A 54,822-nucleotide genomic window follows, 5' to 3' on the forward strand; every position below is an offset into this window, starting at 1 on the left:
CGGCGCGCCCAAGGCGCACTTTCCCGTTTTCCAAGATCGGTTTACAAGGCACCCAACAAAGAAACCGATATTCGCCATACTGCCGCAAATTGCGCGCCGTATTAAAGACTCATCCAAGATGCATGAGATAGGCCAAGTCACCCTGCGTGACACGTCTGATTTCATCCGGTAATTCACTATGCAGATTTACCTTCCTATCGCCGAAGTCTCCGTCAACGCCTTTCTGCTGTTGGGGTTGGGAGGGATGGTCGGAATCCTGTCAGGCATGTTCGGCGTCGGTGGCGGGTTTCTAATGACACCGTTGCTGTTCTTCATCGGTATCCCCCCAGCAGTTGCTGTGGCTACCGAAGCCAACCAGATTGTCGCTTCGTCATTTTCCGGGGTCTTGGCGCATTTTCGACGAAGGACCGTCGATTTCCGAATGGGCACAGTCTTATTGGTTGGCGGGTTGATGGGCGCCGCGCTTGGCGTGGTCGTGTTCAACTATCTAAAAAGTCTGGGCCAGGTCGATCTTCTGGTCACGCTTTGCTACGTCGTTTTTCTTGGCGTCGTCGGAAGCCTGATGTTTATTGAAAGCTTGCGCGCACTGCGCAAGGCGAAAAAGGGTGGTGGTGCCCCCGCAAAACGACGGCAACGCGGATGGGTTCACGCAATGCCCTTCAAGATGCGCTTTCGCACTTCGGGGCTGTATATCTCGGTTATTCCGCCGGTTCTGGTCGGACTCTGCGTAGGTGTCCTGTCGGCAATCATGGGCGTTGGCGGCGGGTTCATCATGGTGCCTGCGATGATCTACCTGCTGGGTATGCCCACCAAAGTTGTGGTTGGCACCTCGTTGTTTCAGATCATTTTCGTGACCGCGTTTACCACCATGTTGCACGCGACAACGAACTATACGGTCGATGTTGTTCTGGCGGTTTTGCTTCTAGTTGGCGGAGTTGTCGGCGCGCAGATCGGTACGGTAATCGGAGCGCGCATGCCCGCCGAACAGCTACGGGTGCTACTTGCGGCCTTGGTGTTGGTTGTCTGCGGAAAACTCGCGCTGGATTTGCTGATTGAACCGGCCGAGCTTTTCTCTCTCGGTACCGAAGGGGGCCACTGATCATGCTGAAACGCCTGATTGCCCTATTGGTTCTTTGTTGCACACCTGTTTTTGCCCAGGACGAGCAAGTTGTTCTGGGCCTCAGCCAGGATCGCGTCGCCATCACCGCAACGTTCGACGGGTCGGAAATCCTGATCTTTGGGGCCGTTAAACGGGAAACTCCGATTCCACCCGGCCCCCCGCTTGAAGTGATCGTGGCGGTGGCTGGTCCTTCCAGCCCGGTGATGGTGCGGCGCAAGGAACGGAAACTGGGAATTTGGGTCAACACCGACAGTGTATTGGTCGACCTTGCCCCCAGTTTTTACGCCGTCGCGACAAGCGGCCCACTCGATGATATATTGACCGATACCGAGGACCTGCGCTATCGGATTTCAATCGAACGCGCCATTCGTTCGGTCGGGGCCGCCATGCATATCCGCGGGGCACAGGAATTCGCAGACGCTGTAGTGCGCATTCGCGAAAGCGAAGACCTATACTCTATCCGAGAAGACACCGTTGCTGTTGACGAACAGACCTTATTCCGCACTTCAATCGCGATGCCAGCTGACCTAACCGAAGGTGACTATGCCGCACGCATCTTCCTGACGCGGGATGGCCAAGTTGTCTCACAATACGAAACCACCATTGATGTCCGCAAAGTTGGGCTTGAGCGGTTTCTATACAACATGTCCCGCCAACAGCCTGTCTGGTATGGCCTGATGTCGCTGGTGATAGCAATTACTGCGGGTTGGGGTGCATCGACGGCGTTCCGGCTGTTGCGCGACAACTGACGTTTAGCCGCGCCCGATATAGGGCATCGTTGTCGCCATGACCGTCATAAATTGTACATTGGCTTCCGGCGGCAGGGTCGCCATGTGCAGAACCGAGCGGGCCGCGTCTTCGACGGCCATCGTCGGGTCTGGTGTTTGCCCGGCATCGACCGCTGCATCCACCAGCCCCTGCACCATCTGAGTGCGTGCATTGCCGATATCGATCTGACCACACGCTATGCCAAGCTCGCGCCCATCCAGCGAAATGCTGCGGGTCAAGCCAGTGATCGCGTGCTTTGTCGCTGAATAGTGCACTGATTTCGGACGCGGAACATAGGCGGCAATCGAGCCGTTATTGATGATCCGTCCACCTTGCGGGGTCTGGTGCCGCATGATTCTAAACGCCTCGCGCGCGCACAGAAACATGCCGTTCAGGTTCACGTTGACGCTTTGATACCAGTCATCCAACGCGATTTCATCAATGGTTCCGCCCGGTGCAAAAATCCCGGCATTGTTGAACAACACGTCCAACCTGTCCGCCCGGTTCGCAAAAGACCGAAAGGCACGTGAGACCGCGACGGGATCGGTGACATCGGCAACCAGTGGGATGGCTCTGGGGTGTTGTTCGGCCATCTCTTCCAGCTTGTCGGCGCTGCGCGCCAGAACTCCAACTATCCAGCCTTCAGCTAGAAACAATTCTGCCGTAGCGCGCCCAATGCCCGAGCTTGCGCCGGTTACGATAATGGATGTCATGTTTCTTCTGCCTCCAATGTCAGCGATGCCGCCGGAACGGCGCGAAGGTCATCTACACGCAGTGGATGGGTAGGCTTGGCCAGTCGGTTTCTAACCACCCAGATCAGCCTCTCTTGCGCGCGCGTAATGGCCACATAAGCCAGCCGTTTCCACAGCGGCTGGCCGGCCTCAGTCCTGCCCATGCGGGCGGCGGCATATATGTCAGGCGCAAAGACCTGCACCGTGTCCCATTGGGACCCCTGTGCCTTATGTATGGTCACCGCTGAACCATGTAGAAAAGTTGCCCCCATCCGGGCAGCATAGGGAATGAAGGGTTCTTCCTCATCAGGCTTTTCAATCTTGACGATCGAAGCCGCACTAACTTGCGGGTCTTCGGCACCCATCACATGCAGACGCGAGAAACCCGGCTTGCGTCCCGGCCCCAGATAGATGACCTGAGCACCTTTGATAAGTCCGCGCGCTTCAAGGTCCAGCCGTTTCTTGCGGTGTTTCAGGGGCAGTTCGATGCCATCGCAGATCAGCGGCTCGCCTTCCAACAACTCAGTATCTGGCGCACCATGAACATGCCGAAACGCCTGTATCAGACGAATACGCGTAGCATTGCGCCAGACCAGTACCGGACTGCGTGCCATCAGATCGACCTCGACCCTTTGCCCCCAGACAACCCTGTCGTCTTGTCGCGCGGTTTGCTCGACCAGACGTTCGAAATCCTCGAACCCCATCTGAGGGTCCGCCAATGCGTGGGCGAGGTCCAGAATTGGGTTGTCGGCATCCTGTCTGTGAACCCGGTGCAGAATCTGTTTTCGGGGCTCAGGCAAAGCGTCGAAAACCATGCTGCCCGATTGGTTGACAGGCGCCAGCTGTGCCGGATCGCCAAACAGCAGAAGAGTTGGAAATATCTCTTGCAGGTCTTCAAATTGCCGGTCGTCCAGCATTGAGGCCTCATCCACGAAACCGATATCCAAAGGCTCATCCCGGCGCTTCCATCCGGTGATAAAATCGGACCCGCGTAGACCTGCCGCCGCTAATGCTCCGGGGATGGATTTGTTATTCTCGTAAAAGGCTGCGGCGCGGTCCAACGCTTCGTCAGTCAGGCCTTCGATCTCGGGGCGTTCGTCATTTCCCGCCAACCATTCGGCAATGCGCTCGTACTCCGGGTCATAGACCGGCGTATAGAGAATACGATGAATAGTCGTCGCTGGCACACCACGCAGGCGCAACACGCTGGCGGCTTTGTTTGTAGGGGCCAGAATGGCCAGACTGCGCTTTTCTCGTGCTTTGCGGCTTTCGAAGTCGCCCGAAACGATCTGAACGCCGGTTTCGGCCAGCGCTTTATACAGCTCGGCCAACAGCAGAGTCTTTCCCGATCCCGCCTTTCCGATCACCGCCATCACACCGGATTTTCCCGCGCCGGGCAGTTTCAATAGAGCATCGTCATCTAAGTCGACACCAGCAGATTTCAGCATCTCAGAGATACTGTCGTAGGCAGCAGCCTGATCGTCAGAGAAGGTCACGGGGGGCAAAGACATGGCGCGACCCTACAGGGCTGCGCCATCTATCACCAGAGAAGGATTGGCGTTTTCTGCGGGTTATGCGGACAGGGCAAACCGAGGCTGCCGACCGATGCCGAACGCCGTCTTGAACCAAAGACGTGAAAGCTCGCGCGGGATACCAGCGCGTTCGGCCACGCGGTTGCAGTCATCGGCTGAGTAAGGCCACAAACCAACCGAAATCTGGTCACGCCCCTTCCCTTCCGAACCCAGAACTACCGGGGACGATCCGATCAAGCGATAGATCCGAATCATTCGAGCATCAAAGACACCAGCGATATGCGTGAGCCCGAACCCTTCCATCATCTCCCCCCCACTTAGCATGATTGCCCCCGCCGTATGGGGGCTGGCCGTGCGAGACAGGCAAAACCGGGTGACTTCCCAGATCAGTGGGCTACAGATCGGCTCACCCGGATTCAGATGACCGAACACCTCGTTTATCATAGCCGGCCCGGTGGTTGGCAGCACACGCATCGAACCGCCGTGACTACCATCCTCTTCTTCCCAAATGACGTAGAGCGGGTTCAGGTCGTCATATTGATCCCGTTCCTCTCCTTTTTCATTGACGTGCACGTCCCAACCCAGTCGGGTTTTGAACTGATCCGCGCGGTCTTGGAACATCCCCTCAGCCAGATCAGGATATTTATGCAGCTCATCGGCATACAGATAGCGCAACATGACATTTTTCCCCTTGTCGTCCTGTTCAGGAACGAAGGGGGTACAAAGTCATGGTTAATTTACTGTTCTGAGTGCGAGCGCCTCTTAAACCACTATTAATCCTCTGCTGAGCGCCGTGGCGATAGCATGCGTGGTGTTCTGCGCGCCGAGCTTGGCGCGGGCACCTTCGATGTAGACCCGCAACGTATGCTCAGAGATTGAAAGCGAGTGGGCAACCTGCGCCCGATTGTAGCCAAGCGCCAGTAAGGTCATCGCGTCCACCTCGCGCGGGGACAACGCTCGGGACGGTTCGGGCTGACGGTCCCGCTCGAATTCCAGTGCTTTGCGGTTGAAAAAATGAGCAATCAGGATCAGCTCGCGGCCATGCCGTTGTTTGAATCGTAACCACGTTTCGTCGTCGCAAGTGTGGTTAACGGTAAACAAAGCGAATTGCCCATTGGGTCCCCGGATCGGGATCGAATAGCCCTGATTGCCAACCCCGTGGCTTTGCGCGTCTTTCAAAAAAGCCTTGGCAACTTTGCTAGACCAATCCAACGTTTTCCAATCCACCGGGTGAAACCGCTGGAAACACCCCAATATGACAGGATCAATCCGGTGATAGTTCTTTTCTAGATACCTTTCGGCCCAGGCATCGGGATAGGTTGTATAACCGTACTGGTCCCCAGCACCATCGACCCAGTGATAGATTAGGTGTTCAACTTTCAGCCTGTCGCGCAATTTGATGGCGACATTACTTAGCTCGTCAAGCGTGCTGGTGTTTTCCAAGTCCTCCAGGACTTGGCTCATATCCAGTTTTGTTCCCATCCGCAGGCGTCTGCACCTCAGCCTTCATGGACGCTATCTCGGCTGCAGCGATCAGCTTGGTATCATCCAACTGCTCGGCAAGCGCGATCAAACCATTCTCAACGGCAAAGGCGTTGAGGTCCGACAACACGTCCAGTATCCACTCATTCTGTGCCATCAGAGTCTCTCCGAAACAGTTAACGAAAGGTTAACGCAACCATAGCATGTGCAGTATTTTTCTGCCTATTCACTGCTTTCTACTCCCCAAAAACAGCGGGGATATTTCGCGTAAAACTCTGAAAAATAACTCTTTTTCGAAAAATGAAAAAGCCCGCGAACCGTTCTCACGTCCCGCGGGCGCCTAGGCGTAGTTTAAGTTTGGCTCAACGGCGGGCGTCTAGCACTTCTTCCAATGTCCGCATTCCGGTCTGTGGTGCTTGAACCAGAACGGACATATTGCCTGGTTTATGCTCGTTGCGCATCATTTTCATATGCGCTTCTGGTAGCTCTTTCCACGAGAACACCTCGGACATGCAAGGATCCAAACGACGCTCGACCATCAACTGGTTCGCAGAGGCAGCCTGTTTCAGATGTGCAAAGTGCGAGCCCTGCAAACGCTTTTGGTGCATCCACATGTAACGCACGTCGAACGTCAGGTTGTAGCCGGTGGTGCCGGCGCAAATCACAACCATGCCACCTTTCTTCACCACGAAGGTCGACACTGGGAACGTGCTTTCGCCCGGGTGTTCGAATACCATGTCAACGTTCACACCTTTGCCGGTGATATCCCAGATCGCTTTGCCGAACTTGCGGGCTTCTTTGAACCACTCGGCATATTCCGGCGTGTTTACCGTGGGCAGTTGACCCCAACAGTTAAAGTCCTTGCGGTTGATCACACCTTTGGCACCCAAACCCATAACGAAGTCACGCTTGCTTTCGTCCGAAATGACGCCGATGGCATTCGCACCTGCCGTGTTGATCAGCTGGATAGCGTAAGAGCCCAGACCACCCGACGCGCCCCAAACCAGAACGTTCTGACCAGGCTTAAGGTCGTGCGGCTCATGACCAAACAGCATCCGGTAAGCCGTTGCCAGAGTCAGCGTGTAGCAGGCGCTTTCTTCCCAGGTCAGGTGCTTGGGGCGTGGCATCAACTGCTGTGCTTGAACGTTGGTGAACTGCGCAAACGAACCGTCCGGCGTTTCATAACCCCAGATCCGCTGGCTGGGGGAATACATCGGGTCGCCGCCGTTGCAGTATTCGTCGTCGCCGTCGTCCTGATTGCAGTGGATGACAACTTCGTCGCCCACTTTCCAGCGTTTTACCTTATCACCAACGGCCCACACGATGCCTGAAGCATCAGATCCCGCGATGTGGAAAGGTTGACCGTGCCCGTCAAACGGGCTGATCGGTTTGCCTAGCGAAGCCCAGACGCCGTTGTAGTTCACACCGGCGGCCATAACCAGAACCAACACTTCGTGGCTGTCCAGCTTGGGGACGTCGACCACTTCCAACTGCATGGCCGTATCCGGCTCACCATGGCGTTCCTTGCGGATTGCCCACGCATACATCTGTTTCGGGACATATCCCATCGGAGGGATTTCACCCATTTCATACAGGTCTTTTTCCGGTGCCTCGTAGGACGCGATGCCGCTGTCGGTATCCAGAGCCATTTTGGCCTCCCTTATTCAAATCCATTGCCGCGATGCAGAATCGCTGGCTTCCCCCGATCAGTATTGACCGTTGAGTAACATTGCAACCCATTTCGCGTTAATTTTGTAATTTTATGACCCAGCGGATGCAGAATTTTATTTTGCAGCCGCAGCAAGAACCTGTTTCATGTCTGCAGGCACGGAGGCAGCATAATAGTCCAGAAGGTCAACCCTTTGACCAGACGAAGATAATTTTCCGTCTTTACGTTTGAGGATGCGACGATCCACAAATTGTTGAATGCCGTTTTCAATCATTTTCTGATCCATCGGCGCCGAAACGCCATCACGTCGCTGCAACTGATCAATCAAAGCTACAACTTCGACTTCTGAGAGTTCACCCATTTCCTGCACGATCCTGCAGGCGGCTGGCCCCGGCACAAGGGGAATCGCCTCTCCGATGCCCGCCATCAAGTCCCGAGCCAAATCGGTCATTATATTCGCCTCGTGTCCTACACGAAACGCCCGCAGGGAAATCGGTTTGCCATATCGTACCGACGCCACTCCGAACCGCTCATACCGGCCTGTAAGGCGGCGGCCGACTTGCTTCAGTATCCACCAAGAAATTACCCCTATTTTGGCACGAAACCGGCGCTCATTGCCCAACGCAGCTTTGGTCAGAATGGTATCTTCAAGCACCCGGTCATAATTCAAAGCGACCGGAACAAATACCACGTCCTTCCCATCGGGACTGGTTGCGTCGATGATGTATTTGAGCAAACCCAGTTTGGGCCGACCCAGGGCCCCTGTCAGGCTAAGCCCACCTTCGGGGAACATCGCCTGCGTCACACCGGCCTCGGTCGCGTGGCGCACATAGCAAGCAAGTACTTGCCGGTACAATTCACTGCCTGATTTGCGGCGAATAAAGTATGCACCCATCGCTCGGATCAGACGGCTGAGCGGCCAAACGCGGGCCCATTCGCCCACGGCGTACGACAGGGCGGACTGGCTTGCAGCCAAATAAGTAACCAACACATAGTCCATGTTGCTACGGTGGTTCATCACGAACACGACTGTGGCGTCGGGGTCGATGTTACTCAGTGCTTCTTCATCCATGTAGCTTAGACGCACATTGTAGAGCGCGTTACTCAGCATCCTAGCTATGCGAATGGCGACGCTGAAATAAGCCACGGCAGAGAAAGACGGAACAATCTCGCGCGCGTAGCGCCGAGCGGTTTCAAACGCGACGGCCTCAGGAACTTGTTCGTCACGCGCAAAATTCTGAACGGCCTGCCCGACCTGAGGATCATAGATCAGGCGCTGAATCATGTCGTGCCGACGGGCCAGTTTGAACGGTTGAATTGGCCGTTGCAAACGTGTGTTCAAACGCTTGACGGCACGTTCAAGACGGCGGCGAAAAAACCATCGCACGGATGGAAACAGGAAATGCGAGGCCAGAGTGACCGCGGCAAACACCAGGATCAGCAAAAACAGCCAAAGCGGAAGTTCCACGGTCTGAGTCATGGCCGCACACTGCCATCAAACTGTAGAACCTACAATCTGAAGAACCAGGTATGCCGCGACGCAGCGAATTGACATATCCCGAAAATTGCGCTTTAGAGGCTTCAATCGTAATTTTCTTACCCAACCGACACACGAGGCTCCGATATGACGCAGACGCAGAAAGATCGCCCCTGGCTCATCCGAACCTATGCCGGTCATTCCACCGCCAAAGCGTCGAATGCGCTGTATCGCGGCAATCTGGCCAAGGGTCAGACGGGGCTTTCGGTTGCCTTCGACCTGCCTACGCAGACCGGATATGACAGCGATCATACATTGGCGCGCGGCGAGGTGGGCAAGGTCGGCGTGCCAATCAGTCATCTGGGCGATATGCGGGTTCTGTTTGACCAGATTCCTCTGGAACAGATGAACACCTCGATGACGATCAACGCGACCGCGCCGTGGCTGCTGGCGTTGTATATCGCTGTGGCCGAGGAACAGGGTGCGGATGTCTCGAAGCTGCAAGGCACAGTTCAGAATGACCTGATCAAAGAATATTTAAGCCGCGGAACGTATGTCTGCCCACCCAAACCCTCGCTAAAAATGATCGCGGACGTGGCCGAGTATTGCTATTCGAACGTACCGAAATGGAACCCAATGAACGTGTGTTCCTATCACCTGCAAGAGGCTGGCGCGACGCCCGAACAGGAACTGTCCTATGCGCTGGCTACTGCAATTGCTGTGTTGGACGAACTGCGCCCCCGCGTTCCAGCTGAAGATTTCCCAGCATTGTGCGGTCGCATTTCATTCTTCGTGAACGCGGGTATTCGTTTCGTTACCGAGATGTGCAAGATGCGCGCTTTTGTGGACCTTTGGGACGAAATTCTGAAAGACCGCTACGGGGTAGAAGATCCCAAGTTCCGCCGTTTCCGCTATGGCGTTCAGGTGAACTCGCTTGGTCTGACTGAACAGCAGCCGGAAAACAACGTCTACCGAATCCTGATCGAGATGCTGGCCGTAACCCTATCCAAGAAGGCCCGTGCCCGCGCGGTGCAACTGCCCGCATGGAACGAAGCGCTTGGCCTGCCCCGTCCATGGGATCAGCAATGGTCGATGCGGATGCAACAGATCCTGGCTTACGAAACCGACCTGCTGGAATACGGTGATCTGTTCGACGGCAACCCCGCAGTGGACGCCAAGGTAGAAGAGCTGAAAAATGGCGCTCGCGCCGAGTTGGCCAATTTGGATTCAATGGGCGGTGCAGTTGCTTCAATCGAATACATGAAGTCCAGACTGGTGGATTCCAACGCCGAACGTTTGAATCGGATCGAACGGAATGAAACCGTCGTGGTCGGCGTCAACAAATGGACCGAAGGTGAACCCTCGCCTCTGCAAACCGAGGATGGCGGTATCATGGTTGTCGACCCGGCAGTCGAGCAGGACCAAATCCACCGCCTGAACGTATGGCGTGCAGAACGCGACGACGCGGCGGTGGCCAAGGCATTGACCGCTCTCCGTGAAGCAGCGCAATCCGGAGCCAATGTGATGGAGCCCTCAATCATAGCGGCGAAGGCTGGCGTCACGACCGGGGAATGGGCTGAAGAGATGCGCAAGGTCTTTGGCACCTATCGCGGACCAACCGGCGTATCAGGTTCTGTGTCCAACAAGACCGAAGGACTGGACGACCTGCGCGCCGCCGTTGACGCCGTTAGCGACAAGCTGGGTCGCCGTTTAAAATTCCTGGTGGGCAAACCGGGATTAGACGGTCACTCCAACGGTGCCGAGCAGATTGCTTTCCGCGCTCGGGATTGCGGTATGGATATCAGCTATGAAGGTATCCGCCTGACTCCCGAAGAAATTGTCAGCGCCGCTGCCGAAGACGAGGCCCATGTTATTGGACTTTCGATCCTGTCCGGCAGTCATATCCCGCTGGTGCAGGATGTGATGACCCGGCTACGCGAGGCCGGCCTAACCAATGTTCCCGTGGTTGTCGGCGGTATTATTCCTGATGAAGACGAAGTCAAGCTAAGGGCGATGGGGGTCGCAAAGATCTATACGCCCAAGAATTTTGAACTTAACTCGATCATGAGCGATATTGTCACCCTTGTTGATCCGCAAAACTTAGCAGCCGAATAGCGCCAAATTCTTTCCAATTCTCGGCGCCTCTATTGCGTTACTCAATGAGTTGGATAAATACCAAGTTCTGAAAATGTAGGTGGGTTCAAACGTCCACCTACTACGGCTTTCAGAATGGAGAATAATAATGGCCGCCAGCCTTGAAAAAATGTCGCGCAAAGAATTGCTGGATTTACGTGAAAACGTTGAAATCGCAATAAAAAATGCAGAAAAGCGTGAACGCAAAGAAGCCTTGAAAGCCGCCGAGAAAGCCGCTGCTGAATTCGGGTTTTCCCTTTCTGAATTGTCCGATGGCATTCCAAAACCCGCTAAAAGCTTTAAAAACAGTGTAAAATACAAAAACCCCGTCAACCCTTCCCAGACCTGGTCGGGTCGGGGGCGTAAACCAAAGTGGGTTCACGAAGCCTTGAAGTCCGGAGCAAATATTTCGGACTTGGAAATCTAACAGGAATTGGCCCCAAAATGACAATTCATATCGGCGCCGAAAAAGGTGAAATTGCAGAAACTGTTCTGATGCCCGGCGATCCTTATCGGGCGAAATGGGCGGCAGAAACGTTTTTGCAAGACCCTAAGCTGGTTAACAATGTCCGCGGGATGTTGGGGTTTACCGGAACTTGGAAGGGAAACCTGGTCACCATTCAAGGCAGTGGCATGGGTATGCCGTCATTGTCGATTTACGCCAACGAGTTGATCCGCGATTACGGGGCGAAAACTTTGATCCGCATCGGCTCGTGCGGCGGAATGCAGGACAGTGTAAAAATCCGTGATGTTATTTTGGCGATGACATCGACAACACTCAGCACCCCATCGCGCGGAATTCTGAAAGAGCTGAACTTTGCCCCCTGCGCCGACTGGGGTCTGCTACACGCCGCGGCACAAGCTGCGACAGCCAAAGGAACGCCTACTCATATCGGCGGGATCTATTCATCGGACGTGTTCTATGACGAACGCCCAGATCTGAATGAACAGATGGTGCGGCACGGTATATTGGGGGTCGAGATGGAGGCAGCGGAACTCTACATCTTGGCTGCGCGCCACAAATGCCGAGCCTTAGCTGTGCTTACGGTCTCAGACCACCTGTTGACCGGTGAGGCATTACCATCTTCAGAACGTGAAAGCAGCTTTGGCGATATGGTCGAGATCGCACTGCAAGCGGCGTTTCCCGACCCAGCATGAAAAACACAGGGCGCGCCAGACGTGCCCTGTACTTCTACTTCCCCTTCAAACAGCTGGTCGGGGTGTCCGCGCCCTCTTGTTGCGCCCCGCAATAGGCGCAGATCCACACACCTTCTTTGCGGTGCTGTCGCCACCTGCAATCGCGCGTCAACGAAGATGTCCGTGACCGCCAGATGAAATAGGCGAGCACCCCGGCGGCCAGCAATAACAACAGAGTGGGCATACCTATCCATTGCCCAATCTCGGCAGCATTTCAAGTCACAGATAGCGGCTCAAGCGGCGTTGGCATATTCGAACAAATCAGGCTCGTGGGTTTCAGCGTCAGCCAACGGCTCAGGTATATAGTAAGCCCAAGCCTGTTCCAGAAGTTCCAGTGCCTCAGCCGCATTTGTTTGAGAGGTTTGTTCTTGCATCGGAGCGATCCCGTTTCGGTTCCATCACTCCTCCCTGCTCGCAAGATAGTCCTGAACAGGGCTGACGGCATTGCATAGTTTTGCAATTTAGCCATGCACTTGCCGCAGAACGGCAAGTGCACTCTTTGGGGTTGCTTAGACCGAGCGGTCGACCATCATCTTCTTGATCTCGGCAATCGCCTTGGCCGGGTTCAGACCCTTCGGGCAGGTTTTTGCACAGTTCATGATGGTGTGGCAGCGATACAGCTTGAAGGGGTCTTCCAGCTCATCCAAACGCTCGCCCGTGGCCTCGTCCCGGCTATCGATAATCCAGCGGTAAGCGTGCAACAGAGCGGCGGGCCCAAGGTAACGATCACCGTTCCACCAATAACTCGGGCACGAGGTCGAGCAGCTCGCACACATCACACACTCATACAGACCGTCCAGTTTCTTGCGGTCTTCTATCGACTGCTTCCACTCCTTCGCGGGGCGGTTGGTCTTGGTTTCCAACCACGGCATGATGCTGGCGTGTTGCGCATAGAAATGCGTCAGATCGGGGATCAGGTCTTTGACCACTGGCATATGCGGCAGCGGATAAATCTTAACGTCGCCTTTAACCTCATCCATGCCATAGATACAGGCTAGGGTGTTGATACCATCAATGTTCATCGCACAGGACCCACAGATCCCTTCGCGGCACGACCGGCGGAAGGTCAGGGTCGGATCGATCTCGTTCTTGATCTTGATCAGAGCGTCCAGAACCATCGGACCGCATGTGTCCATATCGACAAAATAGGTGTCGAGCTGCGGGTTCTTGCCGTCTTCCGGGTTCCAGCGATAAATCTGGAACTTCCGAACATTAGTCGCGCCTTCCGGCTTGGGCCAAGTTTTGCCCGTCGTCATGCGCGAATTCTTTGGGAGGGTCAGTTGTACCATGTTAGGCCTCCTTTTCTTGCCTACGAGAGGACAGCAGATCGCCCCAGCTCATCAGAAGCAGTTTATTTTGACGCAGGCGTGCCTTGTTCATTTCAAAACCCGCCCCGCATTTGGTACACGTCCTGCAAAAATCGCTATTTCGGCATTCACGTGTGTTGGGTTATTCTTTGTAAATTCTCGGAAAATCGTTTCTTCATAACGCAATGGGCGCAACCAGTTCTCCTCCCGTGGGAAGGTCACAGGTGTAAGGCCACGCTCAAACGCCCATCGCGCCAATCTGACATCGACAAATTTTTGACTGTCCGCCATATATTCATAGGGTGGAACGTCTTCAGCTTTCAACACAGCCACTCCAGAGGCAATTTGATCTACGACCAAAGCGGTTGATTGGGCTCGATAAAACACAGAGACTTTACGAAAGTCCGCTCTGCGGAACTTATACGCACATAATTCGGAAACATAATCAATAATTTTCCTTAGAGTGCCTGGTTTCTCCTGTTTAGCCTTACGGCGTTCAGTCCGCTTGCTGAGGTCAGACGGCTTCCCAAATACCGGGTGTAAATAAGTTGACCCATGGTATGAACCGATAATGCGGTTTTCGTTAATAGATTCAAATCGCTCAATTGTTCGCTTTACATAATCTGATGGGAAGTCGATATCGTCGTCCAACAAAAGTACATATGTTGCATCCGAAGTATAGGGGTAAAACTTGCCGGCATCCTTGGTGTCTTCTTTGGGAATGATCTGAATTACATTTTCGAATTCGGCTAATTCCGGCAAAGTACTTTCGTATTCATTCAGAACAATATTCAATCGATCTACTTGTGGAGCGATCCGTTGCACAGCGTTTAGCAAACCGTCTCGCCGTGGTGGGTAAGTAGCTAAATTACCAACGATCATCCTTCTTGTGCCTTTTTGAACTGCTCGACTTCGTCACGTGTTCCGTGTTGAAAATAGAAATATTCCTCGTTGAATGGAATGGGTCTCACGCGTCCGACGCCAATGGGCAGAAACTCGAACCACCGGCCTCTAGACAACTTCATGCATTTTTTCCTGAAGTATCGCCACCGAAAAACCCCAACATTCGCAGCCACGACAAACGGCCACCAGACAGCGCACAAAAACTTCCATTCCGGCGAAAAGTCACAATCCCGGTCTTTTATAGCACACAGATTTTTGATGAAATCGGGTAACAAATCCGCGCGAATTATAAAGAAGGATTGTTGCAGAGGTTGCGGTGTGCCTTTGCCAGAACCGAAGGCAATTCCTGTTCTCATATTCTCAATGCAATGCTCGATTACGCCACCGCCGTTGAGCAAACAGTCTTGTTCAACGTAAACGAAATAATCGCAGTCTGACGCCATAGCGTAGGACGCAGAGACAATGACCGACCTTGTCCAACCACTCCATCGTCCGATGTGGTCTACGGAATGCTTAGCATTGAACGGAAGCGACACCCACTGAACATTCTCCCGCTTCTCAGGAGAGGGTTTGTTCGGCGCGTTCGAGTCGACAACGATAATCGTTTCTGGAGAGGTGTTCCGCTGAATCGAGGAAAGCCAGAGATCGAAAAATTCAACCGATCGAATCAACGGATCACCAATATTCTTCCGTTTCGGGTTTACGTTCGTATCAGAAGACCACCAACCGCTTCCAATTACGTAATTGGGACTTTTTGCCCGCGTCTCAGTGCTTACCATGCCTGAACCCCTAATTTCCGCTAAGGGCATTTTTCAAGAAGGTAGAAGAACCAGCCGGTTCATCATGGTAATACACGTTTTTGTAGAAGGGTTTTAGTGAACACTCGTATATAGATTCCAGCTTCGCATTTCGGATAGGGAACATGTGAACTTCGCGCCCTAACAGAGCGCCGGCAATTCCAACATGCAGACGATTAGTATATATAATCTCGTACTCCCCAACACGGTCAAAAAAACCTTCGTGATCAGTTTTGTGTGTCCCCTCGTTGCTTAGGTCAACGTTTCCCTCAGGGATCGGTGATCCGTCGGTTTCGACGTCAGTTCTGAACATAATCCCGTGCTTTTTGGAAGGTGTTCGGGGACGGGGATCAAGATAGAAAGCCATATCATGGCAAAACTTAGCGTGTGGAGCTCCTGTAAGACTTTCGAGGTTATCTCTGCGCCAATAAACCGTACGCTTTGGGTCCAGGTCGGGTAAAAATGGAAGCGACGACGGCATTACAAACACATTCGAAAACTTCTTTGCGGCCACGGCAAGTTCCGCAGGTCTGGAATACACTTCGCGCATTGCGCCGGAGGCAGTGAAGATAGCGTTGTTTTCTTTAAGTAACCGACGTAAGCGCGTGCGGATCGCCGACAGCCCCCTTTCGTCGGGTCTCGGCTTTCGCAGTTTAGCTATAGGAATTTTTTCAACTTGAATCCCTGCATCTTTCAAAAACTCAGCCTGCCCGGCGTGTATCAGACCATCACCCCAGTTTCCTGAGTTCACTATTTCGACAATCTTGCGGCCACCGGAGAAACGCCTGAGATCGTTTGCCAAATCGGAAAAACAGCTTTGATCCCGCAGTGTCATGGTTTTGCCTATAGTTCGCAGTTTGTAGGTTAACGGCAGCCAATGTGACGGCCGAAACATAGCTTTTGAGTTTAGAAAGTCCGCGCCTTGGGCGCGATTTTTTTGAGGCTGATGCCGCCTTCGTCTTCGGTGGTCAGCGGATCAACGATAACCGGGCGGTAGCTGAGTTCTACCTTGTTGCCTTCAACACGCGACACAGTGTGAACGCGCCAGTTTTCGTCGTCACGCTCGGTATAATCCTCATGCGCGTGGGCACCGCGGGATTCCTTGCGCGCCTCGGCACCGACGATAGTAGCCAGCGCGCTTGGCATCAGGTTGGTCAGTTCCAGTGTTTCCATAAGATCGCTGTTCCAGACCAGTGAGCGGTCGGAGACTTTCAGGTCGTCCATCTTGGCAGCGATCGCCGTCATCTTTTCGACGCCTTCGGCCATGGTCTTGGCAGTCCGGAAGACGGCCGCGTCTTCTTGCATGGTGCGCTGCATCTCCAACCGCAGATCCGCAGTGGCAATCTCGCCACTGGCGTTGCGAACCGCGTCGAAACGATCAAATGCCTTGTCTACCGACGCCTGATTCAGAACCGGGTTCGGAGCCTTCGCATCGACAACTTCACCGGCCCGGATCGCCGCCGCGCGGCCAAACACCACGAGGTCAATCAGCGAGTTTGAACCCAGACGGTTCGCGCCATGGACAGAGGCGCAACCAGCCTCACCCACAGCCATCAGGCCGGGGACAACACCGGTTGGGTTGTCGGCGGTGGGGTTCAGAACCTCACCCCAATAGTTGGTCGGAATACCGCCCATGTTATAGTGCACGGTTGGCAGAACCGGGATCGGTTCCTTGGTAACATCGACGCCCGCAAAGACGCGTGCCGATTCCGAGATGCCCGGCAGACGTTCCGCCAGTGCTTCGGCAGGCAGGTGGCTGAGGTTCAGGTGGATGTGGTCGCCATTGTCGCCATGGCCACGTCCTTCGCGGATTTCCATGGTCATTGAGCGCGAAACATAATCACGCGGTGCGAGGTCTTTGTACTGGGGCGCATAGCGCTCCATGAACCGTTCGCCTTCCGAATTGGTCAAGTACCCACCCTCACCGCGCGCGCCTTCGGTGATCAGACAGCCCGAGCCGTAGATGCCCGTTGGGTGGAATTGAACGAACTCCATATCCTGCAGTGCCAGACCCGCGCGGGCCACCATACCACCACCATCGCCGGTGCAGGTATGGGCCGAGGTTGCACTGAAATAAGCACGGCCGTAACCGCCGGTCGCCAGCACCACCATCTTGGCGTTGAAGACATGCATCGTGCCGTCGTCGAGTTTCCAGCAGACAACGCCCTGACACTGCCCGTCCTCAGACATGATCAGGTCGATGGCAAAATATTCGATGTAGAACTCGGCATTGTTCTTCAGCGACTGACCATAAAGCGTATGCAGGATCGCGTGGCCAGTTCGGTCAGCGGCGGCACAGGTCCGTTGCACGGCAGGGCCTTCACCGAATTCAGTAGTGTGGCCGCCAAAGGGACGTTGATAGATCTTGCCCTCTTCGGTGCGGCTGAAAGGCACGCCATAGTGCTCTAGCTCGTAGACCGCTTTCGGTGCTTCGCGTGCGAGATACTCCATCGCATCGGTGTCACCCAGCCAATCCGAACCCTTTACGGTGTCATACATGTGCCACTGCCAATGGTCCGGGCCCATGTTCGAAAGCGATGCGGCGATACCACCTTGCGCGGCAACCGTGTGCGACCGTGTTGGGAACACCTTGGTGACACAAGCCGTGCGCAGGCCCTGTTCGGCCATACCCAGCGTTGCCCGCAAACCCGCACCACCTGCACCTACGACCACAACGTCGTATTCGTGGGTTTCATATTCATATGCTGCTGTCATTGTTCTTATTCCTTACCGCGCATCGTCACAGGGCCATTTTGACCAGAGCGAACAGCCCAGCCGCCATCAGCGTGTAGCCCAGGGCCCACATTGCCGCGAGCGAGACCTTCTCAGCCACACCGTGCACATAATCCTCGATGGCTTCCTGCGCTTCGTACATCAGCTGCAACAGACCCACGATCAAAGTTAGAGCGGTTACAATCGCCGGGAACGGCCGGCTGAAATAGGCAAGAACCTCTTCGTAGGTTCCGCCGATGCCCGCGCCAAAGGTGAAGATGAAAATCGGGACCAATACGGTGAGGATCATCGCCCGGACCATGGTGTTCCAATGGGTTTGTGTGCCGGACTTGCCTGCGCCCAGACCCTGCGCGCGTTTGCGGTCAGTCAGATATCGCATGTGCCGTCTCCTTAAACCGCAATCACAGTGATGATAGTCAGGAGGGTCGCGCCAACGAACATGCCAAGACCCAGTTTCTCGGCAACCTCGACGTCAAGGCAGTACCCAAAATCCCACAGGACATGACGTAGACGGCCTAGCGTGTGATACCACAAGCCCCACGTTGCAACGGTCAGAATAATGTCGCCGAACCAGCTGCGTAGAAATCCGTCGATACCGGAAAACGCGGCCTCTGAGGTCGAAGCGGCCAGCAGCCACCAAACAACCAGAATTGCAACAGCGAATACGCCAATCCCAGTCAATCGAACCATGATTGAAGACAGAGACGTCATCTGAGGGCGGTAAATCATAATGTGTGGCGAGAGCGGGCGGTTGCCCCGATTGACATCGGCCATGTCGGCTCCTCTTTCGTTGGCTACCGGTGGTTTTACCCTTTTTTACCAATCTGTCACGTGCTGCGAGCGCAAAAACAGGTAAAATGGATGCTAAGTCGCAGTTTTTAAGCATATGTGATCACACAAAATATTACTGTGATCACAAAAACCCTTCAATCGCATGAATGTTAGCGTTTTCAGGAGAAAAGCATTGTGATCACGAATCTGCGCCTATCTTTTCAAGGATGCGGATTGCTGCGTAACTTCACGCAATAGCTTTTTTCGAATCCGTTCGGGGTAATCGGCAAAGCCAGCGGCAGACACCACAAAGGCCCCTTCTCCGACAATAACGTTTTCAAAGAAATACGCCGTCAGGTCCGGTTCGCTTTCTTCAATGGCGATAGCATTGACCGTCACGCCGCGTGTGCGCAGGGCTTTGTGCAATTCAGACGGTTCAACACCTTCGTTCGAAACCCCGTCGCCCGAAATGTCTATCAAGTGCCGTTTGCAATTCGCGACCGCGTCGAAATTGGACATGGTCATTTCCAGCGCCTCACCGATTGCCGTCGAAAAATTGCGCCAAACTCTCTGATCGCTTGCGACCTGCTCTGCGAACTTTTCGAGCGCGCCAAAGCTGTCGATCTTTGTCCAGGGTACCGTTACTTTTTGCCTGGAAGCTCCGGTCCACTGCACCAGCATCAATTGCGCCTGTCCGCGAACCAACGCCTCGGACACCAATGGATCGCGCAAACCTGCGGCCAGACCATCCATCTGAATGCGATACTCGGTTGAGTCGACCGATCCCGACACGTCCACAGCCAGCGCTAAGGCCAGATCACAGGCCATAGCTGGCGGGGTTAGGAACAGACACGCAGCGAGTGAGCGAAGCAATATCATGATCGCAGCCTAGCACGATTGGCGCAGACTGCGATCACATCAATGTAAGCGGACTCCGATCGGCATCAACGCCCAATAATCAAGGTCCAACAGAACATTCGGCTGATAGCGTCCGTCTTCGTCTTTCAAATCAAACGGCTCTCCACCTTTGGTAGCCACCAGCCGCAAACGGATGGCCCCTACGCCGGGAACCTTGGTTTCGGCTTTGTCCAGAACTTCGGACCACGCCTTGATGGTGTCGCCCGCAAAACAAGGGTTGGCATGAGTCCCACCATTTAGGCCAACAATCATCTGTGCATTGGCCAGACCGTTGAAGGACAAGGCCCGTGCCATTGAGATCACGTGGCCGCCATAGATTAGCCGCCCCTCTGGCCGGGCACTCAGGTCGAAATGCACCTTCGCGGTGTTCTGCCACAGACGAGTGGCCAGCATATGCTCGGCCTCTTCGACCGTTACACCGTCTACGTGGTCAATGGTTTCGCCAACCTCGTAATCGCCCCAGCGATGTGGCTCTCCCGCCAAGGTGAAATCGTAGTTTGAAAAATCCAATCCCTCGGGGATCACCAGATCGCTTGGCGCCAGCGCCTGTTTTAAGTCCGGCACAACCGCCTCGGGCGCGGGTGAATCCGGGTTCGCCTTGCGCACCATCACCCAGCGGACAAATTCAATAACCACTTCGTCCATCTGGTTCAAACCACGTGTCCGCACCCAGACCACGCCAGTCTTGCCGTTCGAGTTCTGTTTGACCCCGATCACCTCAGAGACGGCGCGCAGCGTGTCGCCCATGTAAACCGGCTGTAACCAACGCCCTTCGGCATAGCCCAGATTGGCAACCGCATTCAGTGAGACATCCGGGACGGTCTTTCCGAAAACCACGTGGAAGGCCGCCAGATCGTCGATTGGGCTTTCATCAAATCCGCAGACACCCGCAAACTCGTCCGAGGAATAAAGCGCGTGACGTGCCGGATAGAGCGCGTGGTAAAGACCCCGCTCTCCTTCGGTAACAGTGCGGGGGACCGCGTGTTGCAGGACCTGTCCGACGGCATAGTCTTCGAAAAAACGACCTGGATTTGTTTTTGCCATTATTGCTGTCCCAGTTTCATATCAGGGGAATAGTCGGCCTCGACCTCTTTGGTTACGGCCTGTGCGCAGCGCATCATTCGGCTGTTTTCGTCATAGGCATAGGAAGGTTGGCCATAGAGTTCCCACCCTTTGGCCAGTGCATCTGAAACCTTGTGACAGAAGGCCGATGTGTCTTCTTCGGTCAGAAGGCGATAGAGTTTTGTCATTAATTTTATTCCTTATCCGCCGAATGGGTTCGGGCCGACCAGCCCGTGTATGTAACCGATCACGCCCAATAGCACGATAGACGCGACAAAGAACATCGCGTCCTTTCCATAGGTTCCGGGTTCACCGGGTGTCCATTTAGGCTCGGACTTGTTGATCACGATAACTTCGACGACCGCCCAAGCCAGCAACCCGCCGAACAGAATGATCGAGGCCAGATCGCCGTTCACCATCAGATGCGCAAAGGCCCACAGCTTGAACCCGCCCAGCATAGGATGGCGCAGCTTGTTCAACAGGCGGCCTTTGGTTCCAGCGGGACTCATCAAGAAGATCGCGATCAACACCAGAAGGTTGTTGACGTGGATCAGGAAGGTCGGCGGGGCCCAAACAAACACAGTGTCGGTCATGCGATACCCGAAGATCATCAGCAGAATCGCGGCCACCAGCGCCAGCGCCACCGCACCTTTGCCGCCATTGCCCATTGCCGCGCGCTGCGCAGGCATCACGCGTTTGAACAGATGTGCGGCCCACCACAGTGCCACACCAAGGATCAGTAAAACAAAGCCCATGCTGGCTTACCCCGCTTGCAAAGCTGAAATCGCCTCTGCTTTTGCCAGAGTTTCGCGCGCAGTTACAACATGCAGGTTTTCAACAATCTTCCCGTCGACAACAGCGACGCCCTGCCCTTGCGACTCGGTTTCTTCAAAGGCTGCGATCTGACGACGGGCAAGGTCGATTTCGGCTTCGGACGGCGCAAAGGCTGCGTTTGTGACATCGATCTGCGCCGGATGGATCAGCGTTTTGCCATCAAAGCCCATGTCACGGCCTTGTTCACACTCCGCAGCCAGACCGTCATTGTCCTTGAACGCGTTATAAACCCCGTCGACGATGATCAGCCCTTCGGCTTTGGCGGCCAGCAGGCAAAGCCCCAGCGAAGTCATCAGTGGCAGGCGGTCCGGGCGGAACCGGGTTTGCAGGTCTTTGGCCAAATCGTTGGTCCCCATGACAAAACCGGTCATCAGCGGGTGCGCGGCAATTTCTGCGGCATTCAACATACCGCGCGGGGTCTCCATCATCGCCCAGATCGGCATGTCACTGGTGATCGCAGCCAGAGCATCCACATCGGCAGCGGAATTCACCTTGGGCAACAACACCACGTCCGCATCCATCTCGCGCACGGCCTCGGCATCTGCCCGACCCCATTCAGTATCCAGCCCGTTTATGCGCACGATCTTGACGCGCTGACCGTACCCCCCTGACGAAAGTGCTGCGCCGAGCGTGCCACGAGCGTTGACTTTCTCATCCGCCGCAACCGCGTCTTCAAGGTCAAAGATAATGGCGTCCACGGCCAAAGTCCGCGCCTTGTCCAGCGCCCGATCACGGGACCCAGGTATATACAGGACTGAGCGATAAGGTCGCTGACGAGGGTCCATTGGCCTCTCCCTTTGAAAGAATGTTGCGCGAAAAGGGGCACTTTTTTCCGGAAAGTTCAAGAAGAAAATCGCCGCGCTGCAGCATTCAGGACGCAACGTTCGACACTTTAACCAGATTTCGCCCTGTGCACTTCACCCTGAGACCTTATGAAAACGAGAGGGTTCGCCGATGCACAAGACACTACTCAAGATGACGATGGGCCTTGGAATCATTGTCCTAGCCGCACAACAGGTTCAGGCGCGTTCCTGTGGCCCACGTGAGGACGTTGTTAAAAGATTGGCGGAAATTCACGGCGAGACGCGCCGCGGGATCGGGATCGCACAGCAGGGCGCAGTGATGGAGATCTATGCCTCGGATCAAACCGGCAGCTGGACGATCACGGCGACTTTGCCAGATGGGATCACCTGTCTCGTCGCTTCGGGGCAAGCCTATGAACAGACTAAAAAGGCACTGCCGCCAAACGTTTAAGTAAGCGCGTCCCAGATCAGTTTGCTGCCTGTCAGAGTCAGCAGCACATATGCAATGCCAAAGAACAGGCGCTCGGACAGCATGAAATGCGCCCGAACGCCCAGCCAGGCACCGAGTATCGCAAAGGGTGTCAGCAGCAAATCTGCCCATGCGGTGTGCCAAGTAAACAGACCCAGATAGGCGTAGGGCACAAATTTTGCGAAATTGATGACCCAGAACACAAGCACGGTTGAGGCTTGGAACTCGGTTTTTGTCAGCCTTTGAGACAACAGATACACAGCTGCAGGCGGGCCTCCGGCATGGCTGACGAAACTGGTGAAACCAGCGACTAGCCCTGCGAAAAGACCTGCAGGTGGCGGCAAGCGGTTCGTAAAACCCCGGATCAGGCCTTTGCTTTGGGCGATGTGCCAGACAACAAAACCGACAGAAATCCCCCCTATCAAAAGTCGCAGTAGGTCGTCATCCGTGGCGCGATACAGCCACGCCCCCAAAGCCACCCCGGGAACGCCGCCCAAGATTAACAAACGCGCATCTGGCCAGCTCCAGCGCTTCCAATAGGGTCCAAGCGTTGCCAGATCGATCACCATAAGAATAGGCAACATAAGCGCGAGCGCCTGCCCCGGCTCTAATATCAAGGCCAGAATCGACGACGAAGCAAAGGCCACGCCAGAGCCGAACCCACCCTTGGAGATGCCAGCAAAGATCACTGCCGGGATCGCCACAGCAAAAAACATCAAGTTCAGTTCGAACATGCAGCATCCCGGTTATAGGCTTGTCTTATTGGCCGTTTAGCGCAACCACCGCCCCATTTGCAAACGGTATGCGGTTGCATGCCGCGCCTAGTAGCACTTGCAAGAACCCCTTTAAACGACTAGCACAACCGCGATTTCAAAACCGACCGGAGATAATCCAAATGGCCAGACCCAAGATCGCGTTGATTGGCGCGGGGAACATCGGTGGCACGCTTGCCCATCTCGCAGCTGTTAAAGAACTGGGCGACGTTGTCCTGTTCGACATCGCCGACGGCCTGCCGCAAGGCAAGGCACTCGACATCGCTGAATCCGGCCCCTCCGAAGGGTTCGACGCTGCCATGTCTGGCACCAGCGACTATGCCGACATCGCTGGCGCGGACGTTTGCATTGTCACCGCCGGTGTGGCGCGCAAACCGGGCATGAGCCGTGATGACCTGCTGGGCATCAACCTGAAAGTCATGAAGTCGGTTGGTGAAGGCATTGCCGCCCACGCGCCCGACGCGTTCGTGATCTGCATCACCAACCCGCTGGACGCAATGGTCTGGGCTCTGCGTGAATTCTCAGGCCTGCCGCACAACAAGGTCTGCGGCATGGCTGGCGTATTGGACTCGGCCCGTTTCGCACATTTCTTGGCGGAAGAGTTCAACGTGTCGATGCGCGACGTCACAGCATTCGTTCTGGGCGGTCACGGCGATACCATGGTACCGTCGGTTCGCTACTCGACCGTTGCGGGTATCCCGCTGCCTGATCTGGTCGAGATGGGCTGGACCACGCAGGACAAGCTGGACGCCATCGTTCAACGCACCCGCGACGGCGGCGCCGAGATTGTCGGCCTGCTGAAAACCGGCTCGGCCTATTACGCGCCCGCCACTTCGGCGATTGAAATGGCCGAGGCCTACCTGAAAGACCAAAAACGCGTTCTGCCTTGCGCCGCTCACTGTAATGGCGAATTCGGCGTAGATGGCATGTATGTCGGCGTTCCCACTGTGATCGGTGCTGGCGGCATCGAACGTATCGTCGACATCAAGCTGAACGAAGACGAGCAAGCCGGCTTCGACAACTCGGTCAACGCCGTTAAAGGTCTGATCGAAGCGTGCAAAGGTATCGACAGCTCGTTGGCGTAACATCCAGCGCAGGTCACGACCGCTAGTGCTCATCATGGCCAGTAACAAATAAGACCCAAGGCCCCGCGCTGTACCGTGGGGCTTTTTTGGGCAAACCCGTCTCGACGCAAGGAATCTTTAGGCAGCAATCGCCTCAAACCAATGTCTACTTAAGTTCGATATGTTGAGTATAAGACACAACTCATATTGATGGCGTCTGTAGTCTTAGTTACCATAAGAAGCACTATATAAATGCAAGTTTGTCCCATACATCTAAGTCAGGTGCATTGGCGCTTTAAATCCACTTACAAGTAGGCAAAATATGCGAAATAGAGCCCTGAAGAATTTTCTTGCATGGATTCCCCTTCCGTCAAAAGCGCGGAACCAATTTCGATCTAATGAAGACAGCCCAGACACCTCGCAAAAAAAGCGCCTCGAGTTTTCAACTTCGGATCAATATTGGGAAGAAAGATATCATCTCGGGCGCAATTCAGGAGCTGGAAGTTATGGGCGTCTTGCGGAATTCAAAGCAAGCGTGCTGAACGAATTTGTGGCAAATCACGGTTTAAGCTTTGTAATCGAGTTTGGCTCTGGCGACGGCAACCAGCTCTCCTTGGCAAAATACCCTGAGTACCTAGGCATCGACGTTTCGCAAACAGCCGTGGATAGCTGCCGGGAAAAATTCGCAGAGGACGCAACCAAAACCTTCGAAAACGTCCTTGATTATGATCGTCGAAAAGCTGATCTAACTCTCTCTCTCGATGTTATTTATCATCTGGTTGAAGATGACGTTTTCACCAAGTACATGGAAACGCTTTTTGACGCATCGACGCGTTTCGTAATCATTTATTCATCAAACAAAGACGAAAAACACACTCGGAAACATGTTCGGCACAGACTCTTTACCGATTGGGTCGAAACACACAGGCCCGGGTTCCGTATCGTCGAGCGTATTCCCAACCGCTACCCGTTTGACCCTGAAGACCCCGATAATACATCGTTTGCGGATTTCTACATCTTCGAACGCGTATCTTAAACGCTTTACAATACATCTTGCCTAAAGAGTTGCTTAGCCAGTTTCTTTGGTGTCCCTTGCAGTTTGCGCAGCGATCCCTTTGGCTGGCAGAGAATCGAATCAAAAAAGGGGGTCTCACATTTTGTGATCACACCCCAAAATACTGTGATCACAAATCACGAAAAACTTCGTGAAAAAGCACTGAGTCGTCAAAAAGCCCTTTATATTTGTGCTCTACGACCCTCTATAACTGATTAATCGTAGTCAGACGGGACAGTGTTGATGAACATTCACGAATATCAGGCCAAAGCTCTACTTCGCAGCTATGGCGCACCGGTCTCCGAAGGTCGCGCGGTTCTGCGCGCCGAGGAAGCCAAAACCGCAGCTGGTGAACTGGATGGCCCGCTTTGGGTTGTCAAAGCGCAAATCCACGCAGGGGGTCGCGGCAAGGGGTCTTTCAAAGAGGCCGACGCTGGTGAAAAAGGCGGTGTCCGTCTGACCAAATCGGTTGAAGAAGCCGCTGACGAAGCCAAGAAGATGCTGGGCCGCACGCTGGTCACGCATCAGACCGGTCCGGCGGGCAAGCAAGTCAACCGAATCTATATCGAGGCCGGTTCCGGCATTGAACGCGAACTTTACCTTGCTCTGCTGGTGGATCGCCAGACCAGCCGCATCTCGTTCGTCTGCTCGACCGAGGGTGGCATGGATATCGAAGAAGTGGCCGCTGAGACGCCCGAGAAAATCCTGTCCTTCTCGGTTGATCCCGCGACCGGTTATCAGCCTTATCATGGCCGTCGCATCGCCTTTTCGCTGGGTCTGGAAGGTGCGCAGATCAAGCAATGTGTGCGTCTGATGGGAATCCTCTACAAAGCCTTCGTCGAGAAGGACATGGAGATGCTGGAAATCAACCCGCTGATCGTTGCCGAAGGCGGCGACCTCAAGGTGTTGGACGCCAAGCTGGGCTTTGACGGCAACGCGGTTTACCGCCACCCAGACATCGCCGAGCTGCGCGACACGACCGAGGAAGATCCCAAGGAACTGGAAGCCTCCAAGTACGATCTGAACTACATCGCGCTGGATGGTGAGATCGGCTGCATGGTGAACGGTGCCGGTCTGGCGATGGCCACAATGGACATCATCAAGCTGTATGGCGCCGAGCCTGCCAACTTCCTCGACGTGGGCGGCGGTGCCACCAAAGAGAAAGTGACCGAGGCGTTCAAGATCATCACCTCGGACCCGAACGTCAAAGGCATTCTGGTCAACATCTTCGGCGGCATCATGCGCTGTGACGTCATTGCCGAAGGCGTTGTCGCCGCGGTGAAAGAGGTCGGCCTGCAGGTTCCGCTGGTCGTGCGTCTGGAAGGCACGAATGTCGAGAAGGGCAAAGAGATCATCAACACCTCTGGCCTAGACGTGATCGCGGCGGACAACCTGAAAGACGGCGCCGAGAAGATCGTGAAGGCGGTTAAGGGGTAGAGATTTGAAACTTTCGTTTTCAATTCTCGCGTTATTAGGTCTGAGCGTGATGCCACTTCGCGCTGAGACCTATTGGTACTTCAATTGGGAACGGGAGTTGTCCAGTCAGCCATCAGAAGCGCAGTCAGCTTGCATTTATTTTTTGTATGATTGGTTCGACCAACAGAATGAAATGTTTGCCGGTTTGGAAGTTGATTCTGAAAGCAAAGCTAACTCAGCTTTAAATCGCTACGAAACTCTGACGTGGTTCAGCATAACGGCATTTGATGGTCAGTCCGACATGGGATGGCCCGTCGCAGGAATAACCCTGAAAAAAGCATACAATATCTCTGCGAAGTGCAAAGTTGATCGCGTCGATAGCCGTGTTCTTTGGCTCCAGCTTACCCCGGGTCCATTTGTTGGAGAAGGCGTAGAACCGATCCCGCATTTGACCGAAGTTTCCGGAACATATGAAAGATTAGGGCCAATCAAGCTTGATATTGGCTCAGAGACACATCGAGGAAAATACTAATGGCCGTACTCATCGACGAAAACACCAAAGTGATCTGTCAGGGCTTTACCGGCTCGCAGGGCACATTCCACAGCGAACAGGCCATTGCTTATGGCACCAAGATGGTCGGCGGCGTGACCCCCGGCAAAGGCGGGATGGAACATCTGGGCCTGCCCGTGTTCAATTCAGTCCACGAAGCCAAGCACGTGACCGAAGCCAATGCCTCGGTGATTTACGTGCCACCGCCCTTCGCGGCGGACTCGATCCTCGAAGCGATTGACGCCGAGATGGAAGTGATCGTCTGCATCACCGAAGGCATCCCGGTTCTGGACATGATGAAAGTGAAGCGCGCGCTGGAAGGCTCAAACTCGCGCCTGATCGGCCCGAACTGCCCCGGCGTCATTACGCCCGACGCCTGCAAGATCGGTATCATGCCCGGCCACATCCACAAGCGCGGCAGCGTGGGTGTTGTAAGCCGTTCAGGTACACTTACTTATGAAGCCGTGAAACAGACAACTGACGTAGGACTGGGCCAGTCCACCTGTGTGGGCATCGGCGGCGACCCGATCAAAGGCACCGAGCATATCGACGTGCTGGAATGGTTCCTGGCCGATGACGAAACCGAGTCGATCATCATGATCGGTGAGATCGGCGGCTCGGCCGAAGAAGAAGCCGCGCAATTCCTGGCGGATGAGGCCAAGAAAGGCCGCAAAAAGCCGACCGCCGGGTTCATCGCAGGCCGCACAGCCCCTCCGGGCCGCCGCATGGGCCACGCAGGCGCGATTGTAGCCGGTGGCAAAGGCGGTGCCGAGGACAAGATCGAAGCCATGCGCTCAGCCGGTATCGTCGTGGCCGAAAGCCCGGCGCAGCTGGGCGAGGCTGTGCTGGAAGCGATTGGGTAAGTGACCATGAACCGGGCATATGCTCTGAGGGCAGCGCCCGGCCCGAGGGTGGGCGAAATGCGCCCGCCCTGGGGGGCGCGTCGGGCGCTGCCCGGCGGTGCCCTTCGGGCGATTATTGCCGTCTTGATAATTTGCTCGGGAACATCTGTCGCAGCTCAAAATACTAAAATCACTCCAATGGATCAGTTCATCGTGCGAGCCATACCGGGTGTGCATGGTGCCGAGACAGACATATTGGACGGCGACAAAATCGCTTTTACATATTTCAGCATTCGTATTGACCAACAAGAAATGCGAGCGGCAGCTGAAATGTGGTGCTCACAACTTGATGGAACAGCCCGTCTGGACTCTGATGTGCGAGTGGGAAGCTATCTTTGGTTGTTAGGACGGCGTCAAACGACATTTGATTGCGCTAGTGAGAACTGAGGAGAAGAGACCGACCATGACCTTCTCCGACGCCATTCGCACCTGTTTCTCCAAGTTCTTCACCTTCTCGGGTCGTGCCTCACGGCCAGAATACTGGTTCTTTTTCCTGTTCATCGTGATCTGGAGCTTTATCGCCGGGATCATCGACTGGCAGTTTTTCACTCAGGTCGCTACGACGCAGACGGATGAGGTGAAGTCCGTCACCGCTACGTCCTCGCAACCCGTGCAAAGCATCGTCAGCCTGATCGTGTTCTTCCCGCATCTCGCCGTTGCGTGGCGAAGGATGCATGATACCGGACGCAGCGGGCTGTATGCCTTGCTGCCGATCCTGCTGATCCTTGGCGCAGTTGCGATTATGTTCTTTGGCATCGGCCTTGCGTCCAGCTTCCAGCACGGTGGCAATTTGGACATCCTGTTCACACGTGCGACTTTGCTGATCGTCATTCCGACACTGCTGATCCTGTTTGTGTCGCCCCTCCTGGTGCTGTGGTGGCTGACCCGCCCCAGCCAACCAGGCACCAATCAATACGGTCCCAACCCATATGAGGTAGCCCAATGACCGAACATACGCCCAATTCCGCGTTCCACGCCTCAAGCTTCATGCAGGGGCACAATGCCGAGTATCTGGAGCAGCTCTATGCCCAGTACACCAAGAACCCCGGCGCGGTGGATGCCGCCTGGGCAGAGTTCTTCAAGGCCATGGGCGACGCCACGCCGGACGTTCAGAAAGAGGCCGAAGGGCCGTCTTGGGCGCGCACCGACTGGCCCCCGATGCCGGCCGATGATCTGACTGGTGCTCTGACCGGCGAGTGGGCCGAGATCGACGCCAAAGCAGCCGGCAAAAAGATTAAGGAAAAGGCGGCGGATAAGGGTGTTCAGGTCAGCGATGACCAAATCAAGCGCGCTGTGCTGGACAGTCTGCGGGCACTGATGCTGATCCGGGCTTATCGGATCCGGGGCCATCTGGCCGCCGATCTGGACCCGCTGGGCATGCGTGCCGCCAGCACCCACCCCGAGTTGGACCCCAAGACCTATGGCTTCACCGAAGCCGACATGGACCGGCCGATATTTATCGACAACGTGCTGGGCTTGCAGATGGCCAGCATGCGCCAGATCGTCGAGATCGTAAAACGCACCTATTGCGGCACCTTCGCGCTGCAATACATGCACATTTCCGATCCCGAGCAGGCAGCTTGGCTGAAGGAACGGATCGAAGGATTTGGCAAGGAAATCCAGTTCACCAAGGAAGGCCGAAAGGCGATCCTGAACAAAATGGTCGAGGCCGAGGGGTTCGAGAAATTCCTTCACGTCAAATACATGGGCACCAAGCGCTTTGGTTTGGACGGTGGCGAAAGCCTGATCCCCGCGATGGAGCAGATCATCAAGCGCGGTGGTGCCTTGGGCGTAAGGGACATCGTTATTGGCATGCCGCACCGTGGTCGCCTGAACATTCTGGCCAACGTGATGCGCAAACCCTATCGCGCAATCTTCAATGAATTCCAGGGCGGCAGTTTCAAGCCCGAAGACGTGGATGGATCAGGCGACGTGAAATATCACCTGGGTGCTTCCAGTGACCGCGAATTCGACGGCAACAGCGTGCACCTGTCGCTGACCGCCAACCCCTCACACCTTGAGGCTGTGAACCCTGTGGTTCTGGGCAAGGTTCGCGCCAAACAGGATCAGCTGAACGACGAAGACCGTACTGCTGTGATGGGCATCCTGCTGCATGGCGACGCGGCCTTTGCCGGTCAGGGTGTCGTGGCCGAAGGTTTTGGCCTATCCGGCCTGAAGGGCCACAAGACCGGCGGCACTATGCATATCGTGGTGAACAACCAGATCGGCTTTACCACTGCGCCGCACTTTAGCCGCTCCAGCCCCTATCCAACCGATATTGCGCTGATGGTTGAGGCGCCGATCTTCCATGTGAACGGTGACGACCCCGAAGCCGTGGTGCACGCGGCCAAGGTGGCGACCGAATTCCGCCAGAAGTTCCACAAAGATGTGGTCATCGACATCTTCTGCTACCGCCGGTTTGGTCACAACGAGGGCGACGAGCCCATGTTTACCAACCCGATTATGTACAAGAAGATCAAAACCCATAAAACCACGCTCAGCCTGTACACCGAGCGTCTAGTCAAAGACGGCCTGATCCCGGAAGGTGAGATCGAAGATATGAAGGCCGCCTTCCAGGCCCATCTCAATGATGAGTTTGAGGCAGGCAAAGACTATAAGCCGAACAAAGCGGACTGGCTGGACGGGCGGTGGTCGCATCTGGACAAGAACAAGGACGAATATGTTCGCGGCGAAACGGCGATCGCGCCGGAAACTCTGGCAGAGGTTGGCAATGCGCTAACGCACGCGCCCGAGGATATAGCGGTTCACAAAACCGTTGCGCGCCTGTTGGAACATAAAAAACAAATGTTCGACAGCGGCAAAGGCTTCGACTGGGCCACCGGCGAAGCATTGGCATTTGGCTCATTGCTGACCGACGGTTTCCCGGTGCGCTTGTCCGGTCAGGACGCGACGCGTGGCACGTTCAGTCAGCGCCACTCGGGCTTTGTTCATCAGGAAACTGAAGAACGGTACTACCCGCTGAACAACATCCGAGCAGGCCAGTCAAAATACGACGTGATCGACTCGATGCTTTCGGAGTATGCGGTTCTGGGCTTTGAATACGGCTACTCGTTGGCTGAACCAAACGCATTGACCCTGTGGGAAGCACAGTTCGGTGATTTTGCAAACGGCGCGCAGATCATGTTCGACCAGTTCATCAGCTCAGGTGAAAGCAAATGGCTGCGGATGTCCGGCCTGGTGACCCTGCTGCCGCATGGTTTCGAAGGCCAAGGCCCAGAGCATTCGTCCGCACGGCTTGAACGGTTCTTGCAGATGTGTGGTCAGGACAACTGGATCGTTGCGAACTGTACGACGCCCGCGAACTATTTCCACATTCTGCGCCGTCAGCTTCACCGTACCTTCCGCAAACCGCTGATCCTGGTGACGCCAAAATCGTTGCTTCGCCACAAGCTTGCGGTCAGCACCGCCGAGGAATTCACAACCGGATCAAGTTTCCACCGGGTGCTTTGGGATGATGCGCAACACGGCAATTCCGACACCAAACTAGTCAAGGATGACAAGATCAAGCGGGTCGTAATGTGTTCCGGCAAGGTCTACTATGACCTGCTGGAAGAACGCGACGCCCGCGGCATCGACGATGTCTACCTGATGCGGATCGAACAGTTCTACCCCTTCCCTGCCCACTCGCTGATCAATGAGCTTGAGCGCTTCAAAGGGGCGGAAATGCTCTGGTGTCAGGAAGAACCCAAAAACCAGGGCGCCTGGACCTTTATCGAACCCAATATCGAATGGGTACTGACCCGTATCGGTGCCAAAAGTACAAGACCGCGCTACGTCGGTCGTGCAACCTCGGCTTCGCCCGCGACGGGTCTGGCCAGCCAACACAAAGCTCAACAAGAGGCGCTTGTGAACGAAGCGCTGAGCCTCGAAGGAAAATAAACGATGACCATTGAAGTTCGTGTACCTACGCTAGGCGAATCCGTGACCGAAGCCACGGTTGCCACCTGGTTCAAGAAACCCGGTGATGCAGTGGCCGTGGATGAGATGCTCTGTGAGCTTGAAACCGACAAAGTCACAGTTGAGGTGCCCGCTCCCGCCGCAGGCGTAATGGGCGAGATTGTCGCCGCCGAAGGTGAAACCGTGGGCGTAGACGCGCTGCTGGCCACTATCACCGCAGGTGAAGGTGCTGCTGCAGCGCCTGCCGCAGCACCAGCCCCCGCAGCCGAGGCCGCCCCTGCCGCAAGTGGTGGCAGCATCGATGTGATGGTGCCGACGCTGGGTGAATCCGTCACCGAGGCCACCGTTTCCACTTGGTTCAAACAGGTTGGCGACGCCGTGGCGCAGGACGAAATGCTGTGCGAACTGGAAACCGACAAGGTATCAGTCGAGGTTCCGGCCCCCGCGGCTGGAGTTTTGGCGGAAATCGCAGCGCCCGAAGGCACCACGGTGGATGCCACAGCCAAGTTGGCCGTGATCTCGGGGGCTGACGCAGTTGCCGCCCCAGCGGCGGCTCCGGCCGCAGCAGCAGAACCTGCCGAGGCTACCGCAAGTAAGGATGTCGCCAACGCTCCGTCCGCGGAGAAAGCAATGGCTGAAGCCGGTTTAACCGCCGGTCAGGTCACTGGTACTGGCCGCGACGGTCGTATCATGAAAGAAGATGTGGCGCGCGCCGTGGCAACCGCAGGTACTCCGGCCCCTGCGCCTGCAGCAGCCCCTGCTCCGGCCCCACGTGCACCTGTTGCAGCCAGCGATGCTGCCCGCGAAGAGCGGGTCAAGATGACCCGCCTACGCCAGACCATCGCCAAGCGCCTGAAAGACAGCCAAAACACCGCAGCGATGTTGACCACCTATAACGAGGTCGACATGACCGAGGTGATGGCCCTGCGTAGCCAGTACAAGGACGAGTTCGAAAAGAAGCACGGCGTGCGTCTGGGCTTTATGTCGTTCTTCACCAAAGCCTGCTGCCATGCGCTGAAAGAAGTTCCCGAGGTGAACGCCGAGATTGACGGCACGGACATCGTCTACAAGAACTTCGTCCACATGGGCGTGGCCGCCGGTACGCCGACCGGTCTTGTGGTGCCGGTGATCCGCGACGCGGACTCGATGTCCTTTGCCGAGATCGAAAAAGCCATCGCCGAGAAAGGCAAGCGCGCCCGCGACGGCAAACTTTCAATGGAAGAAATGCAGGGCGGCACCTTCACCATTTCAAACGGTGGCGTCTATGGCTCGCTCATGTCCTCGCCGATCCTGAACCCCCCGCAATCGGGTATTCTGGGCATGCACAAGATCCAAGACCGTCCAATGGCAATCAACGGTCAGGTCGTGATCCGTCCGATGATGTATCTGGCGCTGTCCTATGACCACCGGATCGTTGACGGCAAAGGCGCGGTGACCTTCCTTGTTCGTGTCAAAGAGGCGCTGGAAGATCCGCGCCGCCTGCTGATGGATCTGTAATCATGGCGACACATGTACTCTGGCAAGCCGATGTGGCCGATTTCGATGTCTGGCTGAAGGTGTTTAACGAGGACAAAAAGATGCGCGAGGCCGCGGGTATCCGCGACCTCCACATCTGGAAAGACCCGGAACAAAAAGATCATGCCGTCGCCCTTTTCGAGATCACTGATCTGGACCGCGCGCAGAGTTTTCTTGAATCTGAGGAGCTAGCCATGCACCACGAACGTGGAGGCGTTGCGCATATTCAGGTCAAAGTGCTGACGCCAGTTTAAAAAATTATGCGCTGGCCACCATTCGGTGGCTGCGCTTTTCAAGGTTAATTCCTTGGGTTCTAGGAGAATAAAATGGCAAATTATGACGTCATCGTAATTGGCTCTGGTCCCGGCGGCTATGTTTGCGCGATCCGTTGCGCGCAGTTAGGTCTTAAGACCGCCTGTGTCGAAGGGCGCGAAACACTGGGCGGCACCTGCCTGAACGTTGGATGTATTCCGTCCAAAGCGCTGTTGCATGCTTCGCACCAGTTGCACGAGGCCGAGCACAACTTTGCGAAGATGGGCTTGAAGGGCAAAAGCCCTTCGGTCGACTGGAAACAGATGCTGGCCTACAAGGACGAGGTTGTCCTTGGAAATACCAAAGGTGTCGAGTTCCTGTTCAAAAAGAACAAGATCGATTGGTTGAAGGGTTGGGGCTCGATCCCCGGCGCGGGTCAGGTCAAGGTGGGCGACGAAGTCCACACCGCTAAGAACATTATCATCGCTTCGGGGTCTGAGGCATCCTCACTGCCTGGTGTCGAGGTGGACGAGAAGGTCGTCGTAACTTCGACCGGAGCATTAACGCTGGGCAAGGTTCCCAAAAAGATGGTCGTGATCGGCGCGGGCGTGATCGGTCTGGAATTGGGCTCGGTCTATCAGCGTCTGGGCGCTGAAGTCACCGTAATCGAGTTCCTTGATGTTATCACTCCGGGTATGGACCCAGAGGTGCAAAAGACATTCCAGCGAATCCTCAAAAAGCAGGGTCTGAAATTTGTCATGGGCGCTGCGGTTCAAAAGACCGAGGCCACAAAAACCAAGGCGAAAGTCACCTACAAGCTGCGCAAGGATGACAGCGAACATGTGGTCGAAGCCGATACGGTACTGGTCGCCACTGGCCGCAAGCCGTTCTCGGACGGTTTGGGTCTGGACGCTCTGGGCGTCGAAATGACCCAGCGCGGACAAATTAAGGTTGGAGCCGATTGGCAGACCAATGTGCCAGGTATCTATGCCATCGGCGATGTGACCGAAGGCCCGATGTTGGCCCACAAGGCCGAAGACGAAGGCCTGGCAGTCGCCGAGCAGGTCGCGGGCAAACACGGCCACGTCAATTATGGCGTTATTCCGGGCGTGATCTACACATGGCCAGAAGTCGCCAACGTTGGTGAAACCGAAGAAACTCTCAAGGCACAAGGCCGCGCCTACAAAGTTGGGAAATTCAACTTCATGGGGAACGGTCGCGCCAAGGCAAACTTGATGACGGACGGGTTTGTGAAAATCCTAGCCGACAAGGAAACCGACCGCATTCTGGGCTGCCACATTATAGGTCCGGCGGCGGGTGACTTGATCCACGAGGTTTGCGTTGCGATGGAATTTGGGGCATCTGCCGAAGATCTGGCCCTGACCTGCCACGCCCACCCGACCTATTCGGAAGCCGTACGCGAGGCCGCTTTGGCTTGTGGCGACGGTCCTATCCACAGTTAACCAAATTGACCTCGGCAGCGCTTATGTTGCCGGGGTCAACCAAGCGTCCAGATACACTTCCAGCCTGTCAGTGAATGTTTGTGCCGAGTGCAAAGCGCAGAACCTCAGGGACATGGCCTGAATGGCAAAGGCTTGTACACCTTCAGCCAAAAGATCTGATGAAACGTCCTTTCGGAATTCCGCATCGTCGAGCCACATCATCACGACGCGAAAGTACCTTTCAAAACAATATGCTATCGGGCCCACGTCTGAGATAGCTGTCGCACCTGAATATCTGATCAACAGGTCGAACACATACCGTTCGGACGTCATGAAACTGTGCACCGGCGCAAGGGCAGCGACGATCTCCGAGACCGTTTTGGGGGCTGTTCCCGCTTCTGACTGATCCAGACAAGCATTTAGTTTTGCCGCGATCAGTATTTCCATCAGCGCGTCTTTGTCACGGAAATGGGCAAAGAAGGTACCTTTGGCGACCCCGGCGGTCTGAACGACCTCTTCTACTCTCAAAGCTTCGTAGCCAGACCTTTGAATAACCTGCTCTGAGGCGGCGATCAGATTAGCCCGAGTTTTGAGGGTACGTTTTTGAGTCGTCTTTTGCATGGGTCCAATTTGCATGTTTTTTGACCATGGTCAAATTTTTAATTGACCGCGGTCATTTTTTGATTCTATAAAATGACCACGGTCATTTTTGGAGTTCCCCAATGCAACGCAAGAAAATCCTAATCCTTAATGGGCACCCTGCCGAAAGCAGCTTGTCCCGAACTTTTGCACAAACCTACAGTGACGCCGCCCAAGAGCATGGGCACGAAGTCCGAATAGTCCACCTGAGCGATTTGCAATTCGATCACGACTTCGGGCAGGGCAACTACCACGATTTCAAACCGCTAGAACCTGCACTGGAAAAAGTGCTTCAGGACTTCGAGTGGAGCGAGCACTTGGTGCTGACGACACCGATGTGGTGGGGCGGGTTGCCGGCGAAACTGAAAGGGCTAATTGACCGGATGTTCATCCCGGGGCGAACGTTCGACACAAGGAACACGACCAAGATTGGTTTCCCTGCTCCGATGCTGAGTGGTCGCACGGCACGTGTGATCCTAACAAGCGACACACCGGGTTGGTTCATGCGCTTGATCTATCGGCAAGCTCTCATTCGGCAGGTTCGGGATCAGATTTTGGGCTTTGTCGGCTTCAAACCGACCCGCTTCACTTATTTTTCGGGTGCAAGCTATCCAAAACCCGGAAGTGTGGACCGCTGGATTTCCAAGGTCGCTAAAATAGGCGCGGCGGCCATATAGTGCTTGCTTTCACCACATCGTCTTTGCGGCGCGCGCACCCCATTCAGAATCGTAGCGCGCGCCACCTTCCTCACCTTGGCTTGCCTCGGCTAAAATCTCGCCAATGCTAGGCAGTTCGGCTGTGTTATCACCCGAAGTCCAAATTTTGGCCCGCATCAGCGCACGGGCGCATTGCGTGTAGATTTCATTGATTTCGATGACGATAACCGTGGCTGGTTGTTTGCCGTGTTTTTCAAATCGGGCGCGCAGGTCTGCATCCGTAGTCAACCGGGCCGTACCATTCACGCGCACCACGTTGTTGGACGCCGATACCAGAAACATCAGCGCCACGCGCGGATCTCGCACGATATTGCGCAGCGAATCCAAACGGTTATTCCCGCGCCAATCCGGAAGCGCCAGTGTATTTTGATCAAGCTCCAACACCGCAGGACCATCATCGCCCCTGGGGCTGCCGTCTACGCCTTCGGGTCCCACGGTACTAAGAATGCACAGCCGCGAGGTCATGATCCATTTGCGATAAAGTGGCGTCAGTCTATTTACAACTTTACGCAAAGAAGGTGCACCAGGTGTACCATAGAGCCCTTCGAGCGTTTCAATATCCTCAATGAACTCCATCTGGATCAAATCCCACTTCTTTCATCAGTGTATTGGACCGTGTCTCAATGACGTCTTCCAATCGCCCCAGAAACGCGTTGCGCGCGACGCCCGGCTCAATTGGGTCTAGAAAGTCTACAATGGCCAGCCCCGGTTTGCGCAAAACACCTGTGCGCGGCCAGAAAACACCGGCGTTGGTTGCCACCGGTACACAAGGAAAACCCAGCCCTTCGTAAAGGACCGCTGTCCCTACTTTATAAGGCTTTTGCACGCCGGGCGCGACACGCGTTCCCTGTGGGTAGATCACCAACTGCCCGGGCTCCGTGAACTCTTTGGCGACATCTTTGACCATCTTGGCCACTGCTGCACCCTTTTTGCCGCGATCAACCGGAATACACCCAAGTCGACGGGCGTACATGCCGATCACCGGTGTCCAAAGCAGCTCTTTCTTCATGATGAACTTGCCATGGGGAATGGCATCGAAAATGATAATAATGTCGAGGAAGGATTGATGCTTGGCGCCGATGACCACTTCGTCCACAGGCACGGCCCCGCGCACCTCGGTTTTGATACCTACCATCCATCGGGCCAACCAAAGGGTTGTGCGCGCATAAGTTTTGCAGGCCTGCAAAGCACCGCGTTTGGCGAACAGGGCGTAAGGCGCAAACACGACGCCCAGGATCAGCATCCAGGCATAGATCACGATCATGAAAATCAGCGACCGGACCCATTGAAACACTGTGGCCATCACGAAAGCTCCTTCAATTTACGGCTGGACGCAGCCCAAGTCGCAAAAAAAGCAACCGTCGCGCCCAACAGGGGAATCAGCGCAGGCAACAACCACCCGATCCCCTGAAACCCAAGACCGGTCAGAAAACCGCCCTCATCCGAGGCTTCGGGCAACAACAGCACCCCTGTCATGCCCAGCAGAACCCCGACCACTGCGCCAAAAAAAGCCCGATAGGTAAACCGCCGGACAAAAGCCCGGGCAATAAACCCGTCGCGGGCACCGACCAGGCGCAGCACCTCAATGATTTGCGCATTGGCTGCCAGCGAAGAGTTTGCTGCCAGAGTAATCATCGCAGCAGTCGCGCCGCCAATGAGCAGGATCGAGACCCAACCCAACCGACGTAGTGACACTGCCGCATCCACCAGTGGCTCGCGCCATCGCGTATGGTCGTCCAGCACCGCGCCCGGCACTTCTGCCCCTAGACGCAGACGAAGACCGGCCGCGTCAAGGCCCGGCTCGCCCTCGATGATTTCGATCAGCTGAGGGATAGGCAACGTATCCAGCGGTAAATCCGATCCGAACCAAGGGGACAGCAGTGCGGCCTGCTCCTCGTTCGTCAAGGCCCGGGCGGAAGCAACACCGGGGGTTTGACTTAGAACGGTCAAGGCGGCTTCGGTCTGGGCAGCAAGCTGGTCCGCAGGTGCGTTGATACGAAGGGTCGCAGCACCTGCCAGTTCAGTTGCCCAGCGATCTGCCAAACGCCCGGAAGCCAGGGATAAAGCCAACGCAAACACCGCAAGAAATGCCATTGCACCCGATACGAACAGAGTTAGTTGGGCGGTGTAACCCGTAGGTGGTACAACGCGGTCTGCGCGTGCATCCCGTTTTAGCAGGTTTCGGATCATTCCGTTGCTCATAGATCCGCCCCCGCGAGCTGAACTTGACGACTTGAGATCCTTAAAACGCGCGCCTGTACAAGACTTTTCGCAGCACGGATCAGGCTCAGATCATGAGTGGCGATCAGAATGGTCTTGCCCATTTTGTTCAATTCAACCAGCAGGCGCAGCAGACGTTGCGACATCTCCCAATCCACGTTGCCAGTCGGTTCATCAGCAAGCACCACATCCGGCGACAGGATCACGGCACGGGCCAGTGCGGCTCGTTGGCGTTCGCCGCCCGAAAGTTCCGGTGGAAGCGCGTCCAAACGCGAACCCAACCCGACCCAAGACAAAAGCTCGCTCAGGTCCTCTCGCTTTGCCGCTTCGGCTTGTCCTGAAACCATCAACGGTAAAGCCACATTCTCAACCACTGTCATATGGTCCAGAAACTGGCAATTCTGATGCACGACACCGATTCTGCGACGTAACAGGGCCATCTGATCCCGGTCTAGCCTTGCCACGTCCTGTTCTAATGCCCTAAGCCGCCCGGACGTAGGCACCAGTGCGCCATAACAAAGCTTGAGCAAGGTGGTTTTACCCGCACCCGATGGGCCGGTCAGAAAGTGAAAGGATCCCGGCTGCAACTGCAGTGAGACATCGCTCAGCAGCTCTCCTTCACCATAGGTGTAGCTGACATTTTCCAGCTCGATCACAGGGGCCCCCGTCTTAGTTGCCGCCCTTCTTGCCCGAGCGCGGTTGTGGTTGCAATGCCTGCACCGGGTCGAATTGGTGACACATACACCGCGAAACCGAAAACACCCTTTGCGGTCAGGTCTTAACGGAATATCATCCCCGAAAAAACTATTATCGGGCCAAGGTCCCGACCAGGAGGCAGCATGCGTCTTACGTGTCCGAATTGTGGTGCTCAATACGAAGTGCCGGACGAAGTCATTCCCGAAGAAGGCCGCGACGTTCAGTGTTCAAATTGCGAGAAAACCTGGTTTCAAGCCAAGCATCCGGATCAGCCGACCGAAAAGGCCGCTGAACCAGTTGTTGAGGAAACGCCAGCCCCTGAACCTGCCGTTGAACCCGAACCGGAAGTTGTTCCAGAAACACCTGCCCCGACGCCCGAAGTGTCAACGGACCCTACACCAGAGCCCGAACCACAAGATACTGGCAAAAACATCGATCCAGCGGTTGCTAGCATTCTCAAGGAAGAAGCAGCCCGAGAGGCAGATTTGCGTGCCAAAGAAGGCGGCAGCCTTGAAGTCCAGACCGATCTGGCGCTGGATGCCCCACCTGATCCTGAACCCGATACCGAAACCGAACGCGCGGTCAAAGAACTGACCGCGTCCGAAAGCGCGGCGGATGCAGGTCAAAAGGACGTCCTACCGGATGTCGAGGCGATCAATTCCAGCTTGCGTAGCGACGAAACCACGACAAAACCCGAGGTCGAGGATCTTACTCCGCGCAAATCGGGTGGTGGGTTCATGCGCGGATTTGCGTTGATCTTGATTGTGGGCATCATCCTGCTTCTGGTCTACAGCAATGCACAGAAAATCACTGAGGCGGTACCGCAAGCTGAGCCAATCCTGACACCTTACGTCTCTTTGGTCGATCAAGCTCGGATCTGGCTTGAAACGCAGGCATCGGGTGCATCACAGAATTGAACTGTCTTCAGGCTGGGCTAGAACCGCTCCAATAGACGCTTAAGGTATTCCAGTTCGATCTGGGGGCGGTCCGTCTCGCCAGTACGGCGGCGGATCTCGTCCAGCAACTCACGCGCACGCCGATAAACGTCCTCGCCCTGCAACAGATTGTCATCGGTCGAAATCGTTCCGTTTGCACCCGGACTACGGCCCAAAGGATCACGACTAGTGGCCTGCATATCGCCGTCTTGCGAACCCTGACCCGGCTGATTTTGCTGGTTCTGAGCCAATGCTTCACCCAAAGACCGCATGCCCTCACGCAGCGCTTCCATCGCTTCGGACTGGCGGTCGATCGCTTCGGCCAAATCATCGCCTCGCAGAGCGTCTTCGGCCTCGTCCATCGCACGACCTGCGCGACCCAACGCATCGCGCGCGGCTTCACCCTCGGGCGTTCCGGCACCGGGCAGGTTTTGTTGCTGACGTCCCAGTTCATCACGCAGCGCCTGCTGACGATCAGCCAACGAGCCCTGCCCCTGTTCGCTGCCACCGTCTGCTTGGTCATTGCCCTGACCCTGACCGCCTTGACCCTCGTGGCTCTGGCCGCGGCCCAAACCGCCATTGCGACCTTCATTGCCCTGGCTTTCACCAGCTTGGGCGCCAGGGTTGAACTGTTCCTGCAGGTCGCGGAACGCCTGATCACTTAGACCCTGCTGTTCGCGCAGCGTTTCGGCCAACCCTTCCATAGCCTGCTGGCCCTCGGACTGTTGACCCTGGCCTTGGCCCTGAGTGACGCGCATGTTCTCCATCATCTGCTGGAATTCTTCCAGTGCCTGCTGCGCTTCGGCCATGCGGCCTTGTTCCATCAGTTCCTGAATTCGGTCCATCATCCGCTGCAGATCGTCCTGCGTCATCTGCATGGATTCGCCGTTTTGGCCCTGTTGGTTTTCGTCAAACTCACCGTTTTCTTGTGCCAGTCTCTGAAGTTGGCGCATGTAATCCTGCGTCGCTTCGCGCAACTCTTGCATCAGCTCGGCAATCTCTTCATCGGTGGCACCGTTTTTCATCGCTTCGGTCAGGCGTTCCTGTGCCCTGCGCATACGCTCCAATGCATCGGCCAACGTGCCTTCTTCGATGATGACGGCCAAATCCCACAATGCCTGCGCAATTTCTTCCTGCTGTTTCTGGGTCAGCCCATAGTCGGTAAACGCCTCTAACCGGCGGAGGGTCACGCGCAGGCGCAGGTATGCTGTGTCCGAGCGGAAAACGTCTTCGGGCATGTGCGAAACCGCCCGCAAAATCTGCGCCACCCTCGGTGCGTTTTCACGTGTCCAGAGCAGGTCGCGCCGCTGTTCGATAACTGCCGCTGCCAGCGGGTCAAAGAACCGCCGGGCTGGTAGTTTGGTCGCATAGGCCTCGGACTGGGTTTCCTGATCCGCTGCATCTTTTGCCATCAAAGTAATTTTAACCGGCAAATGCGCCCATGGATGCTGAGAAAAATCTTCGATCAGGTCTTCGGTGAAATCAGCCCGATCTCCAGCGATCGGCATAGGCAATTCAACTTGGATCACCTCACGCGGTTCCGGTTCCGTAGTCAGACCATAGCGGCGGTCAACGGCAGGCAAATCCAATTCAACCACAGCAGCGCCGGAAACAACGCCGTAATCATCGCTGGCGTCGAACGGCAGTTTCATTTGACCGCCGGCCTCGGTTTCCGCTTGCGCGGCCACGGCAACTTGCGGCGGCGTGTCTGCAATGATGTTCAATGACCAATCTCGGCCTGCAGGTCCATCGATTACCAATTGCCCGGAACGTTCGGCAACAAAATCCTGTTCCGGTTCAGTCGCATCTTGAGTACCGAGCGGCGAGGTTGTTTCGGTCAAACTATGGGAACCCACCTCACCGTAGAACCGCAAGGTGACCCGGCTGCCTTGAGGTACTGACAATACCGGGTCCGATTGATCTGCCAGATAGAGCGTTGGCAACCCCGTATAGCGAGGAGGTTCCACCCAGCCTTCCCAACTTGGTCCCTGCCCGGCCACGGCCGCTCCGGGCGTCATTTCAGCTACCGAGCCAATGCGCCAGAATGAACCAAACAAGACTGCAATAACCAGCGCCAGCAAAGCGGAATATCGCAATGCATAGGGGTCGCGGTCCGCCAACCTTAAATCAGGTCTGACCGGTTCCGCCTGCGAAGCCCGTTGCGCCATGCGGGTTTGATGCGCGCGCCATAGTGCCACCGAGTCCGCATCCATCGCACCTATGGCCTGATCGTCCACCAACGCCTGAATCGGACGCCCCGGCAGAGATTCGTCCAACCTCATCAAAGCCTCGGTCCGACTGGGCCAGTGGAATCGCCGAATACCCCAGACAAGCGATGCAGTCAGACCCATAAGCGCCACAGCGCCCACAACCCAAACGACTTCGACCCGTACAAAATCCTGCAAACCCAGCATCAAAGCAGCCAGAATTGCCATTGTTATCGAGAAAAAGGGCCAGAACGCGCGTAATCCCTGCTCAGCCAGCATCCCTGCGTGCGTCAGCCACAGTGACAGTTTTGGAATCGGCAGCTTCTGTCTTGCGGTCAAGGCGGGCCTCCTGAACAGGCCCACACGGTCATCGTATCAGAGCCATTCTGGTATGGTATCGCGGTTTATGATTTCGTCAAAGCTTGGACGTTCACGAATTACAGCGAATTGATCCCCATGCACCAGAACCTCGGGTATCAGGGGGCGCGTGTTGTACTCACTGGACATTACCGCACCATAGGCCCCTGCGCTGCGGAAGGCGACAAGATCACCCGGCGCAAGCGGCGGCATGTTGCGTTGTTTGGCAAAGGTATCACCGGATTCGCAGACAGGGCCGACAATGTCATAAGGTTGCTGCTCAATCCCAGGCGCGGGCTCACGCACCGCGACAATATCGTGATACGCCTCGTACATCGCCGGACGGATCAGGTCGTTCATTGCACCGTCAAGGATCAGGAAATCGCGACCTTCGCCCGATTTCACATAAATCACCTTGCTGACCATCAGGCCGGCGTTGCCGGCGATCAAGCGACCGGGTTCGATTTCGATCTCACAATCCAGATGCCCAAGCGTTTTCTTGATCAACGCGCCGTACTCAACCGGAAGTGGCGGCGCGTCATTGGCACGGGTGTAGGGAATGCCCAACCCGCCACCCAGATCTAGGCGGCGAATATTGTGACCCTCTGCGCGCAGTTGTTCGGTCAGTTCGGCGACCTTAGTATACGCCAACTCGAACGGTTCCAGCTCGGTCAATTGCGAGCCGATATGGACGTCGATCCCGATCACCTCGAGTCCCGGTAGGGACGCGGCATGAGCGTACACCTCGGATGCGCGGGCAATGGGAATGCCAAATTTGTTCTCGGATTTTCCGGTGGCGATCTTGGCGTGGGTTTTGGCGTCAACATCCGGGTTTACTCGAACGGTGATTGGCGCGACCACACCCAATTCCATCGCGACGGCGTTGATCACTTCCATCTCGGGCTCGGATTCCACATTAAACTGGCGGAGTCCGCCGGTCAGCGCAGTACGGATCTCATCCGCTGTTTTTCCGACACCCGAGAAAACGATCTTTTCACCAGGTACACCTGCAGCTTTGGCGCGCAGATACTCTCCGCCCGATACAACATCCATGCCAGCGCCAGCTTGTGCCAGCGTCTTCAAGATTGCCTGATTGCTAGCCGCCTTCATCGCATAGCAGACAAGGTGATCGGTTCCTTCCAGCGCGTCATCAAACAGCCGGAAATGCCGCAGCAAGGTCGCGGTCGAGTAGACGTAGAAAGGCGTCCCGACCGCAGCAGCGATTTCGGAGATCGGGACATCCTCGGCGTAAAGCGCGCCGTCGCGGTAAAGAAAGTGATCCATGATTGCGCGCTTAGACCAAAACCGCCGGGTGGATCAATGGATTCCGCGCATTTGGCGGCGTTCCGTCACTTGGTCGTCGACACGCCAACCCGCCCGTAGCCCGAAATCGAGATGCCCGATCCACCCGAATTGGTTTCTGGTTCAGGACGGGGTTTGTACGAAGGATCGCAGGCCGCAAGCACGGCAAGGGTCAAGAACAGGCCAAAGATTCTCATTGTTTCTTTTTACTTAAAGGGGTGGTGGCGCGTGGCCATTCATTGATTGCACATAGGTGCGATGAGAACGAAATACTATGCCGCGCGTCAGCGACCCAAATAAATTCCCAAACCGCCACGTCGTAAACCAACGCCGCCGCCGATATGAGTTCCGCTACTGCCGACGCCTATATTGGCGCTCATCGTGGGTTGCACAGGTTCCCCATCTGCGCCGCAACCGGCCAGGGCAATCCCGACGGAAATCAGTAACACCATGCGAAGTATCCGCATCACACCAACGCCTCCCAGCGCTTGATCTGAGCACGCACCTGATCAGGTGCAGTGCCACCATAGGACTGGCGCGAGTTTACAGAATTTTCGACGGTGAGGACAGAATAGACATCATTCGTGATATCGGCATGAACCGATTGCATGTCTTCCAACGTCAAGTCAGGCAGGTCACAGCCCTTGTTTTCGGCCATGGCCACCAATGATCCAGTTACATGGTGCGCATCGCGGAATGGAAGCCCCAGCACCCGCACCAGCCAGTCGGCCAAATCTGTTGCAGTCGAGAAACCCGACCCTGCGGCAGCGGCCAGGCTTTCGCGGTTGGCGGTCATGTCCTTGACCATGCCTTCCATCGCGGCCAGCGCCAGCATCAAGTTGTCTGCGGCGTCAAAAACTTGCTCTTTGTCTTCTTGCATGTCTTTGGAATAGGTAAGCGGCAAGCCCTTCATCACCATCATCAGCGCAGTGTTGGCGCCATAGATGCGACCGACCTTGGCGCGGATCAGCTCTGCGGCATCAGGGTTTTTCTTCTGAGGCATGATCGACGAACCAGTCGAAAAGCGATCCGAGAGCGTGACAAAGCGGAACTGAGCCGAAGACCAGATCACCAGTTCTTCTGAGAAACGCGACAGATGAATCGCGCAGATTGAGGCGGTCGACAGGAACTCCAAAGCGAAATCTCGGTCGCTGACAGCGTCCAGAGAGTTGGCGGCAGGGCGGTCAAAGCCCAGCGCTTCGGCCGTCATCTGACGATCGATTGGGAATGATGTACCCGCCAGCGCGGCAGCACCCAGGGGGGATTCATTCATCCGGGCACGAGCGTCACGCACTCTCGACAGGTCACGCCCGAACATCTCAACGTAAGCCATCATATGATGGCCCCATGTCACCGGCTGTGCTGTTTGCAGATGGGTGAAACCGGGCATGACCCAATCAGCCCCAGCCTTTGCCTGCGCCAAAAGCGCGCGGATCAGGGCCAAAAGTCCAGTTTCTGCCGCGTCCAATTGGTCGCGCACCCACAGTTTGAAATCAGTCGCCACCTGATCATTGCGCGACCGACCGGTGTGCAAACGGCCTGCGGGCTCACCAATTACCTCTTTCAGGCGCGCTTCGACGTTCATGTGGATGTCTTCCAGCGCGGTCGAGAACTGAAATTCCCCGTTTTGAATTTCTGACAAAACAGTGAGCAGCCCTTCCCGAATGGCCTGCGCGTCACTATCACTTATCACGCCTGTGGCAGCCAACATGGCGGCATGGGCGCGCGAGCCTGCAATGTCTTGGGCTGCCATCCGCTGATCGAACCCGATCGAGGCATTGATTGCCTCCATGATCGCGTCTGGACCGGCGGCAAAGCGGCCGCCCCACATCTGGTTCGAGGATTGATCGGTCATGTAAGAAAACCCGGAGTTGATATGCGCCTATTTCGTCTGATCCCCCTTTATATGGCCCTAGCGCTGGGTGCAAACGCGGCTTTGGCTACGGATGCGGAAACTCTGGGTCCGCTGCGCGAAGGCACCCTGAAGCGGCTGATCCTGCATAAGGAACCGAAATCCGTCGAAGCGGTGGAATTCCAGCTTGAGGATGACGGCGGCACCGCGACGCTTGAGGACTACAAAGGCAAATACGTGCTGCTGAACTTCTGGGCCACGTGGTGCGCGCCGTGCAGAAAGGAAATGCCACAGATCGCCGAGTTGCAGGAAGAATTCGGCGGCGACAAGTTCGAGGTTCTGACACTGGCCACGGGACGGAACTCTCCTGCCGGGATCAAAAAGTTCTTTGCAGAGAACGACATCGAAAATTTGCCCCGTCACCAGGATCCCAAATCCGCCGTTGCACGCCAGATGGGTGTTGTTGCTCTGCCTATTACTGTGATCCTGGACCCCGACGGGAACGAGATCGCCCGCCTGATTGGTGACGCTGAGTGGAATTCGGACAGCGCCAAGGCAATTATCGCTGCTCTGGTGAGTGCCGACAGCTGAATCGGCGCCAAGACCCGAATCGTGCTATCCTTTTGACCTCATTGGTTAGGGGGTAGTCATGAAAGCGATATTTCAGGTTACAGTTTTGGCTGGCATTTTGATGGCCGCGGGAGCGGCGCAGGCTGACTTCAAACGTGTCAAAACAGCAGATCAGTTCAATCAGGAACTCGTTGGCAAGAAGCTTGTTGACGAGCAAGGCAATGTGTTTGTCGCGAATGCGGACGGTACGATTTCAGCCAAGCTGACCAGCGGCAAGAAGTTCAGCGGAACATGGGTTTGGAACAAAAGGTTTTTTTGCCGGAACGGAGTTTTGGACGGAAAGGCGCTTGGGACCGATTGTCAGGTCTTCGAAGTCGATGGAAATACGGCCAAAATGACTCGCGAAAAGGGTAAGGGCAGCTCGACGACCTACACGCTGCAATAGCAGTAGCGGCGCGATCCTCATTTCCGTGTTAGGCTATAGTTGCCGCCGTTTTGGACGGAGGCGCATCAAATGTGACAATCGAAATGGAGGCGACAATGAAACCTGTGGTTCTGCTAATTGGTCGCTTGCCGAATGTTATTGGCGACGTGGCGCAGCGTTTGGATCACATGCCCATCCAATGGCTGGGCGCCCACGATCAGGATGAGGTTAGGCGGCAGCTTGATGCTGAACCTCGCATTGTCTGTGCCATCATGGGTGCAGGCCTGGACGACAGGGTGCGCGGTGAGATGGTAGGGATTATCGCGGCACGCAGGCCCGACATCTGTATTCACCTGAAAGACCGAGCTTCGGGCCCAGACGGCATGATGCCGTTTGTAGAACGTGTCGTACAACACGAGATTCTGGATACGCTCGAAGCAGGCTGACGCCACGCTACCTTTGACAGCTTCGAACCCCCTCTGCACTGTTTGGGAGGGAGGATAGCATGGCGCTTGAAGTACTGCTGGTTCTGGTCGTCGTAGGTATCGTCGGTATAACGGTGATGCTGCATTTGTCCGGGCGGTCGCGCGTCCGCGAACTGACGCCCGAAACAGCCCGATCCGAATGGCTGCGCCATGCGCCCGATGACACCATCATTGACGTCACGATTGCGCATGACAGACGCTCGGCATTGATCCGAACTGAAACTGGAAATGGCCTGCTGTGGTCATTTGGGGCGGACACTGTGGCCCGTCATCTATTGGATTTCGATTGGATCGATCATCCCGAGGGGTTCGAAATTCAGTTCCACGACTTTGGCACCCCTTCCGTGCTTGTTCGCCTTGATGATTTTGAGCGCCCCCATTGGCAACATTTGATGGATCCCGCATGACCGACCACGTAAGCTTTCCTGACGCCGTGCAATGGGCTGTCCCCTTTTTCATTGCCGCAATACTGGCCGAGTTCATTTGGATCGCCTTCAAGGGCAAGGGTGGACGGTATGAGACACGGGATGCCGTGACCTCACTGATCATGGGTGCGGGCAACATAGCTTCTGGTCTTTTGCTGGGCTTCATCGCCTATGGGTTTTTCATGTGGCTGTGGCAGATCACCCCGCTGAACCTTGGCACCTCGATCCCGGTGATCATCCTGTGCTTTGTTTTAGATGATCTCCGTTACTACTGGGTTCATCGGTTCGGGCATCGCATCCGCTGGGTCTGGGCCAGCCATGTGAACCACCACAGTTCGCAGCATTACAACCTGACGACCGCGCTGCGTCAGACTTGGACCTACACGTTCACATTCATGATGGTAGTGCGTGCGCCCTTGATCCTGCTGGGGTTTCATCCAGCGATGGTTCTGTTTGTTGGCGGATTGAACCTGATTTACCAGTTCTGGATCCACACCGAGGCCATAGGCAAGATGCCCCGCTGGTTCGAGGCTGTGATGAACACGCCCAGCCATCACCGCGCCCATCACGGCCGCAATGCGCGCTATCTGGATTGTAACTATGCGGGCGTTTTCATTATCTGGGACAAGATGTTCGGCACTTTCGTACCTGAACAAGAAGACGACCGCGTCGACTATGGGCTGGTCCACAACATCGGCACATTCAACCCGCTGCGCGTGGCCTTTCACGAATGGGTCGGCATCTGGCGCGATGCAACTCAACCCGGGCTGACAGCACGCGAGCGTCTGGCTTATTGCTTCGCACCTCCGGGATACAGCCATGACGGAAGCCGCCAGAACTCGGAACAGATAAAAGCCCGTCATCTCGCGCGGCATCCCGAAGACCGCGGAACGCCCGGATTCGAGCAAGTCGAAGGCACAACGCTCAATAAACAGGCAAAACAGGCTTAATTCCGCCGATCCAACACCCCGTTTCCTTGAAAGCCGGCTTTCACATTCCATATCCAGCGGATGTGATCCGTAACGAGCGACCGGAGGCTGACATGACCCGTTTGACGACAGTATCAACCGCACTTGGTTTGCTGGGTCTGGTTCTGGCCATGATGACTGCTCTGGCCGGGGGATCCGCCTCAATAGTCGCGCTGGGTTTCGTAATGCTAGCGCTTGGCTTTATGGGTGCCGTGATAGGCGGTGCAGCTACTTTAGGTCGAATCTGGGAAACTTCGCGCTAAACGCAATCGTTTTCTATCCTCTTAACCACAGATTCATAAGTTTGCTCTGAACTAGGCCCGCGATTGGCGACGTAACGGGACGTGTTTAGGACATGCAGGACAAAAAACAGGAAGACGTTGCCGAACGCGACGACAGCCCGCTAAATGCGGCCGTCGCATCCCGAGATAATTCCACGGTCCAGATGGCCAGCGAAGCTGTAAAGCACAAGCAATGTAAGCTGGCCTTTCAGCCGGTCATGCAAGCCCACAGCCCGTTTGGTGTGGCGTTCTACGAAGGTTTTATTCGGGTTCTGGACGAAACTGGGCGGGTCATCCCCGCGCGGGATTTCATGCCTCAGTTGGAAAACACCCCCATTGGACGCGACTTGGATTGCGTTGCCCTAGAAATGGGTTTGAGAACGTTAAGCAGGAATCCCGACATCCGGCTATCAATCAACATGTCAGCCCGCTCTATTGGGTACGCACGTTACTCTCGAGTGCTCGAGCGGTTTCTAAAAAAGGACGCCAATCTGGGCGAACGCCTGATTCTTGAAATCTCGGAAAGTTCGGCCATGACAGTGCCTGAACTGGTGATCGACTTCATGGACAGGCTGCAACCGCGCGGTATTGCTTTTGCGCTGGATGATTTTGGCGCCAGTAATTTCAGTTTCCGCCATTTTCGCGAATTTCTGTTTGACGCCGCCAAGATCGATGGGCAGTTCGTGCGTGGCATCAGTAACAACGCTGACAATCAGGCGCTGGTGCGGGCGCTGGTGGCCGTCGCACGGGAATTCGAGATTTTGGTCACCGCCGAATCGGTTGAGACTCAAGAGGACGCCGATTTTCTTGTGGCCAACGGAGTCGACTGCCTACAGGGCTTTTTATTTGGCGCCCCCACCGTTTTGGCGCCTTGGAAAAGCAAAAACACCAGACAAACTGGCAGCTAAGCGTAGAAAACTTGCGCCTTCGACCCCTGAGACAAGCTGACCGTTGCTGCAACTGCAGCGTTAGGCTATGCCATGTGCAGTTGGAGCGGGGGATCAGTAGGCGCTCTCGTTCACAGGGGTCTTGCCTCTGCGATCTGCGCCTTTAGGGTTCCCGCAGGACCTTGATGGTAAAGGATTGTCTAAATGACCAACGTAGTAATCGCATCCGCAGCACGCACCGGTGTCGGCAGTTTTGGCGGCTCGTTTGCAAACACACCCGCACATGACCTGGGTGCCGCCGTTCTAGAGGCCGTCGTCGAACGCGCCGGCGTTGAAAAGGGCGAGGTTAGCGAAACCATCATGGGTCAGGTTTTGACGGCCGCTCAGGGTCAAAACCCGGCACGTCAGGCGCATATCAATGCTGGCCTGCCCAAAGAAAGCGCAGCCTGGGGCATCAACCAAGTGTGCGGCTCGGGCCTGCGCGCGGTTGCTTTGGGTGCCCAGCACATCCAACTGGGCGATGCCGATATCGTTGCCGCTGGTGGTCAAGAAAACATGACCCTTGCGCCCCATGCAGCGTCGCTGCGTGCCGGTCACAAGATGGGCGACATGAAATACATCGACACGATGATCCGCGACGGCCTTTGGGATGCGTTCAACGGTTATCACATGGGCCAGACCGCCGAGAACGTTGCCGAGCAATGGCAGATCAGCCGCGAGATGCAGGATGAGTTCGCTGTCGCTTCGCAAAATAAAGCCGAAGCCGCGCAGAAGGCTGGTAAGTTCGCTGAAGAGATCATCCCCTTCACCATCAAAACCCGCAAGGGCGACATCGTGATGGATAGCGACGAATACATCCGCCATGGCGCAACCATGGAAGCGATGGCAAAACTGCGCCCGGCCTTTACCAAGGATGGCTCAGTCACCGCTGCCAACGCATCCGGTCTGAACGATGGTGCTGCCGCTACTCTGTTGATGTCGGCTGAAAACGCGGAAAAACGCGGGATTGAGCCTCTGGCCCGCATCGCGTCCTTTGCGACCGTTGGTCTGGACCCGTCGATCATGGGTGTCGGCCCGATCTATGCCTCACGCAAGGCGCTTGAGAAAGCTGGCTGGTCGGCTGGCGATCTGGAACTGGTTGAAGCCAACGAAGCCTTCGCTGCGCAGGCGTGCGCCGTGAACAAGGACATGGGCTGGGATCCGTCAATTGTGAACGTGAATGGTGGCGCGATAGCCATCGGTCACCCGATCGGCGCCTCTGGCTGCCGCGTTCTGAATACGCTGCTTTTCGAAATGAAGCGCCGCGATGCGAAGAAAGGTCTCGCGACCCTCTGCATCGGTGGCGGCATGGGCGTCGCCCTGTGCGTGGAGCGCGACTAAGTGCGTTGACATCTAAATAGAAAAGGGCGTCCACTGGGCGCCCTTTTTTGTTACAATGGCGCATTACACCTTAGATGCGACAATATCGCCGAACAGAAAGACAAAAACGGAAACGAAACGATATTGCGCAACAATCTCTCTCAGAGTAACAGAATTACCAAGTCAGACTAAATTGGAGGATTCCTCAATGGCACGTACAGCACTCGTCACCGGCGGTTCCCGCGGCATCGGCGCAGCAATTTCCAAGGCGCTCAAGGCCGAAGGATACAATGTTGCAGCCACTTACGCCGGCAATGACGAAGCCGCCGCAAAATTCACCGAGGAAACCGGTATCGCGACCTACAAATGGAACGTCGCCGACTATGACGAATCCAAAGCTGGTATCGAAAAAGTCGAAGCCGAAGTTGGCCCGATCGACGTCGTGGTCGCCAATGCGGGTATTACCCGCGATGCGCCGTTCCACAAGATGACACCCGATCAATGGAAAGATGTGATCGACACCAACCTAACCGGTGTGTTCAACACCGTTCACCCCATTTGGCCAGGGATGCGCGAGCGGAAGTTTGGCCGTGTGATCGTCATCAGCTCGATCAATGGCCAGAAAGGCCAGTTTGCCCAGGTGAACTATGCCGCGACCAAAGCAGGCGATCTGGGAATCATCAAATCTCTGGCGCACGAAGGTGCCCGCGCAGGCATCACTGCCAACGCAATTTGCCCCGGCTACATCGCGACCGAAATGGTCATGGCAGTTCCGGAGAAGGTACGCGAATCCATCATCGGCCAGATTCCAGCCGGTCGTTTGGGTGAACCCGAGGAAATCGCGCGCTGCGTAACCTTCCTGGCTTCGGACGATTCACAGTTCATCAACGGCTCGACAATCTCAGCTAACGGAGCACAGTTCTTCGTCTGATCGAAAGACTAGAACGGATCGGGCCGGTCCAATTGGACCGGCCCTTTTCATTCCGTAAGAACGCGCGCGCTGCGTTCAGCGGAAACCAAATAGCCACTTGATGGCGAGACTGATCGCACGGGACCGTTCGAGATGCGCGCGCTGAAAGGCGCGGGCCGTTGCGGGATTGGTGCTAACCTCAATCATGGCAAGTATCCTTTCAATTCAGTTTTGTTTGACTTGTTTCAAGTATGACGATTACGGTTTAAGCTGACAAACGAGCTTTCTCCGGGTTTCAGTTAAGATTTTCTTGATCGTATGAGCGCCAGCCTTCCTCCTTTGACCGCTTTACGCGCCTTTGATGCGGCAGCTCGGCACATGTCGTTCGCCCAAGCAGCTGAGGAGCTTCACGTCACACCGGCGGCCCTTTCCTTTCAGATCAAATCTCTTGAGGAACACTTGGGGCGGCCTTTGTTTCACCGCCGAAACCGGGCTGTCGAGCTAACCGAGGCTGGGCGTGCCCTTGCCCCTGGCGCTGCGGACGGGTTCGCCGCCTTGCAGGCCGCGTGGCAGGCCGTCCGGCGACAAGGCAACGATACCAGCCTGACTGTGACGGCGGGGCCTGCGTTGACCGCCAAGTGGTTGGCACCGCGTCTGTATGAATTTGCGCGGGCGCACCCTGAGATTGACCTGAAATTCTCGGCCACTTTGCGGAACATGGATTTGGAGCGCGACGATGTCGACGTAGCCATCCGCTTTGGCTACGGCCCGGATGAGGGTTTGTACTCACTACCGGTACGAAAGGAATGGCTGACCCCGGTGATGACCCCCGAACTAGCCGAGCAGTTCGCAACCCCGGAAAGCTTGCGGGATGCGCCTCTGATTCATGACGATTCAATAGCGTTCCTGCGCCCGCGCTGTGACTGGCCAACCTGGTTTCGTGCGGTGGGCGTCGATTTCACTCCCGAACACGGAGCGCGGTTTTCCAATGCCGACCATGCGATTGATGCCGCTGTTGCTGGTGTCGGAGTGGTGTTGGGCCGCCGTGCAATGATCCTGAAAGACTTAAGCGAGGGTCGGCTTGTCGCACCATTCAAAACCGCCATAGAAACGAAAGGGCGGTTCCGGTTCTTATGTCTGCCGGGGGCTGAAAACCGACCTCAAATTGCAGCGTTTCGCGACTGGTTTGTGTCCGAGATTGAAAAGACCGCGCATATCTCAGACGAATTCAATATCATCCCGGTGGAAGAGGTCCCCACCCCATGACAAAAGCACGTGCGACGGGGATCGGGTTTATTGCCGTTCTGCTGTGGTCTCTATTGGCGCTGTTTACAGTCGGCTCGGCTCCGACACCTCCTTTGTTGTTGAACGCAATCTGCTTCTCAATTGGGGGTACTTTGGGCCTGATCTGGACATGGTCCACTGGCGGGCTGCGCCAACTACGCGCGGTGCATTGGACAACGTACCTGTTCGGAACACTTGGCTTATTCGGATATCACGCCCTGTATTTCTCGGCCCTACGAATGGCCCCGGCGGCTGAGGCCGGATTGATCGCTTATCTCTGGCCGCTTCTGATTGTGTTGTTTTCCGGACTTCTGCCCGGTGAAAACCTGCGCATTGGGCATTTTTTCGGGGCCTGCCTGGGCTTTGCGGGCGCCACCGTGATCATCTCGGGCGGTGGTCAAACTGGGTTTCAGGCCGAACATCTGCCGGGCTATGGGATGGCGCTGTTATGCGCGCTAACGTGGTCGGGCTATTCAGTGCTATCCCGCCGCTTGGGGGATACGCCGACAAGCTCGGTTTCCGTTTTCTGCATTACCACGGCCGTCGCGTCAGCAGCATTGCACCTGGCGCTTGAAGACACCGTTTTGCCCAATACCGCCTTTGGCTGGACCTCAATCCTAGCACTCGGGTTGGGGCCTGTAGGGCTGGCGTTTTATGTCTGGGATATCGGGGTAAAGCAGGGCGACATTCAGGTCTTGGGCACGGCGTCCTAT

General features: G+C 55.7%; 61 protein-coding genes (1 of these 61 only partly in view). 30 read left to right on the top strand and 31 right to left on the bottom strand.

The features are described 5' to 3' along the window. Positions 1-178 precede the first annotated feature (178 nt). Together ACR0L3_RS14745 and ACR0L3_RS14750 are read left to right on the top strand one after the other, a co-directional pair. The gene (locus tag ACR0L3_RS14745; protein ID WP_480746517.1) at positions 179-1,099 is read left to right on the top strand and encodes a sulfite exporter TauE/SafE family protein; all 921 of its coding nucleotides are present in this window, start codon (positions 179-181) and stop codon (positions 1,097-1,099) included. A gap of 2 nt (positions 1,100-1,101) precedes the next feature. Then, positions 1,102-1,869, top strand: coding sequence for a TIGR02186 family protein (locus ACR0L3_RS14750; RefSeq protein ID WP_480746518.1), 768 nt, complete (start codon positions 1,102-1,104; stop codon positions 1,867-1,869). A gap of 3 nt (positions 1,870-1,872) precedes the next feature. Here ACR0L3_RS14750 and ACR0L3_RS14755 read toward each other — a convergent pair whose 3' ends face one another. The 7 genes from ACR0L3_RS14755 to ACR0L3_RS14785 all read right to left on the bottom strand — a co-directional run bounded on the left by ACR0L3_RS14755 (position 1,873) and on the right by ACR0L3_RS14785 (position 8,782). Beyond that, positions 1,873-2,601 (bottom strand): SDR family oxidoreductase, encoded by a 729-nt coding sequence (locus ACR0L3_RS14755; protein ID WP_480746519.1) that lies wholly within the window; start codon positions 2,599-2,601, stop codon positions 1,873-1,875. Further along, positions 2,598-4,130 carry an ATP-dependent DNA helicase gene (locus ACR0L3_RS14760; RefSeq protein WP_480746520.1) on the bottom strand — a complete coding sequence of 511 codons (1,533 nt, stop codon included), beginning with the start codon at positions 4,128-4,130 and terminating at the stop codon, positions 2,598-2,600. The genes ACR0L3_RS14755 and ACR0L3_RS14760 overlap by 4 nt, the downstream gene beginning before the upstream one ends. A 60-nt stretch (positions 4,131-4,190) precedes the next feature. Further along, positions 4,191-4,829 carry an acyl-homoserine-lactone synthase gene (locus tag ACR0L3_RS14765; protein WP_480746521.1) on the bottom strand — a complete coding sequence of 213 codons (639 nt, stop codon included), beginning with the start codon at positions 4,827-4,829 and terminating at the stop codon, positions 4,191-4,193. 84 nt (positions 4,830-4,913) lie between these two features. Further along, positions 4,914-5,633, bottom strand: a complete 720-nt coding sequence (locus ACR0L3_RS14770; RefSeq protein ID WP_480746522.1) for a helix-turn-helix transcriptional regulator — start codon at positions 5,631-5,633, stop codon at positions 4,914-4,916. Continuing rightward, positions 5,572-5,790, bottom strand: coding sequence for a hypothetical protein (locus tag ACR0L3_RS14775; RefSeq protein WP_480746523.1), 219 nt, complete (start codon positions 5,788-5,790; stop codon positions 5,572-5,574). Before ACR0L3_RS14775 ends, ACR0L3_RS14770 begins: the two co-directional genes overlap by 62 nt. A 205-nt stretch (positions 5,791-5,995) precedes the next feature. Then, positions 5,996-7,282 (bottom strand): crotonyl-CoA carboxylase/reductase, encoded by a 1,287-nt coding sequence (gene ccrA, locus ACR0L3_RS14780; protein WP_480746524.1) that lies wholly within the window; start codon positions 7,280-7,282, stop codon positions 5,996-5,998. A 135-nt stretch (positions 7,283-7,417) separates the two neighbouring features. After that, positions 7,418-8,782 carry a 1-acyl-sn-glycerol-3-phosphate acyltransferase gene (locus ACR0L3_RS14785; RefSeq protein ID WP_480746525.1) on the bottom strand — a complete coding sequence of 455 codons (1,365 nt, stop codon included), beginning with the start codon at positions 8,780-8,782 and terminating at the stop codon, positions 7,418-7,420. A 144-nt stretch (positions 8,783-8,926) separates the two neighbouring features. On the opposite strand from ACR0L3_RS14785, the gene ACR0L3_RS14790 reads away from it, so the two are divergent. The 3 genes from ACR0L3_RS14790 (at position 8,927) to deoD (ending at position 12,070) form a co-directional block, all read left to right on the top strand. Continuing rightward, complete coding sequence (locus ACR0L3_RS14790; RefSeq protein WP_480746526.1) at positions 8,927-10,894, top strand: methylmalonyl-CoA mutase family protein; 1,968 nt, start codon at positions 8,927-8,929, stop codon at positions 10,892-10,894. 127 nt (positions 10,895-11,021) lie between these two features. Next, on the top strand, positions 11,022-11,339 hold the full coding sequence (locus ACR0L3_RS14795) for an H-NS histone family protein (protein ID WP_480746527.1): 318 nt from the start codon (positions 11,022-11,024) through the stop codon (positions 11,337-11,339). A gap of 17 nt (positions 11,340-11,356) precedes the next feature. Further along, the gene (gene deoD / locus ACR0L3_RS14800) at positions 11,357-12,070 is read left to right on the top strand and encodes a purine-nucleoside phosphorylase (RefSeq protein WP_480746528.1); all 714 of its coding nucleotides are present in this window, start codon (positions 11,357-11,359) and stop codon (positions 12,068-12,070) included. A 272-nt stretch (positions 12,071-12,342) separates the two neighbouring features. Here deoD and ACR0L3_RS14805 read toward each other — a convergent pair whose 3' ends face one another. The 13 genes from ACR0L3_RS14805 to ACR0L3_RS14865 form a co-directional block, all read right to left on the bottom strand. Then, positions 12,343-12,483: a hypothetical protein gene (locus tag ACR0L3_RS14805; RefSeq protein WP_480746529.1), complete on the bottom strand. Its 141-nt coding sequence runs from the start codon at positions 12,481-12,483 to the stop codon at positions 12,343-12,345. Between the two features lie 135 nt (positions 12,484-12,618). Beyond that, entirely contained in the window at positions 12,619-13,398 is a 780-nt protein-coding gene (locus ACR0L3_RS14810; RefSeq protein WP_480746530.1) for a succinate dehydrogenase iron-sulfur subunit, read from the bottom strand. Positions 13,399-13,485: 87 nt separating this feature from the next. Next, entirely contained in the window at positions 13,486-14,211 is a 726-nt protein-coding gene (locus ACR0L3_RS14815; protein ID WP_480746531.1) for a hypothetical protein, read from the bottom strand. A gap of 83 nt (positions 14,212-14,294) precedes the next feature. Further along, complete coding sequence (locus ACR0L3_RS14820) at positions 14,295-15,098, bottom strand: hypothetical protein (protein WP_480746532.1); 804 nt, start codon at positions 15,096-15,098, stop codon at positions 14,295-14,297. 10 nt (positions 15,099-15,108) lie between these two features. Continuing rightward, positions 15,109-15,951, bottom strand: a complete 843-nt coding sequence (locus ACR0L3_RS14825) for a polysaccharide pyruvyl transferase family protein (protein WP_480746534.1) — start codon at positions 15,949-15,951, stop codon at positions 15,109-15,111. Between the two features lie 71 nt (positions 15,952-16,022). After that, entirely contained in the window at positions 16,023-17,831 is a 1,809-nt protein-coding gene (gene sdhA, locus ACR0L3_RS14830) for a succinate dehydrogenase flavoprotein subunit (RefSeq protein WP_480746535.1), read from the bottom strand. A 25-nt stretch (positions 17,832-17,856) separates the two neighbouring features. Next, positions 17,857-18,228 (bottom strand): succinate dehydrogenase, hydrophobic membrane anchor protein, encoded by a 372-nt coding sequence (locus tag ACR0L3_RS14835; protein ID WP_480746536.1) that lies wholly within the window; start codon positions 18,226-18,228, stop codon positions 17,857-17,859. Between the two features lie 11 nt (positions 18,229-18,239). Then, the gene (gene sdhC, locus ACR0L3_RS14840; protein WP_480746537.1) at positions 18,240-18,623 is read right to left on the bottom strand and encodes a succinate dehydrogenase, cytochrome b556 subunit; all 384 of its coding nucleotides are present in this window, start codon (positions 18,621-18,623) and stop codon (positions 18,240-18,242) included. A 210-nt stretch (positions 18,624-18,833) separates the two neighbouring features. Then, on the bottom strand, positions 18,834-19,499 hold the full coding sequence (locus ACR0L3_RS14845; protein WP_480746538.1) for a DUF1194 domain-containing protein: 666 nt from the start codon (positions 19,497-19,499) through the stop codon (positions 18,834-18,836). A 39-nt stretch (positions 19,500-19,538) separates the two neighbouring features. Next, a complete protein-coding gene (locus ACR0L3_RS14850) occupies positions 19,539-20,582 on the bottom strand; it encodes a MaoC family dehydratase (RefSeq protein WP_480746539.1) in 1,044 nt (347 codons plus the stop codon). Continuing rightward, the gene (locus ACR0L3_RS14855; RefSeq protein ID WP_480746540.1) at positions 20,582-20,788 is read right to left on the bottom strand and encodes a DUF1737 domain-containing protein; all 207 of its coding nucleotides are present in this window, start codon (positions 20,786-20,788) and stop codon (positions 20,582-20,584) included. Before ACR0L3_RS14855 ends, ACR0L3_RS14850 begins: the two co-directional genes overlap by 1 nt. Positions 20,789-20,800: 12 nt before the next feature. After that, positions 20,801-21,355 carry an NnrU family protein gene (locus ACR0L3_RS14860; protein ID WP_480746541.1) on the bottom strand — a complete coding sequence of 185 codons (555 nt, stop codon included), beginning with the start codon at positions 21,353-21,355 and terminating at the stop codon, positions 20,801-20,803. A gap of 6 nt (positions 21,356-21,361) precedes the next feature. Continuing rightward, positions 21,362-22,219, bottom strand: coding sequence for an HpcH/HpaI aldolase/citrate lyase family protein (locus tag ACR0L3_RS14865; RefSeq protein WP_480746542.1), 858 nt, complete (start codon positions 22,217-22,219; stop codon positions 21,362-21,364). Between the two features lie 169 nt (positions 22,220-22,388). Here ACR0L3_RS14865 and ACR0L3_RS14870 point away from each other — a divergent pair, with 169 nt between their 5' ends. Continuing rightward, positions 22,389-22,688, top strand: coding sequence for a hypothetical protein (locus ACR0L3_RS14870; protein WP_480746543.1), 300 nt, complete (start codon positions 22,389-22,391; stop codon positions 22,686-22,688). Here the strand turns inward: ACR0L3_RS14870 and ACR0L3_RS14875 are convergent. After that, positions 22,685-23,440 carry a sulfite exporter TauE/SafE family protein gene (locus ACR0L3_RS14875; protein WP_480746544.1) on the bottom strand — a complete coding sequence of 252 codons (756 nt, stop codon included), beginning with the start codon at positions 23,438-23,440 and terminating at the stop codon, positions 22,685-22,687. The two genes, ACR0L3_RS14870 and ACR0L3_RS14875, sit on opposite strands and share 4 nt — an antisense overlap. A 161-nt stretch (positions 23,441-23,601) precedes the next feature. On the opposite strand from ACR0L3_RS14875, the gene mdh reads away from it, so the two are divergent. The 11 genes from mdh (at position 23,602) to lpdA (ending at position 35,613) form a co-directional block, all read left to right on the top strand. Beyond that, entirely contained in the window at positions 23,602-24,564 is a 963-nt protein-coding gene (gene mdh / locus ACR0L3_RS14880; RefSeq protein ID WP_480746545.1) for a malate dehydrogenase, read from the top strand. Between the two features lie 514 nt (positions 24,565-25,078). Next, positions 25,079-25,579: a methyltransferase domain-containing protein gene (locus tag ACR0L3_RS14885; protein ID WP_480746546.1), complete on the top strand. Its 501-nt coding sequence runs from the start codon at positions 25,079-25,081 to the stop codon at positions 25,577-25,579. Positions 25,580-25,840: 261 nt separating this feature from the next. Next, positions 25,841-27,034: an ADP-forming succinate--CoA ligase subunit beta gene (gene sucC, locus ACR0L3_RS14890; RefSeq protein ID WP_480746547.1), complete on the top strand. Its 1,194-nt coding sequence runs from the start codon at positions 25,841-25,843 to the stop codon at positions 27,032-27,034. Between the two features lie 4 nt (positions 27,035-27,038). Next, positions 27,039-27,545 (top strand): hypothetical protein, encoded by a 507-nt coding sequence (locus ACR0L3_RS14895; protein ID WP_480746548.1) that lies wholly within the window; start codon positions 27,039-27,041, stop codon positions 27,543-27,545. Continuing rightward, positions 27,545-28,426, top strand: a complete 882-nt coding sequence (gene sucD, locus ACR0L3_RS14900; protein WP_170522246.1) for a succinate--CoA ligase subunit alpha — start codon at positions 27,545-27,547, stop codon at positions 28,424-28,426. The genes ACR0L3_RS14895 and sucD overlap by 1 nt, the downstream gene beginning before the upstream one ends. Positions 28,427-28,483: 57 nt before the next feature. Next, the gene (locus tag ACR0L3_RS14905; RefSeq protein ID WP_480746549.1) at positions 28,484-28,852 is read left to right on the top strand and encodes a hypothetical protein; all 369 of its coding nucleotides are present in this window, start codon (positions 28,484-28,486) and stop codon (positions 28,850-28,852) included. A 16-nt stretch (positions 28,853-28,868) separates the two neighbouring features. Then, complete coding sequence (locus tag ACR0L3_RS14910) at positions 28,869-29,411, top strand: DUF805 domain-containing protein (RefSeq protein ID WP_480746550.1); 543 nt, start codon at positions 28,869-28,871, stop codon at positions 29,409-29,411. After that, positions 29,408-32,365 carry a 2-oxoglutarate dehydrogenase E1 component gene (locus ACR0L3_RS14915; protein ID WP_480746552.1) on the top strand — a complete coding sequence of 986 codons (2,958 nt, stop codon included), beginning with the start codon at positions 29,408-29,410 and terminating at the stop codon, positions 32,363-32,365. Before ACR0L3_RS14910 ends, ACR0L3_RS14915 begins: the two co-directional genes overlap by 4 nt. A 3-nt stretch (positions 32,366-32,368) precedes the next feature. After that, positions 32,369-33,880 carry a 2-oxoglutarate dehydrogenase complex dihydrolipoyllysine-residue succinyltransferase gene (gene odhB, locus ACR0L3_RS14920; protein WP_480746553.1) on the top strand — a complete coding sequence of 504 codons (1,512 nt, stop codon included), beginning with the start codon at positions 32,369-32,371 and terminating at the stop codon, positions 33,878-33,880. 2 nt (positions 33,881-33,882) lie between these two features. Beyond that, on the top strand, positions 33,883-34,152 hold the full coding sequence (locus ACR0L3_RS14925) for a hypothetical protein (RefSeq protein WP_480746554.1): 270 nt from the start codon (positions 33,883-33,885) through the stop codon (positions 34,150-34,152). Positions 34,153-34,224: 72 nt separating this feature from the next. Further along, the gene (gene lpdA, locus ACR0L3_RS14930) at positions 34,225-35,613 is read left to right on the top strand and encodes a dihydrolipoyl dehydrogenase (RefSeq protein ID WP_480746555.1); all 1,389 of its coding nucleotides are present in this window, start codon (positions 34,225-34,227) and stop codon (positions 35,611-35,613) included. A 21-nt stretch (positions 35,614-35,634) separates the two neighbouring features. On the opposite strand, the gene ACR0L3_RS14935 is transcribed toward lpdA, so the two are convergent. After that, a complete protein-coding gene (locus ACR0L3_RS14935) occupies positions 35,635-36,213 on the bottom strand; it encodes a TetR/AcrR family transcriptional regulator (RefSeq protein ID WP_480746557.1) in 579 nt (192 codons plus the stop codon). A 101-nt stretch (positions 36,214-36,314) separates the two neighbouring features. Here ACR0L3_RS14935 and ACR0L3_RS14940 point away from each other — a divergent pair, with 101 nt between their 5' ends. Further along, on the top strand, positions 36,315-36,908 hold the full coding sequence (locus ACR0L3_RS14940; protein ID WP_480746558.1) for an NAD(P)H-dependent oxidoreductase: 594 nt from the start codon (positions 36,315-36,317) through the stop codon (positions 36,906-36,908). Between the two features lie 9 nt (positions 36,909-36,917). Here ACR0L3_RS14940 and ACR0L3_RS14945 read toward each other — a convergent pair whose 3' ends face one another. The 4 genes from ACR0L3_RS14945 to ACR0L3_RS14960 are packed head-to-tail and all read right to left on the bottom strand — an operon-like array spanning position 36,918 to position 39,823. Next, a complete protein-coding gene (locus ACR0L3_RS14945) occupies positions 36,918-37,523 on the bottom strand; it encodes a pyridoxamine 5'-phosphate oxidase family protein (RefSeq protein WP_480746559.1) in 606 nt (201 codons plus the stop codon). Beyond that, positions 37,510-38,250: a lysophospholipid acyltransferase family protein gene (locus tag ACR0L3_RS14950; RefSeq protein WP_480746560.1), complete on the bottom strand. Its 741-nt coding sequence runs from the start codon at positions 38,248-38,250 to the stop codon at positions 37,510-37,512. Before ACR0L3_RS14950 ends, ACR0L3_RS14945 begins: the two co-directional genes overlap by 14 nt. Continuing rightward, positions 38,250-39,149 (bottom strand): cell division protein FtsX, encoded by a 900-nt coding sequence (locus ACR0L3_RS14955; protein WP_480746561.1) that lies wholly within the window; start codon positions 39,147-39,149, stop codon positions 38,250-38,252. The genes ACR0L3_RS14950 and ACR0L3_RS14955 overlap by 1 nt, the downstream gene beginning before the upstream one ends. Further along, the gene (locus ACR0L3_RS14960) at positions 39,146-39,823 is read right to left on the bottom strand and encodes a cell division ATP-binding protein FtsE (protein ID WP_480746562.1); all 678 of its coding nucleotides are present in this window, start codon (positions 39,821-39,823) and stop codon (positions 39,146-39,148) included. The genes ACR0L3_RS14955 and ACR0L3_RS14960 overlap by 4 nt, the downstream gene beginning before the upstream one ends. A gap of 183 nt (positions 39,824-40,006) precedes the next feature. Here ACR0L3_RS14960 and ACR0L3_RS14965 point away from each other — a divergent pair, with 183 nt between their 5' ends. Continuing rightward, on the top strand, positions 40,007-40,780 hold the full coding sequence (locus tag ACR0L3_RS14965) for a zinc-ribbon domain-containing protein (protein ID WP_480746563.1): 774 nt from the start codon (positions 40,007-40,009) through the stop codon (positions 40,778-40,780). A gap of 17 nt (positions 40,781-40,797) precedes the next feature. Here ACR0L3_RS14965 and ACR0L3_RS14970 read toward each other — a convergent pair whose 3' ends face one another. The 5 genes from ACR0L3_RS14970 to argH all read right to left on the bottom strand — a co-directional run bounded on the left by ACR0L3_RS14970 (position 40,798) and on the right by argH (position 46,519). Further along, complete coding sequence (locus ACR0L3_RS14970) at positions 40,798-43,344, bottom strand: TIGR02302 family protein (protein WP_480746564.1); 2,547 nt, start codon at positions 43,342-43,344, stop codon at positions 40,798-40,800. Between the two features lie 36 nt (positions 43,345-43,380). Beyond that, a complete protein-coding gene (gene lysA / locus ACR0L3_RS14975) occupies positions 43,381-44,646 on the bottom strand; it encodes a diaminopimelate decarboxylase (RefSeq protein WP_480746565.1) in 1,266 nt (421 codons plus the stop codon). 65 nt (positions 44,647-44,711) lie between these two features. Then, entirely contained in the window at positions 44,712-44,861 is a 150-nt protein-coding gene (locus ACR0L3_RS14980) for a hypothetical protein (protein WP_480746566.1), read from the bottom strand. 87 nt (positions 44,862-44,948) lie between these two features. After that, complete coding sequence (locus ACR0L3_RS14985; RefSeq protein WP_480746689.1) at positions 44,949-45,131, bottom strand: argininosuccinate lyase; 183 nt, start codon at positions 45,129-45,131, stop codon at positions 44,949-44,951. Then, positions 45,131-46,519 carry an argininosuccinate lyase gene (gene argH / locus ACR0L3_RS14990; protein WP_480746567.1) on the bottom strand — a complete coding sequence of 463 codons (1,389 nt, stop codon included), beginning with the start codon at positions 46,517-46,519 and terminating at the stop codon, positions 45,131-45,133. Before argH ends, ACR0L3_RS14985 begins: the two co-directional genes overlap by 1 nt. Positions 46,520-46,540: 21 nt before the next feature. Here argH and ACR0L3_RS14995 point away from each other — a divergent pair, with 21 nt between their 5' ends. From ACR0L3_RS14995 to yddG, 11 genes are all read left to right on the top strand, one after another. Then, positions 46,541-47,107: a TlpA disulfide reductase family protein gene (locus ACR0L3_RS14995; RefSeq protein ID WP_480746568.1), complete on the top strand. Its 567-nt coding sequence runs from the start codon at positions 46,541-46,543 to the stop codon at positions 47,105-47,107. A 58-nt stretch (positions 47,108-47,165) separates the two neighbouring features. Continuing rightward, positions 47,166-47,531 carry a hypothetical protein gene (locus ACR0L3_RS15000; RefSeq protein WP_480746569.1) on the top strand — a complete coding sequence of 122 codons (366 nt, stop codon included), beginning with the start codon at positions 47,166-47,168 and terminating at the stop codon, positions 47,529-47,531. A gap of 95 nt (positions 47,532-47,626) precedes the next feature. Then, positions 47,627-47,956, top strand: a complete 330-nt coding sequence (locus tag ACR0L3_RS15005; RefSeq protein ID WP_480746570.1) for a hypothetical protein — start codon at positions 47,627-47,629, stop codon at positions 47,954-47,956. Positions 47,957-48,015: 59 nt separating this feature from the next. After that, positions 48,016-48,402 (top strand): hypothetical protein, encoded by a 387-nt coding sequence (locus ACR0L3_RS15010; RefSeq protein ID WP_480746571.1) that lies wholly within the window; start codon positions 48,016-48,018, stop codon positions 48,400-48,402. Then, the gene (locus tag ACR0L3_RS15015; RefSeq protein WP_480746572.1) at positions 48,399-49,370 is read left to right on the top strand and encodes a sterol desaturase family protein; all 972 of its coding nucleotides are present in this window, start codon (positions 48,399-48,401) and stop codon (positions 49,368-49,370) included. The genes ACR0L3_RS15010 and ACR0L3_RS15015 overlap by 4 nt, the downstream gene beginning before the upstream one ends. A gap of 92 nt (positions 49,371-49,462) precedes the next feature. Next, positions 49,463-49,651 carry a hypothetical protein gene (locus ACR0L3_RS15020; RefSeq protein ID WP_480746573.1) on the top strand — a complete coding sequence of 63 codons (189 nt, stop codon included), beginning with the start codon at positions 49,463-49,465 and terminating at the stop codon, positions 49,649-49,651. A gap of 92 nt (positions 49,652-49,743) precedes the next feature. Continuing rightward, positions 49,744-50,577: an EAL domain-containing protein gene (locus tag ACR0L3_RS15025; protein WP_480746574.1), complete on the top strand. Its 834-nt coding sequence runs from the start codon at positions 49,744-49,746 to the stop codon at positions 50,575-50,577. 183 nt (positions 50,578-50,760) lie between these two features. Next, entirely contained in the window at positions 50,761-51,936 is a 1,176-nt protein-coding gene (locus ACR0L3_RS15030) for an acetyl-CoA C-acetyltransferase (RefSeq protein WP_480746575.1), read from the top strand. Positions 51,937-52,123: 187 nt separating this feature from the next. Beyond that, on the top strand, positions 52,124-52,846 hold the full coding sequence (phbB, locus tag ACR0L3_RS15035) for an acetoacetyl-CoA reductase (RefSeq protein ID WP_480746576.1): 723 nt from the start codon (positions 52,124-52,126) through the stop codon (positions 52,844-52,846). A gap of 297 nt (positions 52,847-53,143) precedes the next feature. Beyond that, a complete protein-coding gene (locus ACR0L3_RS15040) occupies positions 53,144-54,091 on the top strand; it encodes a transcriptional regulator GcvA (RefSeq protein WP_480746577.1) in 948 nt (315 codons plus the stop codon). Beyond that, a protein-coding gene (yddG, locus tag ACR0L3_RS15045) for an aromatic amino acid exporter YddG (RefSeq protein WP_480746578.1) crosses the window boundary here: on the top strand, positions 54,088-54,822 show its 5' portion. Its footprint extends 132 nt past the window's final position; only the first 735 of its 867 coding nucleotides appear in the window; its start codon is at positions 54,088-54,090; the stop codon falls past the right edge of the window. Before ACR0L3_RS15040 ends, yddG begins: the two co-directional genes overlap by 4 nt.

The organism is Ruegeria sp. CK1 (assembly GCF_056536545.1).

Bases quoted from the DNA above. Each gene is read 5' to 3' on its own strand.
- ACR0L3_RS15005 (WP_480746570.1), top strand. From the start codon at position 47,627: ATGAAACCTGTGGTTCTGCTAATTGGTCGCTTGCCGAATGTTATTGGC.
- ACR0L3_RS14855 (WP_480746540.1), bottom strand. From the start codon at position 20,788: ATGACAAAACTCTATCGCCTTCTGACCGAAGAAGACACATCGGCCTTC.
- ACR0L3_RS14940 (WP_480746558.1), top strand. From the start codon at position 36,315: ATGCAACGCAAGAAAATCCTAATCCTTAATGGGCACCCTGCCGAAAGC.
- odhB (WP_480746553.1), top strand. From the start codon at position 32,369: ATGACCATTGAAGTTCGTGTACCTACGCTAGGCGAATCCGTGACCGAA.
- ACR0L3_RS14790 (WP_480746526.1), top strand. From the start codon at position 8,927: ATGACGCAGACGCAGAAAGATCGCCCCTGGCTCATCCGAACCTATGCC.
- ACR0L3_RS15000 (WP_480746569.1), top strand. From the start codon at position 47,166: ATGAAAGCGATATTTCAGGTTACAGTTTTGGCTGGCATTTTGATGGCC.
- ACR0L3_RS14875 (WP_480746544.1), bottom strand. From the start codon at position 23,440: ATGTTCGAACTGAACTTGATGTTTTTTGCTGTGGCGATCCCGGCAGTG.
- sucC (WP_480746547.1), top strand. From the start codon at position 25,841: ATGAACATTCACGAATATCAGGCCAAAGCTCTACTTCGCAGCTATGGC.
- ACR0L3_RS14965 (WP_480746563.1), top strand. From the start codon at position 40,007: ATGCGTCTTACGTGTCCGAATTGTGGTGCTCAATACGAAGTGCCGGAC.
- sdhA (WP_480746535.1), bottom strand. From the start codon at position 17,831: ATGACAGCAGCATATGAATATGAAACCCACGAATACGACGTTGTGGTC.
- ACR0L3_RS14870 (WP_480746543.1), top strand. From the start codon at position 22,389: ATGCACAAGACACTACTCAAGATGACGATGGGCCTTGGAATCATTGTC.
- ACR0L3_RS14755 (WP_480746519.1), bottom strand. From the start codon at position 2,601: ATGACATCCATTATCGTAACCGGCGCAAGCTCGGGCATTGGGCGCGCT.
- ACR0L3_RS15040 (WP_480746577.1), top strand. From the start codon at position 53,144: ATGAGCGCCAGCCTTCCTCCTTTGACCGCTTTACGCGCCTTTGATGCG.
- ACR0L3_RS14925 (WP_480746554.1), top strand. From the start codon at position 33,883: ATGGCGACACATGTACTCTGGCAAGCCGATGTGGCCGATTTCGATGTC.
- lysA (WP_480746565.1), bottom strand. From the start codon at position 44,646: ATGGATCACTTTCTTTACCGCGACGGCGCGCTTTACGCCGAGGATGTC.
- ACR0L3_RS14910 (WP_480746550.1), top strand. From the start codon at position 28,869: ATGACCTTCTCCGACGCCATTCGCACCTGTTTCTCCAAGTTCTTCACC.
- ACR0L3_RS15010 (WP_480746571.1), top strand. From the start codon at position 48,016: ATGGCGCTTGAAGTACTGCTGGTTCTGGTCGTCGTAGGTATCGTCGGT.
- ACR0L3_RS14770 (WP_480746522.1), bottom strand. From the start codon at position 5,633: ATGGGAACAAAACTGGATATGAGCCAAGTCCTGGAGGACTTGGAAAAC.
- sdhC (WP_480746537.1), bottom strand. From the start codon at position 18,623: ATGGCCGATGTCAATCGGGGCAACCGCCCGCTCTCGCCACACATTATG.
- ACR0L3_RS14795 (WP_480746527.1), top strand. From the start codon at position 11,022: ATGGCCGCCAGCCTTGAAAAAATGTCGCGCAAAGAATTGCTGGATTTA.
- ACR0L3_RS14955 (WP_480746561.1), bottom strand. From the start codon at position 39,149: ATGAGCAACGGAATGATCCGAAACCTGCTAAAACGGGATGCACGCGCA.
- lpdA (WP_480746555.1), top strand. From the start codon at position 34,225: ATGGCAAATTATGACGTCATCGTAATTGGCTCTGGTCCCGGCGGCTAT.
- phbB (WP_480746576.1), top strand. From the start codon at position 52,124: ATGGCACGTACAGCACTCGTCACCGGCGGTTCCCGCGGCATCGGCGCA.
- ACR0L3_RS14905 (WP_480746549.1), top strand. From the start codon at position 28,484: ATGCGCCCGCCCTGGGGGGCGCGTCGGGCGCTGCCCGGCGGTGCCCTT.
- ACR0L3_RS14980 (WP_480746566.1), bottom strand. From the start codon at position 44,861: ATGAGAATCTTTGGCCTGTTCTTGACCCTTGCCGTGCTTGCGGCCTGC.
- ACR0L3_RS14950 (WP_480746560.1), bottom strand. From the start codon at position 38,250: ATGGCCACAGTGTTTCAATGGGTCCGGTCGCTGATTTTCATGATCGTG.
- ACR0L3_RS15025 (WP_480746574.1), top strand. From the start codon at position 49,744: ATGCAGGACAAAAAACAGGAAGACGTTGCCGAACGCGACGACAGCCCG.
- ACR0L3_RS14820 (WP_480746532.1), bottom strand. From the start codon at position 15,098: ATGGTAAGCACTGAGACGCGGGCAAAAAGTCCCAATTACGTAATTGGA.
- ACR0L3_RS14860 (WP_480746541.1), bottom strand. From the start codon at position 21,355: ATGGGCTTTGTTTTACTGATCCTTGGTGTGGCACTGTGGTGGGCCGCA.
- ACR0L3_RS14750 (WP_480746518.1), top strand. From the start codon at position 1,102: ATGCTGAAACGCCTGATTGCCCTATTGGTTCTTTGTTGCACACCTGTT.
- ACR0L3_RS14785 (WP_480746525.1), bottom strand. From the start codon at position 8,782: ATGACTCAGACCGTGGAACTTCCGCTTTGGCTGTTTTTGCTGATCCTG.
- ACR0L3_RS14805 (WP_480746529.1), bottom strand. From the start codon at position 12,483: ATGCAAGAACAAACCTCTCAAACAAATGCGGCTGAGGCACTGGAACTT.
- ACR0L3_RS14865 (WP_480746542.1), bottom strand. From the start codon at position 22,219: ATGGACCCTCGTCAGCGACCTTATCGCTCAGTCCTGTATATACCTGGG.
- ccrA (WP_480746524.1), bottom strand. From the start codon at position 7,282: ATGGCTCTGGATACCGACAGCGGCATCGCGTCCTACGAGGCACCGGAA.
- ACR0L3_RS14845 (WP_480746538.1), bottom strand. From the start codon at position 19,499: ATGATATTGCTTCGCTCACTCGCTGCGTGTCTGTTCCTAACCCCGCCA.
- deoD (WP_480746528.1), top strand. From the start codon at position 11,357: ATGACAATTCATATCGGCGCCGAAAAAGGTGAAATTGCAGAAACTGTT.
- ACR0L3_RS14765 (WP_480746521.1), bottom strand. From the start codon at position 4,829: ATGTTGCGCTATCTGTATGCCGATGAGCTGCATAAATATCCTGATCTG.
- argH (WP_480746567.1), bottom strand. From the start codon at position 46,519: ATGACCGATCAATCCTCGAACCAGATGTGGGGCGGCCGCTTTGCCGCC.
- ACR0L3_RS14995 (WP_480746568.1), top strand. From the start codon at position 46,541: ATGCGCCTATTTCGTCTGATCCCCCTTTATATGGCCCTAGCGCTGGGT.
- ACR0L3_RS14945 (WP_480746559.1), bottom strand. From the start codon at position 37,523: ATGGAGTTCATTGAGGATATTGAAACGCTCGAAGGGCTCTATGGTACA.
- ACR0L3_RS15015 (WP_480746572.1), top strand. From the start codon at position 48,399: ATGACCGACCACGTAAGCTTTCCTGACGCCGTGCAATGGGCTGTCCCC.
- ACR0L3_RS14760 (WP_480746520.1), bottom strand. From the start codon at position 4,130: ATGTCTTTGCCCCCCGTGACCTTCTCTGACGATCAGGCTGCTGCCTAC.
- ACR0L3_RS14825 (WP_480746534.1), bottom strand. From the start codon at position 15,951: ATGACACTGCGGGATCAAAGCTGTTTTTCCGATTTGGCAAACGATCTC.
- mdh (WP_480746545.1), top strand. From the start codon at position 23,602: ATGGCCAGACCCAAGATCGCGTTGATTGGCGCGGGGAACATCGGTGGC.
- ACR0L3_RS14915 (WP_480746552.1), top strand. From the start codon at position 29,408: ATGACCGAACATACGCCCAATTCCGCGTTCCACGCCTCAAGCTTCATG.
- ACR0L3_RS14775 (WP_480746523.1), bottom strand. From the start codon at position 5,790: ATGGCACAGAATGAGTGGATACTGGACGTGTTGTCGGACCTCAACGCC.
- ACR0L3_RS15030 (WP_480746575.1), top strand. From the start codon at position 50,761: ATGACCAACGTAGTAATCGCATCCGCAGCACGCACCGGTGTCGGCAGT.
- sucD (WP_170522246.1), top strand. From the start codon at position 27,545: ATGGCCGTACTCATCGACGAAAACACCAAAGTGATCTGTCAGGGCTTT.
- ACR0L3_RS14810 (WP_480746530.1), bottom strand. From the start codon at position 13,398: ATGGTACAACTGACCCTCCCAAAGAATTCGCGCATGACGACGGGCAAA.
- ACR0L3_RS15020 (WP_480746573.1), top strand. From the start codon at position 49,463: ATGACCCGTTTGACGACAGTATCAACCGCACTTGGTTTGCTGGGTCTG.
- ACR0L3_RS14835 (WP_480746536.1), bottom strand. From the start codon at position 18,228: ATGCGATATCTGACTGACCGCAAACGCGCGCAGGGTCTGGGCGCAGGC.
- ACR0L3_RS14935 (WP_480746557.1), bottom strand. From the start codon at position 36,213: ATGCAAAAGACGACTCAAAAACGTACCCTCAAAACTCGGGCTAATCTG.
- ACR0L3_RS14985 (WP_480746689.1), bottom strand. From the start codon at position 45,131: ATGCGGATACTTCGCATGGTGTTACTGATTTCCGTCGGGATTGCCCTG.
- ACR0L3_RS14850 (WP_480746539.1), bottom strand. From the start codon at position 20,582: ATGGCAAAAACAAATCCAGGTCGTTTTTTCGAAGACTATGCCGTCGGA.
- ACR0L3_RS14745 (WP_480746517.1), top strand. From the start codon at position 179: ATGCAGATTTACCTTCCTATCGCCGAAGTCTCCGTCAACGCCTTTCTG.